Origin of the sequence: Antarctobacter aquimaris, from assembly GCF_900184945.1 — a bacterium.
In the GTDB taxonomy this organism is placed as follows: domain Bacteria; phylum Pseudomonadota; class Alphaproteobacteria; order Rhodobacterales; family Rhodobacteraceae; genus Maliponia; species Maliponia aquimaris.
On record NZ_FXYF01000004.1, the window covers coordinates 277,971 to 332,740 of the forward strand.

Consider the following 54,770-nt stretch of genomic DNA (forward strand, 5'->3'; position numbering starts at 1 on the left):
TACAAGTTCGCCAAGCGCGACCTGACCTTTGGCCCCGACATCATGGGCGAGGTCATGACCCCCGACGCGATGGTCGAGCAGGCGCGGGAGTTCGTCGGCGCCTACGGGTTTCGGTCGCTCAAGCTGAAGGGCGGCGTGCTGGAGCCCGACCTGGAGGTCGAGACCCTGCTGAAGCTGCGCGAGGCCTTTCCCGACCACGCCCTGCGGATCGACCCGATGGGCGCCTGGACGGTGCCCACGGCCCTGCGGGTGATCGACGCGCTGGGCGGTGTCCATGGCGGCGTGCTGGAATACCTCGAAGACCCCTGCCGCGGCATGGACGCCATGGCCGAGCTTTCGGCGCAGACCGACATGCCGCTGGCCACCAACCTGGTGGTGGTCGAGTTCGAACAGGTCATCGAGGCGGTGAAAAAGGACGCCGTGCAGATCGTGCTTTCGGACCCGCACTACTGGCGCGGCGCCACCGGCGCGATCCACCTGGGCGAGATCTGTCGCGCGGCGGGCCTGGGTGTGGCGATGCATTCCAATTCGCACCTCGGGATCTCGCTGGCCGCGATGTGCCATGTCGCTGCTGCCACGCCCAACCTGACCTATGACTGCGACACCCACTACCCGTGGTCGCAAAAGGAGATCGTCGCCGGCGGCCGCCCGGCCTTTGTCGATGGCTGTGTCCAGGTTCCCGAAGAGCCCGGGCTGGGGGTCGAGCTGGACCACGAAGCGGTGGCCGAGCTGCACGACCTCTACCAGCGCGCCATGGTCGCCGACCGCGACGACACCGCGGAAATCCTGAAATACCGCCCCGATTTCGTACGCAAGGTGCCGCGATGGTGACCAATCCACGAAACAGACCGCGACACGCGATTGGCGTTTCCGCAAGCAGCGCCTATAAACGCGCCACCCAAGAGGACCCCCGAGCGATGCAGCCGACCCTGGCCAACGACCGCAGAACCACCGTCGACGAGATCTTTGACCATCTCTACGGCGAGATATCCTCGCTTCGCCTGCTGCCGGGCGACAAGATATCCGAGGCGGAAATCGCCTCGCAGTTCGGCGTGTCCAGGCAGCCCGTGCGGGATGCCTTCACCCGGCTGGCCAACCTCGACATGCTGCTGATCCGTCCGCAACGGGCCACCGAGGTCAAACGCTTTTCCTCACGCGAGATCGAGAAGTCGCGCTTTGTCCGCGCGGCGGTCGAGGCCGAGGTCCTGCGCCGCGCCTCCCGCCTGTGCGACAAGGCCGGGGCCGCCCGGCTGGAGGCCTGCCTGGCCGACCAGCGCAAGGTGATTGCGGAGGGCGACTTCAAGGCCTTCGGCGCACTGGACTACGCGTTCCACAGGGCGCTGTGCAACATCGCCGGGGCCGACTATGCCTTCGAGGTCATCTCGACCGAAAAGGCCAAGGTCGACCGGCTGTGCATGCTGGGCCTGTCCAAGGAAGACAGGATGCCGCAGCTGCTGGAGGACCACGAGGCGATTGCCGCCGCGGTCATCGCCGGGAACGAGGACGCCGCCGTGAAGGCCGGGATGCTGCACCTGTCGCGGCTCGATTCGACGATCGAGACCATCGCCCGAACCAACGCCGGCTACTTCGACCCCGAAGGCGACTGACGCCGGCCCGCGCGGAACGGTGCGCCGATCCGCAGTCCGACTTCCCGCCCCCCCCTTGTGCCGCGCCCCTTTTGGGCAGCGTGCCCGTCGGGGCCGACCATTGCGCACCGCCCTTCGCGGCGGAAAAGGACCGTTTCAAGATGCCCCGGACCCTTGCGTCCCTGACCCGGCCATCCGCCGGAACCGTGTTCGGCCTGGCCTGGCCGCTGACCTTCAAGGCCCTGATGCTGCACGGCATCGTGGTGATCGACACCTATCTCGTGTCTTCGCTGGGCGAGTCGGCGGTGGCCGTCCTCGGCCTGTCGGCCTCCATCGCCGGGCTGCTGCTGGGGCTGCTGGTGGCGTTCTCGAACGCCACCCAGATCCGCACCGCGCAGGCCTATGGCTCGGACGACCGGGTATTCCTGAAATCGGCGCTGCTGGCCGGGCTGACGATCAACCTGGCCGTGGTGCTGGTCGGCCTGCTGGTGCTGGCGCTGATCGCCGGTCCGATCATCGACGGCCTCGCCCATGACGACTGGATCGCAACCCAGGCGCGGCGCTACCTGTCGGTCTTTGCCCTGGTGATCTTTGCCGAGGCCATCGGCCAATGCCTGACCAGCTTCTTCAACGGTTGCGGCGACACGCGGATGCCGGCGCTCAGCTACCTGCTGGCGGTCCCGGTCAATATCGCGTCCTCCATCGTGCTGATCCACGGCCTGTTCGGCCTGCCCGAATTCGGCGTCGTAGGCGCCGCCATGGGCAGCGCGCTGGCCTCGCTGTTGCAGGTGGGTTTCCTGGTGCTGCGGCTGCTATCGCGCCGGGGCGACCTGCTGCGCCTGCCGGGCTGGCGCAACGGCAGTTTCGCCGCGACGCTGCGGCGGCACCTGGGCTTTGCCCTGCCGATCGCCGCGACCTTTGGCAGCGCGACCATCGCCATGAGCGTCTGTGGCCTGATCTACGCCCGGCTTCCGGTGATCGAGTTCGCCGCGATGACGATCATCATGCCCTGGGTGCAGGTCGCCGGAACCATCGGGATGAGCTGGGCACAGGCCACCGGGATCATCGTGGCGCAACTGCTCGGCCGCGCGACGCCCGAAGAGCAGCTTGACGCCTTTCTGGCCGAAGCCTGGCGCGTGGCGCTGATCGCGGCGGCGCTGGTCGCGGTGTTCTACGCCGGGGTGTGCCTGTCGACCCCCTGGATCTACGCGGACCTGCACGCCGACACGCGGGCGACGCTGCTGGGCTTTCTGCCGATCCTGCTGGTCCTGCCCTTCCCCAAGGGCTCCAACGCGATCTGCGGCAACACCCTGCGCGCCGGCGGCGAGACGGTCTATGTCATGCACATCTTTGTCTGGTCGCAGTGGCTGTTCCGGGTGCCGGCCACGGCGCTCATGGTGCTCTGGCTGGATCTGCCGGTCACCTGGGTGTTTTCGTTGCTGCTGGCCGAGGAGCTGGTCAAGTTCGCCCCCTTCCACCTGCGCCTCCGCAAGGGCCGGTGGAAGGAAGGGGCGCTGGACGACTGACAGCGCGCCTCAGTAGTTCCACATGGTCCCGTCTTCCAGCCGCACGACCGGGTGACTGCCCGGCGTGTAGCTGTAGCGCGCGGCCTCGCGTTCGTCGAAGTCGACGCCAAGGCCGGGCGCGTCGCTGACGTGGAACAACCCGTTTTCCATGCGATGCGCGGAGGGAAACAGCGCATCGCACTCCGGCGTGCCCAGCACCAGGTATTCCTGGATGCCGAAGTTGGGCGCCCAGGCGTTCAGATGCGCCTGCGCCGCCATGCAGATCGGCGAATGGCTGGGCGCGCCGTGAAAGCCGGTGCGCACATGGTGCAGCCCGGCCAGGTCGACAATACGTTTGACGTGGGTGATCCCGCCGGCATAGCTGACCGCGACGCGGATGAAGTCGATCAGCTCCTGCTCGATCAGCCGGTTGCAGTCCCAGACCGAATTGAAGACCTCGCCGATGGCGACCGGCACGGTGGAATGCTGCCGCAACAGGCGCAACGCGTCCTGGTCATCCGCCGGTGTCGGGTCCTCCAGCCAGTAGAGGTCCGCAGGCTCCACCGCCCGGGCAAAGACGGCGGCCTCGCGCGGGGTCAGGCGGTGGTGGACGTCGTGCAGGATCTTCAACTCGGGGCCAAAACGGTCCCGGATCTCGGCCAGCGCACCGGGCATGAAGCGCATGTAGCGGTCGCTGTCCCAGACCTCGACCTTGGGCCGGATGCCGGCGTAGTCGGTGATGTAGTTGCGGACATCGCCCTTTTTCTCGGGCACCGCATAGCTCGCCGTCGGCATCCCCGGGATGCCGCATTGCACGCGCACCGCCTTGTACCCCTGCTCGACGTAGTAGGAGATTGAGTCCATCAAGTCCTCGAGGTCCGCGCCGGTGGCATGGGCGTAGACCAGCGCGCCCTCGCGGCTCTTGCCGCCGAACAGCTGGTAGAGCGGCATGTTGGCCAGCTTGCCCTTGATGTCCCATAGCGCCATGTCGATGGCGCCAAAGGCGGCCATGGCAATCGGCCCGCGCCGGAAGTACGCCCCGCGATAGAAGAACTGCCAGATGTCCTCGCTGTTGCGCGGGTCCATGCCGATCAGGTTCGGGATCAGGTAGTCCCGCAGGTAGGCGGCGGGCAGCGTCTCGCGGTTGTTCAGCGTCGCATCGCCCAGCCCGTAGACGCCCTGGTCGGTCTCGATCTTGAGCGTGACGTAGTTCTTGCCGGGACCGCCGATGAATACCTTGGCGTTGGTGATCTTCATGTTGTGCGCTCCGCGTTGAGCCGGGTCAAGACAGGTGGGCCAGGTCGGTCCAGGGGTCGTTTCCCCGGATCAGGTCGATGATCTGCTGGTACCGGCTGCCTTCGCGGAACGTCGGATAGGGCGCCACCGGCTCGCCGCGGATGTCCCTGACGAAGTCCCGCACCAGGGCGTGCCAGCACTTTTCCGTCTCGCCACTGACGTCCGGTACCGTCTCGGCGATGTCCTGCGGCAGGGGCAGCGGCGTCCACGCCCCGTCCTTGCCGTACAGGTACAATTGCCCGTCGCCGTAGTGGCCCTTGAGGTAGATCGCGCCCTCGGTGCCGTAGAACACGATGTGATCCTCGTGAAAGCGCGGCACCAGCCCGCCGTGCTTGAACAGCACCGAGACCGGCGTGCCGGCAAAGGGGCTCTCCAGCCGCGCCAGCACGGTGTAGGACCATTCGACGTTGCTTTCGCCCCAGGTCAGGGCGGGGTCGGTCAGGTCCTTGGGGATGTGGCTGCGGCGGGTGGCAAAGTTGTGGACGCCCTCGACGATGGGCGCGCGGCCCATGTCGTCGCGCACCTCGCCGCAGATCGACAGGATCCGTTCGCCCACGACAGAGGTCACGATCGACAGCGTGTGGGTGAAATTGTTGTTCAGCCGTCCGCCGCCCTGCTCGCGGCGGTGCGACCAGCCAAAGGGGATGCCGCGTTCCAGGTTGAAATGCGACATGCACTCTACCTCGGTCGGCGCGCCGATGGCCCCGGCGGCGACCAGGCGCTTGGCATGCTGGACACTGGCGGCATAGCGAAAGCTGGCGGCATAGGCGGTCTTGACGCCCTTTTCCTGGGCCCGCTGATATAGGTCGACGGCGGTTTCGCCGCTTTCCGTCATCGGCTTGTCGACGAAGACATGGCAACCGGCGGCGATGGCCTGGCGGATCGGATCGTAGTGCGCGCCGCCCGGGGTCGCGATGGAAACGATGTCCGGCCGGCAGGCCGACAGTGCACCCTGCCAGTCGGTGCCCGCGTGAGGAATGCCCAGACGGCCCGCCACCTCGGCAACGACCTCGGGCGTGCGGCCAACCATGCCGACAACCTCGACACCCGCCGCCGCAAAGGCCGCGGCATGACCCTGACCGGCAAAGCCGGTGCCGAAGATCAGGACTTTCAGGGTGCGACTCATGGGACTCCTCCGTTTTGGACGACTAGTATACTAGAATACCTAGGCGAGACGAACAAGCCGGAAAGGCGCGCTGCCTTGATGCGGGATGCCGCTGTCCAGAGTGTCGAAAGCGGCAAAGGGCGTCTGGCCGCGCAGGCAAGCCGGGCATTGGGTGAACCCATGCCCGAAGGGCAAGACATGGCCCAATGACGGGAACAGCACGCCTCACGCTGTTTCACGCGATCAATCCCGGGCTTGCCCGGTCAGTCGACGTCATCTTGGCAGCGGTTAATTTTTGGTGACCTGTCAGGGTATCCCGAGGGTCCCTGATGTTCATCGCCCTACCGGGTGGTAGTGGCGGACCGAGGAGGATTCGAACCCCCGACCCCTTGATTCGTAGTCAAGTACTCTATCCAGCTGAGCTATCGGTCCGTGGAGCGGGGATGTACCCGCCGTGTCCGACCATTGCAAGAGGCAATCGGAGGTTTTTCGTTTCACCTCTGCGGGGTCCGACCGCCAAAGGGAGCCGGGCCGATGCGAGGCAAGCCTGTGACCCGACAGCGTCAACTCAATGAACACGTCTGTCTGGACATGATGCACCCCTTGGAACGGCGTTTCCCGAAATGCCGCGGGAGGGATGCAGTGAAGAGCCATCGCAGGATCGTCGTGATCGGCGGGCGGCATTCCATGGGCGGAATGCCGATCCCAACAAGGCGACGCTCATGGCCTGCACCATCCAACCGCTGACCGAGATCCAGGCCGGGTCAGGTCGGCATGTCAGGCGGCACACGACAGGCCGGCTGACGCTGACCTCTCCTGTCCTGAGCTTGGAACGCCCCGCGGGGATCCTCGCGTTCGCCCTGCGACCCGCAAGGCTGGGCGACGCATGGCCTGCCCGCCAGCCGACTGGGGACCTCCATGAGCGATGGTCCACCCGAGGCCGACATCCGCGCCCGCGCGCGGTGGTACCTGCGTGCCGGCCACCACGCGCGGGGGCTGAATGAGACGCTCGAAGAACGCCTGTCCCGGGCCGCAGGTGATCTTCACGCTTTCACCGGCGTGCGCCCCTCACCCAAGGAACTCCGCACCTTCAACGGCTTTCCCAGATCCACGGCTGCCCGCGGACCGGGCGCACGGGTGCCCGTTGCGCAGACCAAAGCGCGCCTGACCACCACAGCGCCGCAACCCCGCCCCTCCGACACGACATGATCCGGCTGCCCGTTTTGTGCCGGATCAAGGCGCCCCGTCCGTAAGGGCATAAGCTTGTGACTGGTGTGGCGCGGCATCGAATTGTTGCGCAGCGGCAAGGGGGGAGGTTCAGCTATGGCGCTGATCATCGGGACGACGGGCGACGACAGTCTGGTAGGCACTTCCGAAAACGACACCATCTATGGCGATGATGGGGATGACGAAATCCGCGGCGGTTGGGGCAATGACCTCCTTTTCGGTGAAAACGGCGACGACACACTGACCGCAGGCGGGAACCAGGACACACTGTATGGCGGTGCCGGGAACGATTCGCTCAATGGCGGGCGGAGTTCCGACATCCTCTATGGCGGTGACGGCAATGACACCGTCGATGGTGGCGGTGGCGGTGATCTTCTATATGGCGGGCTCGGGGCGGATCTGTTCGGCGGCGACGTCAGAGGGACCATCGTCTATCGCGACGCAGTATTCCCAATCCTGCTGCAGATGTGGAACACTACGGTGATCTCTGCGGATCCGGAGGTCGCCGGAGACAGGTTCAAGGGGATCGAGATCGTCATCGGCGGCGCGGGAAACGACTGGATCCACGGCACGGTGGTCAACGAAACCCTTGTCGGCAACGATGGCCTCGACACCCTGGTGGGCATGGGCGGGAACGACAGCCTTGATGGCGGCGGTGGGGCCGACTGGCTGCTGGGCTGGCTCGGCAACGACACACTGATCGGAGGACACGGCCACGACCGGCTGGATGGACATTCCGGCCATGACAGCCTCGTCGGGAACCGGGGCAATGACACCCTGATCGGCGGCGAAGGCAACGACACGATCCGCGCCGACCTTGGTGCGGAATGGCTGGACGGCTCACCGGGCGGGCTGGACCGGCTGGACCTGGACCAGGCGACCGGCGACATGGTCATCCGACTCTGGGACAACACCTTTACCGGCGATCCGGTCGTTGCCGGGGACACGATCTCGGGCTTCGAGGAAGTGATTGCCGGGTCCGGCAACGACACCATCGAAGGCAGCGCGGGGAACAACCGGCTTGAGGGTGGAGCGGGCGACGACCTGGTCTACGGCCATGGTGGCGACGACCGCATCATCAGCGATGAGGGCAATGACACGCTGTTCGGGGGACCCGGACACGATACGCTGAGCGGCAGGAACGGCAACGACCGGGTGTTCGGCGGGTCGGGTGACGACGTTTTGTCCAGTGACGAAGGCAATGCCTTGCTTGTTGGCGGCGCGGGCCATGACCGATTGTACAGCACGGACTCCGCCGCCAGTGATTTCGACACGTTGATCGGCAATGACGGCAATGACTTTCTAAGGGGTGGCGCCGGAACCGCGATCTTTTCCGGCGGTCCCGGCGCCGACTGGATTATCGGCGGCGCCGGGAACGATACGATTGCCGGAGGCACGGGCAGCGATACGATCAGCGGAGGACCGGGCGACGATCTCATTTTCGCCGGACCAGACTGGTTCGTCATCGGCGGATATACCGGCGATGACACCTTGAACAACTCATTGCTGTCCGAGGACCTGGAGGTCAGCCTCTATGCCTGGACCTTCGAAGACATCAACTGCCGCTATTGCACCTACAGCAACCCATCCGGCTTCGAACACCTTGTCGGCGGCATGGGCAATGACAAGCTGACCGGCACCCCAGACGCAAACCTGCTGCGCGGTCTCGCCGGCAACGACAGCATGTTCGGCATGTCGGGGCAGGACACGATCCAGGGCGGCGCCGGCGACGACCGCCTGTACGGTGAAGAGGACTCTGACCTGATTCACGGGCAGGACGGGCGTGACGTCCTCATGGGAGAGGAGGGCGACGACTCCCTGTCGGGTGGCACCGGCAACGACACGATCTTCGGCGGGCCGGGGGACGACGTGATCTTTGCCGATCCCGGCGCGGACCGGATCGACGGCGGCGACGGGATCGACGTGCTCAGCTACGCGGGGTCATCTGCCTGGGTCAGCGTCGATCTGTCGGCGCTCCGCGCCGGGGGCGACGCGGCGGGCGATCTGATCCTGTCGATCGAGGTTCTGATCGGCGGAAACGCGGGCGATGCGCTGACCGGCACGCATGGCAACAACACCCTGCGCGGCGGCGGGGGCGATGACACGCTGCGCGGCCAGGGTGGCGCCGACCTGCTGCAAGGCGGCGAGGGCGATGACAGCCTTGTCGGCGGCGCGGGATGGGACCGGCTGAACGGCCAGGAGGGCAATGACACCCTCGAAGGCGGCGCTGCCGACGACTTGCTGCACGGCGGCCCGGGCGACGATACCTTTGTCTTTGCCGGGGACTTCGGCCACGACGTGATCTACGACTTCCGCGCCCCCGGAAATGACAGGGTGCAGTTGTCCGGCCTTGACCCGGGGTTTGACAACTTTGCCGATTTCGACGTGACCGGAAACGGCTTTGTCAATTCGGCCGACGCCGCGCTGACAACCAAGGTGACCGTCGCCCCGGATGGCAGCCTGGCCCTGCATTTCGACGCCGAGGGCGGTTCGAGCATCACCTTTGACGGCACCACCTTCCTCGCCGCGTCCGACCTCCTGTTTGCCTGAGCGCCGCGCTCAGTGCACTCCGCCCATCGGCAGGCGGATCTCGAAGCAGGTGCCCTTTTCATCGGTCCGTTTCAGCCGCACCGTGCCGCCGTGCCCCTTGACCAGCTCCGCCGCGATGGCAAGGCCAAGGCCCGAGCCGCCCTTGCGCACGCCGCCCTGGAACGGCTGGAACAGGTGTTCGCGCGCCTTGGGCGGCAGACCCGGTCCGGTGTCCGTCACCTTGATGACCCAGTCACGTTCCTCGGCCCGCGCAGAAACGCTGATTTCGCCCGGTTGCCCGGTCGCGGCGATGGCCTGCCGCGCGTTGCGGATCATGTTCGACAGGGCGCGGTAGATCTGTTCCGGATCGCCACGGATCATCAGACCGGCCGGGATGTCCTCGGACAGCGAGATATCGTCCTCGCCGATGGCCAGCCGCTCGGCCTCGAGCACCTCGTTGGTCAGCGCGGCGAGGTTGAACAGCGTCAACACCGGCGAAGGTTCCTCGGCCCGGCCAAAGGCCAGCGTGCTTTCGCACAGGCTGACCGCGCGGGTGATCGAATTCACCAGCTTGGGCGCCATGCGCTTGACCGCCGGGTCTTCGGACATCTCGATCCGGTCGGTGAACAGCTGCGCCGAGGTCAGGATGTTGCGCAGGTCGTGGCTGACCCGCGCCACCGCGCCGCCCAGCTGCGCCAGCCGTTCCTTTTGCCGCAGCGCCTGGGTCAGCTGCGTTTGCAGGGACTTGAGCGATTCCTCGGCCTCGCGCAGCTCGCGCACGGTGGCCGTCGGCGTGATGATGCGGCGCGCGTCCTCGGGCGCCTCGGCATAGTCGCGGATGTGACCGACGACACCCTTGATCGGTTTGACCAGCAGACGCCGCACGGCCAGGAACAGCAGCACCGCCGTGATGACCGAGATTGCCGCCGACAAGAGCAGGATGCGCAACCCGTAGTCGATCATCGCCGCGCGCAGCGGCCCGCCGTCCATCGTCACCTCGATCAGCTCGCCGCCCTGGCGCAGCGGGCTGCCGATCACCCGGATGACCTGCCATTCGGGATCCAGCAGGCAGCCGATGGCGTCGCGCATCAGCTCCCACGGCGAAGGATCGCGCAGGTCGAAGGTGCGCGCCACCTCGCCCGGCACCTCGGACGACAGCATCAGCTGGCGGATCTGGTCACGCTGCAACACCACGTTGTAGACGCCCGCGTTTTCCAGCAGTTCCCGTTCCAGTTCCGGCTCGATCATGTCGTCGGCCAGCAGCGCAAGCGAGGCGATCTGCGCCCGTTCCAGCCGCGCCAGCAGGTAATCCTCGCGGAACCGCGCCACCGACGGCACGAAGATCAACACCTCGGCCACCATGACGAAGATCACGGTCAGGATCAGGAAGCGGCCGGAGAGCGAATTGATCATGGGACGTCTGATACCTCAAGGAAGCCAGCGTTGCACCAGCCGCACCACGCGCTTGACGGTTTCGTTCTCGAACAGCCTGGGTGAGAAATAGGCACCGGCAGCGCATTTGTTAATCTCCCCGATGGTCGGATAGGGCGCAACCATGGCCGACACGGCGCTCATCTTCAGCCTGTTCGCGATGACCAGCGACCACAGGTTGACCAGTTCACCTGCCTGGTGGCCGACGATGGTCACACCCACGGCGCGCCCGCGGACGACCATCACCTTGATGAAGCCGCGCGTCTTGCGTTCGGCAATCGCCCGGTCGTTGTGGGAGTAGTCAAAGCGCGCCACCTCCAGCCGGTCGCCGTGTGCCTCGCGCGCCTCGGCTTCGGTCAGGCCGACCTGGGACAGTTCCGGCTGGGTGTAGGTGGCGCGCGGCAAATGCGCCGTCTTGGCCTTGGCCGGAAGGCCCAGCAGGGCCGAGCGGATGACGATCCCCGCGTGATAGCCCGCCACATGGGTGAATTGCAGCCCGCCCGCCGCGTCGCCGATGGCATAGACCCGGCGGTTGGTGGTCTTGAGGCTGGCGTCCACCTTGACCCCGGTGCGCGTGGTCTCAACCCCGGCGGCCTTCAGCTCCAGCCGGTCGAGGTTGGCCTTGCGCCCCACGGCGACCAGCAGGTGCGTGCCACGGAACACCCGGCCGTCCTCTGTCTCGACCTCGATCGCGCCGGCGGTGCCGCGCACTTCCTTGGCCAGCGCCTCTTCCTCGATCGCGATGCCCTCGCCGCGCAGCGCCTCCAGCACCACGGCGGCGGCCTCCGGATCGTCGCGGCCCAGCGCCTTGGCCCCCTCGATCACCGTCACATGCGACCCCAGCCGCCTGTGCGCCTGCGCCATTTCCATGCCGATGGGGCCGCCGCCGATGATCAGCAGGTGGCCAGGCCGCTCGCGCAGGTCCCACAGGGTTTCGTTGGTCAGGTAGGGCACTGCGTCCAGCCCGGGAATCGGCGGCACCAGCGGCGATGACCCGGTGGCGATGACGATCCGCCGCGCGGTGATGCGATAGCGTCCCGCCTCGACCTCGGTGCCTGAGACAAAGCGCCCGAATTCGCGGATCACCCGCACGCCAAAGCCTTCGAACCGCTCCTGGCTGTCGACCGGCGCGATCTGCGCGATGACGTCGGCCACGTGGTCCTGCGCGGCGGCATAGTCCACCTGCGGCGCCGCGTCGGCCACACCGTAGGGCGCGGCATGGGCCATCGCCCAGGCGGAATTGCCGCTGGCGATCAGCGCCTTGGAGGGCACGCAGCCGTAGTTCAGGCAGTCGCCGCCCATCTTGTGACCCTCCAGCAGGATCACGTCCGCACCCATCTGGCTGGCCCCCGCCGCCACCGACAGCCCGCCCGAACCCGCGCCCAGGATCAGCAGATCACAGCTCAGCCGTTCCATCGTCACAGTCCCTTCTTGCCGCGCAGGGCCTTCAGCAGGATCGGCAGCGCCGAAAGCGCCGCCAGCCCCAGGATCGGGCCGATCACCTGCGGCGTGAACAGGATGCCCAGATCCGGGGTTCCGCCCTGCTCGAACACTTCGCCCAGGCCCGCGCCGACCGAGGTATAGACCAGCGCGCCGGGAATGATGCCAAGGAAGGTCGAGACGACGTAGCGGTGCAGCGGCACCTCGAGGAAGGCCGGGACAAGGTTGGCGATGAAGAACGGCACTGCCGGCACCAGCCGGATCAGGAACAACATCGACCACTGGTTGTGGTCGATCCCCTCCTTGATCTTCTTCACCACGCCCTGCGACTCGTCCAGCCGGTGGCCCAGCCTCTCGCCCAGGCCCCAGCGCGCGGCGAGGAAGATGACCGTGGCGCCCAGGGTGGCGGCGGTCACGTTGTAGAGCACGCCGGGAAAGGTCGCGAAGAGAAAGCCGCCGGTCAGGGTGGCGACGGTCGCACCCGGCAGCGAAAAGGCGACGATCAGGATATAGGCCAGCAGGAAGACCCCCAGCGTCGCGGCGTAATGTGCGTCACGAAAGGCCAGCAGAGACTCGCGGTTGTCGGCCAGCGTCTGGAACGACAGCACATCCCCCAGCGTGAAATAGCCCAGCGCGGCGACCGCGAGGATCGCGATCAGGGGCAGGTGGCGTTTGAGGCCGGGGGGGCTCTCCTGGGTCATGTCGCTCATGTCTTGGGCCTTTTGGTCTGTTGCGGCGGGGTACAAGGGTACATGCACCCCCTGCGCCCGCTCCAACAGGTCCATCACGCCCGGTTGATCGCTGGTGTGGTCCAGCGTGAGAAATTCGGGCGGGAAAGGCCAGAGTGAAACATTCGACCCGGCGCCGGGAGGGGGAATGTTGCAGCCGTTCAGGCCGGGTTGCACCGCGACAGGCGTCGTTTTTCCCCGGCCGCCTCCACGGCGGGACGGGCACCGATCCTTCGGCCGTCAAGGCCAGGTGCCGCAGAATCCATTGAATTCTCCGGCTCGACCACGCGCCGCGCCGCGGGCGAAAAAATCGTGTCACCCGTTTGACAGCCGGTCGATCCGCCCCTATAGGCAGGGCTTCGAAATTCCCTGTTCCCGAGACGACTCGGGGGCAATGAACCGGAGTAGCCGCGATGAAACGCACCTTCCAGCCGTCCAACCTCGTCCGCAAGCGCCGCCACGGGTTCCGTTCCCGCATGGCCACCAAGGGCGGCCGCAAGGTGCTGAACGCCCGTCGCGCACGCGGCCGCAAGCGCCTGAGCGCCTGATACCGCAGGCAGCGGGCAGACCGATGCACGCCAAGACAGCCGCCCCGGATCGCCCCGAGGCGGCTTCTTTTCCGTTGACGGTGCTCGCGAAGCGTGCCGATTTCCTGCGCGCCGCCCGTGCCCGCCGCGTCCCCTGCGAAGGCTTTCTGTTGCAGGCCCGCCAGCGCGCCGAAGGCGAGGCCGAGGGCATCCGCGTCGGCTTTACCTGCTCCAAGAAGGTCGGCAACGCCGTCGCGCGCAACCGCGCCAAGCGCCGCCTGCGCGAGATCGCGCGCCTGATTCTGCCGGGAATGGGTCGCGACGGCTGGGACTACGTGTTGGTCGGCCGCCCCGAACAGACCGCCTGGCGCGATTTAGCCGCCCTCCAGGACGACCTGCGCCGCGCCCTGCGCAAGGTCCACGGGGACGCAAAATGACCCCACTTGCCCATATCGTCGCCCTGCCCGTCCGGGCTTACCGGCTGGTCCTCAGCCCCTGGGTCGGCCACGGCTGCCGCTATCACCCCACCTGCTCGGCCTATGCGCTCGAAGCGCTTGAAAAGCACGGCGCGATCAAGGGCAGCTGGCTGGCAGCCCGCCGCATCGGCCGCTGTCACCCCTGGGGCGGCTCCGGCATCGACAACGTGCCGGACTAGGGCTATCTGACGCCCATGCCGGACGAGGGACAAGGGCCACCGATGCTGGACGATGCCGACGACATCCATCCCCTGTTTTACGGGGCCCCGAAAACGACCGAGTTCAAGAAGCTCCGCAAGCGGATCGTGCAGAACGTGCGCGAGGCGGTCGAGCAATACGGCATGGTCGAGCCGGGCGCCCGTCACGCCGAAGGCGGACCGACACCAAGGTGGCTGGTCTGCCTGTCCGGCGGCAAGGACAGCTACACCCTTCTGGCGGTGCTGCACGAACTGAAGTGGCGCGGCCTGCTGCCGGTCGACCTGCTGGCCTGCAACCTCGACCAGGGGCAGCCGGGGTTTCCGGCGACGGTGCTGCCCGAGTTCCTGGAACGCATGGGCGTGCCGCACCGGATCGAGTACCAGGACACCTATTCCATCGTCGTCGACAAGGTCCCGCAAGGCCGCATCTACTGCGCGCTCTGCTCGCGGCTGCGGCGCGGCAACCTCTACCGGATCGCGCGCGAAGAGGGCTGTTCGGCGGTGGTGCTGGGCCATCACCGCGACGACATCCTCGAAACCTTCTTCATGAATCTCTTCCACGGCGGGCGCCTGGCGACGATGCCGCCGAAGCTGGTCAATGAAGAGGGCGACCTGTTCGTTTACCGTCCGTTGGCACATGTGGCAGAGGCCGACTGCGAGCGATTCGCCCGCGCGATGAACTATCCCATCATTCCCTGCGACCTGTGCGGCTCGCAGGACGGGCTGCAACGTCAGCAGGTCAAGCAAATCCTTGACGGATGGGAGAAAAACAGCCCCGGGCGGCGGCAGGTCATGTTCCGCGCGCTGATGAACATCCGGCCGTCGCACATGCTGGACCCCAAGCTGTTCGATTTCGCCGGCCTCGTCCGCGACATGGAAACGCCCAATTCGTTGAAAAACGGGGATTCACGTTAAGACACGAGTTACCGCCATGCCCTAGTGTCCGAGGCAATCAAGAAAAAGGACACCGGGATGCAGGCGTCGCTTCACACTGTCATCGCAAGGGGGCGCACCGCGCTGCGACGTGGGCTGTACGGCCCGCAGGTGCTGGCCTTTCTGCCGGCCGCCGCCCTTGCGGCGTTCTGGCTGGGGGGCGAGGCGCTGTTGCTGGTCGTCGCGCTTGGCACGCCGGGGGTCTTCCTGCTGGCCGGGATACCCGCGCAGGCGGCCGGCCACGGCGCGAATGCAGGCTCCCAGGACATCGTCGACGCCGCGACAGCCCAGCACCTGGCGACACAGGCGCTGGACCGCGCCCGCGCCGCAAACCTCTCCACCGCGTGCATCCTGGTTGAACTCGAAGGGCTGGACACCGCCTCGCAACACGCGGACGAAGGCACGGTTGAAACGCTGCGCGAAACCGCGCTGGCCCGCCTGCGCGGGGTCCTGCGGCGCGACGATCACGCCGTCCGCATGGGCGAGCAGCGCTTTCTCGTTCTGCTGGGCCCCTCGCTGCGGCTTGACCTCGAAGCGCTGCTGCAACTCTCCGGCCGCCTGCAATCGGCGGTCGAAGAGCCGATCACCCTCGACAACGCCACCCGCTACGTCGCCGCCTCCATCGGCTTTTGCGGCAGTTCCCGGCTGAAGGGCGACCGCTGCGGCAAGCAGTTCCTCGAGGCCGCGCAGGTCGCCCTGGCCGAGGCGGTGGCCAACAGCCCCTCCGCCATCCGGGCCTGGTCGGAAAACATGCGCACCGCCTACCTCCAGCAGAAGAGCCTGAAGACCGAGATCGACCGCGCCCTCAGCAACGGTCAGATCCAGCCCTGGTTCCAGCCACAGGTCTGCACCTCCACCGGCGAGATCAGCGGCGTGGAGGCGCTGGCGCGCTGGATTCACCCGGAACGCGGCATCGTCCCGCCGGCCCAGTTTCTCCGCGTGCTCGAGGAATCGGGTCGCATGGAACACCTCAGCGAAGTGATCCTGCAACACTCGCTGACCGCTTTGCGCAGCTGGGACCAGGCCGGCCTGAGCATCCCCCGCGTCAGCGTCAATTTCTCCGACCCCGAGCTGCGCGATCCGCGCCTGGTCGAGCGGATCCAGTGGGAACTGGACCGCTTCGGCCTAACCGCCGAACGGCTGGGGATCGAGGTCCTGGAAACCGTGATCGCCAATTCGCCCGAGGGCATCGTGGCCCGCAACATCGTGGAGCTGGGCAATATCGGCTGTCACATCGACCTCGACGATTTCGGCACCGGCCACGCCTCCATCACCTCGCTCCGCCGCTTCAAGGTGCACCGGCTCAAGATCGACCGCAGCTTTGTCACCCGTGTCGACCGGGACGAGGAACAGCACAGGATGCTGGCGGCGGTGCTGGGCATGGCAGACCGGCTGGGGCTCGAAACCCTCGCCGAAGGGGTCGAGAGTGTCGGCGAACACGCGCTGCTCGCCCAGCTTGGCTGCGACCACGTGCAGGGGTTCGGCATCGCCCGGCCGATGCCCGCCGACAAGCTGATCGCCTGGGCCCACCAGCATTCCGACCGCATTGCCGATGCTCAAAGGCTGGGGCGTCACTCCGGCTGAGCCGGACGCCGCCAGGGGCGCAGGTGGCCTGTGCCCCGTGCGCCCGAAGCAAGCCCGGCCCGTCCCGCCATGTCAGCCGATGGGTGTTCCTGTGCCACAGGGTCCCGGCGCGGGGGATTCCACTTGACCTTTGCAGCGTTGGGCGGTTGAACCCAGCGGTGACTTTCAACGGGAAAGGTGGCCGCCCTCATGGACGATCAGAACAAGAACCTTCTACTCGCAACCGGGCTCAGCATGGTTGTGATCCTGGCATGGTTCCTTCTTTTCCCACCACCTGAACAGCCGGTCCAGGACCCCAACGCCCCTGTTGCGACCGCGCCGCAGAGCACGGACAGCCCGATCGCCACGGCGCCGACCATCGCGCCGCCCTCGGGTGAGGCGCCGCTGCCCGCCACCGACGCGGTCGAGGCCCCGCGCGTCAAGCTTGACACGCCGCGGCTCGAAGGGTCGATCTCGCTGACCGGCGGCCGTTTCGACGACCTGCGGCTCAAGGACTACCATGTCGAGCTATCGGTCGAGTCGCCGACCGTCCGACTGCTTGACCCGGTGAGCGGCCCCAACCCCTACTACGCGCTGCAGGGCTGGGTGCCCGGGGCCGGGCTCGGGTTCGAGGACGTGCCAGGCGCCAACACGCCCTGGACCCTTGAGACCGGCGAGACCCTGACCCCTGCCACCCCGGTGACCCTGCGCTGGGAAAACGCGTCGGGACTGGTGTTCCGCCGCACCATCTCGGTCGACGAGGATTTCCTGTTCACCGTGGCCCAGTCGGTCGAGAACACCGGTGGCACGGCGGTCGCCCTGGCGCCCTACAGCATCCTTGCGCGTCACGGTGAGCCCGCCGACCTGAAGAACTTCTTCGTGCTGTTCGAAGGCGCGTTGCAGATGTCCGACGGCATCCTGGAACAGACCAAGTACAGCGCCATGACGGACCTTGACATGGTCGCCACCGAAGGCGCGCAGGCGGTGGTGCAGCGGGTCGAGCAGTCCGGCTGGGTCGGCTTTACTGATCACTACTGGATGACCGCGCTGATCCCCGAGGCGGGCACGCCTTTCAAGTCGGTGGTGAAATACGACGCGGGCCGCGACATCTACCAGACCGAAGCGGTCATGCCGACGATCAACGTCGCCCCCGGCGAGACGAAACAGGTCACCATGCAGCTGTTCGCGGGCGCCAAGGAATGGGAGACCATCGGCGCCTACCAGAAGGCCGGGATTGACCGTTTCCTGGACGCGATCGACTGGGGCTGGTTCTTTTTCCTGACCAAGCCGATCTTTGCCGTCCTGCACTGGCTGAACCTGCACATCGGCAACATGGGCCTGGCCATCATCGCCCTGACCCTGCTGCTGAAGGCGGTCCTGTTCCCGCTGGCCTACAAGTCCTACGCCTCGATGGCGAAGATGAAGGAACTCCAGCCGGAGATGGAAAAGATCAAGGAGCGCGCGAGCGGCGACCGCGAGAAGCTTCAGAAGGAGATGATGGCGCTCTACAAGAAGGAAAAGGTCAACCCGGCTGCGGGCTGCCTGCCCATCCTTCTGCAGATCCCGATCTTCTTCTCGCTCTACAAGGTGATCTTCGTCACGCTGGAATTGCGGCACGCCAACTTCTTTGGCCCGTTCAATGACCTTTCCGCGCCCGACCCGACCTCGATCTTCAACCTGTTCGGCCTGCTGCCCTGGGCCGCGCCTGATCCGCAGTCGATCCTGGCGCTGGTCTTCATCGGCATCCTGCCGCTGCTGCTGGGCATCTCGATGTGGATGCAGCAAAAACTGAACCCGGCGCCCACCGACCCGACGCAGCAGATGATCTTTGCCTGGATGCCCTGGGTGTTCATGTTCATGCTGGGCGGCTTTGCCAGCGGCCTGGTGGTCTACTGGATCACCAACAACGTGATCACCTTCGCCCAGCAGTACCTGATCATGCGCAGCCACGGCTACAAGCCGGACATCCTGGGCAACATCAAGTCCAGCGCCAAGAAACCCGGCGACAAGAAGTCCTCCGACAAGACGGACAAGAAACCCGTCGCCAATTCGGACAAGAAGCCGGACAAGCCGCAGGACAGCAAATGACGCGACGGCTGACCGCCATCTGGCGCTTTCCGATCAAGAGCCACGGCCGGGAAGAGCTGGACGCGGTCACGCTTGCCCCGGGGCGCTGCCTGCCCTGGGACCGGGCCTGGGCCGTCGCGCACGATCAATCCGACGCCGACGGTTCGGCGGGGTGGGTGCCCTGCCAGAATTTCTCGAGGGGGAGCAAGGCGCCCATGCTGGCGGCCATCCGTGCCGCGCTGGACGAGGCGGCGGGCACCGTCACCCTGTCGTACCCGGGACGTGACGACCTGACACTGAACCCCGACACCGAAGGCGACAGGTTGATCGCCTGGTCACAAGGCATGATCCCCGACAACCGCGCCCGATCCGCCCGCGTGATCCGGTCCGCGGGCCAGGGGTTCACCGACAGCGAATTTCCCTCGGTCACGTTGTGCAACCTGTCGTCGCATCGCGCGGTTGAACAGCGCCTGGGCCGCCCGCTGTCGATCCACCGCTGGCGCGGCAACCTGTGGTTCGACCACGGCGCACCCTGGGAAGAATTCGACTGGATCGGCCGTGAAATCCGCATCGGCGAGGCGGTCCTGGTCCCCCGCGAACGGACCGACCGCTGTCTTGCCACGCACAACAACCCCGACACCGGCCGCCGCGATCTTGACGTGCTGGGCGCGCTCGGCAGCTGGGACCACCAGGACTTTTCCGTCCGGGCCGAAGTCGTGCGCGGCGGTCGGATCGCGGTCGGCGACACCGTGGGGACACTCTGATGCAACTGCCCTTTCCGCTGGCCGAGGAGCCCGACGCCGAGACCCGCGAGGCCGCGCGCAAGATGTTCGCCGGCGAGGTCGACTTTCTCAAGGGCGTTGTCGCCATGGATGGCTTGCCGCCGGACGACCGGGCCGAGGTCTGCTTTGCGGGTCGCTCAAATGTCGGGAAATCCAGCCTGATCAACGCGCTGACCGGACGCAAGGGGCTGGCGCGCGCGTCCAACACGCCCGGCCGGACGCAGGAAATCAACTATTTCACGCTGGGCGCGGACCGCTATCTTGTCGACCTGCCCGGCTACGGCTTTGCCAACGCGCCGGTCGACGTGGTGGCCCGCTGGCAGAACCTGCTCAAGGCCTACCTGGCGGGCCGCGCCTCGCTGCGCCGGGCCTTTGTGCTGATCGACTTCCGCCACGGGATCAAGTCCGTCGACGACGAGATCATGACCCTGCTGGACCGCTCCGCCGTGACCTTCCAGGTGGTGCTGACCAAGGCCGACAAGGTCAAGGCCAAGGACCAGGAGCGCATTCTTGCGCAGGTGCGCGAGAGCCTGGCCAAGCACCCCGCCGCCTATCCGGAGCTGGTGGTCACCAGCAGCGAAGCCGGCGAAGGGCTGCCCACGCTGCGCGCCATCATCGCCGGGCTGTCCTGACCGGCGCGCAGGCCCCTCTGGCATTCCGCTTTCGGTCGGGGCATGGTGAAACTCGTCCTTGCCCTGGAAGACCGAGATGAGAAAACAGAACATGAACAGAGACTGGATCGCCACAGCCCGGACGCTGTCCGAGGCGCTTCCCTACATGCAGCGTTACACCGGCGCGATCGTGGTCGTGAAGTTCGGCGGCAACGCCATGGGCGATGACGAGGAGATGGCCGCCTTTGCCCGCGACGTCGTGCTGATGCGGCAGGTCGGGGTGAACCCGGTCGTGGTGCACGGCGGCGGGCCGATGATCAACGACATGCTCAAGCGGCTGAACATCCAGAGCACCTTTGTCCGCGGCAAGCGCGTCACAGACAAGGCCACCGTCGAGGTGGTCGAGATGGTGCTCACCGGCCTCGTGAACAAACGCATCGTGCAGGCGATCATGGACGAGGGCGGCCGCGCCGTGGGCCTGTCCGGCAAGGACGATGACCTGATGGTCTGCGAACCCGACGATCCCGAACTGGGCTTTGTCGGGCGGCCGATCCAGATGAACGTGCAGGTGCTGCGCGACCTGTTCAACGCCGGGATCATCCCGGTCGTGGCCCCCGTCGCCACCGGCACCGAGGTCACCGAGACCTACAACGTCAACGGGGACACCGCCGCCGGCGCCATCGCGGGCGCGCTGAAGGCCGACCGCCTGCTGCTGCTGACGGACGTGCAGGGCGTCAAGGGGCCGGACGGCGAGATCGTCACCGCGCTGACCCCGGAAGAGGTGCGCAAGATGATCGCCGATGGCACCATCGCGGGCGGCATGATCCCCAAGACGGAAACCGCGCTGAAGGCGATCGAGGACGGCGTGCGCGCGGTGGTCATCATCGACGGCCGGGTGCGCAACGCCTGCCTGCTGGAGTTGTTCACCGAACACGGCTCCGGCTCGATGATCCGGTCGGCGGACCTGCCCAAGCTGCGGGAATGACGGCAGGGCGCCTCGCGCAGATCGACGACACCGCCCACGCCGCAGGCCTTCGGGTCCGCGGCGCGCTGCATCCCGGCCCGGACGACGGCGCGCCCGAGGGCACCGGCACCTTGCTGCTGCTCGGCCCGGACGAGCCGTGCTTCTGGCCGGTCTTCACCGCTGCGCCGGAATACCGCTACGGCGCGCCGGACCCGCTGGACCGCTGGTCGAAACGGGTGATCGGCGCGCTGGCGACAGAGTGGGGCGGCACTGCGATCTTTCCCTCCGACGGTCCGCCCTATGCGCCCTTTCTGACCTGGGCGCTGGCCTCCGGGCGGGCTTGGTCCTCGCCCGTGGGGATGCTGGTGCAGGACGCGGCGGGGCTGTTCATCAGCTACCGTGGCGCCGTGGCCCTGCCCGCGCGGCTGGACCTGCCACCGCCCGCTGCCAAGCCATGCGACGCCTGCCCGCGCCCCTGCGAAACCGCCTGCCCGGTGGGGGCGCTGGCGCCGGGGCAGATGTATGACGTCGCCCGCTGCAAGGCGCACCTGCGCCGCCCCGAAGGCATGGAATGCCGGCACGGCGGCTGCCTCGTGCGGCGCGCCTGCCCCGTCGCCAAGGACTTCGAGCGCCTGCCGCAGCAGTCCGCCTTTCACATGGCCGCCTTTCTGGGAGACCCCGTGCCGTGAAACAGCTGATCCTGACCCGCCACGCGAAATCCGACTGGGGCGGCGGCCTGCCGGACCATGACCGCCCTCTGAACGCGCGCGGCCGCAACGCGGCCGCCGCCATCGGCGACTGGCTGCGGGCCAAGGAATACCTGCCGGACGCCGTCCTGTGTTCCAGCGCCGCACGGACACGCGAAACGCTGACCCGAATGCAGATCGAGGCGCCAACGCGCTATGACGAGGCGCTGTACCACGCCGCGCCGCAGACCATGCTGACCGTCCTGAAGGGGGCCGAAGGTGACAGCGTCCTGATGCTGGGGCACAACCCGGGTATCGGCCAATTGGCCGGCGATCTGGTGAGCACGCCGCCGGATCACCCACGCTTTGACGCCTACCCGACGGCCGCCACGCTGGTAGTCCGGTTCGACATCGACGACTGGTCAGACCTGGCGCTGCACAGCGGCCAGGTGGTAGACTTCATCGTGCCGCGCGACCTGACGGACTAAGCCGTCGGGGTCAGCGGAACGGCGGGCTGTAAAGCAGCCCGCCCTCGGTCCATTGCAGATTCAGCCCGCGCGACAGGTTAATCGGGGTTGTCTCGCCGATGTTGCGGGCAAACATCTCGCCATAGTTGCCGCCAGACTTGATCGCCCGCACGGCCCATTCGGGGTCCAGTCCCAGCATTTCGCCGAACTGGCCCGAGGCACCCAGCAGGCGCGCGATCTCGGGCTTGTCCGTGCGTTCGCGCATCTCGTCGATGTTGACCGAGGTCACGCCCAGCTCCTCGGCCGAAATGAGCGCGTTCAGCACCCAGCGCACCACGTCGCCCCATTCGTCGTCGTCGTGGCGGACCACCGGGCCCAGCGGCTCTTTCGAGATCACGTCGGGCAACAGCAGATGGTCGGTCGGGGCCTGAAAGGTGGCCCGGATCGCCGCCAGTTCCGACGCGTCGCCGGTGAAGACCTCGCAGGCGCCTTCGAGATAGAAGGCCTGGCCCTGCGCCGTGCTCTCGATCTCGACCAGCTTGTAGGTGATGTTGTTGCGCGCGAAATACTCGGACAGGTTCATCGCTGTCTTGGTTTCAGGCTGGGCGCAGACGGTGCGGCCATTCAGCTCGGTTGCCGAGGACACGCCCAGCGCCTTGGGCACCATGAAGCGCTGCCCGTCGTAGTAGTTGATCCCCGCGAAGTCGACCTTCAGGCCGACATCGGTGGAAAAGCTCCAGGTCGTGTTGCGCGCCAGCAAGTCGATCTCGCCTGACAGCAGCTCGGTAAAGCGGGACTTGGTCGTCGTCTCGACGAAATTCACCTTGCGCGGATCGCCCAGCACGGCCGCCGCGACCGCCCGGCAGAGATCGACGTCAAACCCCGACCATTCGCCGCGCGCATCCTTGGAGGCGAAGCCGATCAGCCCGGCGTTGACCCCGCAATTCAGGACTTCGCGCGATTTGACCTCTTGTAGCGTCCCGGCCGAAACGCCACCGGCAAAGAAGGCCAGCAAGGTCGCCGCACATAGTCCAAACCTCAGCATGCCGTGTTCAGTCCCCTTGGGTCTTGCTCCGGATCGTTCCGGCCGTGCCGGGCCGGACAAAAAAACCGGGGGGGACATGCGCCGTCCGCCCCCCTCGCAACCTGCGCCAATTTGGGCGGATTCCCGCCCAAAGGTCAAGCAAGGATGCCGAACGCGCAGACTGCGCGCCCCTTGCTAGCCGTTATCCTAACCGCTTGCCATCTCGTGGAAAACAGCCGCATGGAGAAACTCGAGCCGTTTTCTCTCGGCAACTTCCTCGGCTTCCTCGTCGGCGCCCCACTGCTCGGCCTGCCAGCTTTCGTCGATCCGCGACAGCGCCCAGCCCTCTTCGGCGGTTCGCGCGCCCTGCATCACCGCCAGCGCGATGACCAGCGAACCGGACATCGACACCAGGTCATGAAAGGCTGCCAGTTGAAACGCGCTTTGCGCGTGGACGGCCTGCGACAGGCGTGCCAGCGCGCCGGGATCCTGCGGGCGATGCATAACGCCGGCCACCGGCAGCAACCGCGCGCCATGGACGGTGGCCGCCCAGTCCAGCAGCGGGTCCCAGGCTGCGCACTGCCGGTCGACCAGCGCGGCGGGCGCCGTGGCACGGTAGCACAGCAGGTCGCTGTCGCCATAGTCTGCCAGCATGTCGGCAACCTCGGCGTGCTGCGGGATCACCTTGTCGAGGGCCGAGTTCGCCATGCGGGTAAAGGGCATGGTCGACGGATCGACGCGCTGGTCCTGCGCCTGCCATTCGGCGGCGATGGCGCGGGCGAGCGCCTCGGTCGGGACCACGAGCCGCGCCTTGGCCGGCGTCCTGACGCCGCGCCCGTCCAGCGTGACGGTATACCCTTCGGCCTCGGGCACGACCTCGGCCGCCTTCCAGAACCGCTTGAGCGCCCATTCGCTCATGTCATCTCTCCCAGCAGCGTGGCGATCGCCCGGTCCAGCGCCGCTGCGTCGTCGACGACGACCTGCGCATCCACCAGCGCCTCGCGCGGGTGATAGCCCCAGGTCACGCCGATGCGGGCGACGCCGGCGGCGCGCGCCATCTCCATGTCATAGCTCGTGTCGCCGATCATCACCGCGTGCTCGGGTTCGACACCGGCCTCGTCCAGCGCGGTGAACAGCATGCCCGGGTGCGGCTTGGACGGGTTGTCATCGGCCACCTGCTTGGTGACGAAGCGCCGCGCGAGGCCGTGGCTGTCAAGCAGCGCGGTCAGGCCCCGGCGCGATTTGCCCGTGGCAATGCCCAGCAGCACGTCGGCCTGCGCCGACAGCCTGTCCAGCAGGTCCGGGATGCCGGGATAGAGCGGCGAGGCTTCCGGGCCGCCACGCATCCGCAACTCCGCATAGGCGGACTTGTACGCCTCCACCAGCCGGGTGCGCTGCACCGCGCCGATCTGCGGCACCAGCGCCGAAAAGGCCTGCGGCAGCGACAGGCCGACGATGCTGAGGATCGCCTCGCGCGAGGGGCGCTCCAGCCCTTCGGAACCGAAAGCCTCGCCCATGGCGCCCAGGATATCGCCCTGGCTGTCGACCAGCGTGCCGTCCACGTCGAAGATCACCAGCCGCAGGGTCATCGCAGGCTTTCGAAGGGGTCCGCGTCGGCAAAGCTTTCTTCCCAGCCCAGCGTCTCCCAGCTTTGCTGCATGTGCGGTGGCAGGGGGGCGGTCACGGTCACGGTCTTGCCGGTGATCGGGTGTTCAAAGGTCATCGACCGCGCGTGCAGGTGCAGCTTGCGCGAGATCATCCCGCCCAGCTGTGCGCCCCAGCCGTCGCCCATGTTTTCCTGGCCGGAGCCGCCATACTTGCCGTCGCCGATGATCGGATGGCCGATTTCGGCCATATGCGCGCGCAACTGGTGGGTGCGGCCGGTCAGCGGCTCCATCGCCACCCAGGCGGCCCGGCTGGCAACGCGGTAGAGCGTGGCATAGAGCGTGTGCGCCCGCTTGGCGCCCTCGGTCGTGTTCATGTCGCGCGGGTGGACGCAGAGCATCTTTTCGCCCTCCCCGCCCTTGCCGTGGCCCGGCGCCTTGACCAGGCCATAGCGGACCTCGCCCAGGTAGGGCGTGGGCACGCCGGCCACCAGCGCCCAGTAGATCTTGCGCGTCTCGCGGTGGCGCATGGCGGCGGTCAGCCCCTTGGCCGCCTCGCGCGTGCGCGCCAGCAGCAGCACGCCGGAGGTATCCTTGTCCAGCCGGTGCACCAGGCGGGGCTTTTCATCCTTGTCGAAGGTCAGCGCCTCGGACAGGCCATCGACGTGGCGGGTCTGCTTGCTGCCGCCCTGGGTCGCCAGACCGGCGGGCTTGTTGATCGCGATGATGTGGTCGTCGCGGTAGATCACGCAGGCGCGGATCATCTCGGCGTCCTGCGGCGTGACGGTCGGTTTCGGCGCGCTCTCGACCTGATCGGGTTCGGGCAGCGGCGGGATGCGCACCTGCTGGCCCACCTCCAGCCGGGTCGAGGCCTTGGCCCGCGCGCCGTCGACGCGCAACTCGCCCTTGCGGCACATCTTTTCGATGCGGGTCTGGGCGACGTGCGGGAAATGCCGCTTCAGCCAGCGGTCCAGCCGCTGGTCGCCATCGCCCGGCCCCACTGTGACGGTCTGCACCCGGCTCATGACGTGACACTCCGCGCGACGGACAGTCCGGCGAACAGCGCGCCGATGGACAGCACCACCGAGGCGCCGACATAACCCGCGGCAAGGCCCACCTGCCCGCGCTCGTACAGCGTGACCGCGTCCAGCGAAAAGGCCGAGAAGGTGGTGAATCCGCCCAGCACGCCGGTCATCAGCAGGGGCGCGTAGCGGTTTCCACCCAGGTGCAGCAGCGCGATCACCAGCACCCCCATCAGGAAGGAGCCGAGGATGTTCACGATCAGCGTGCCCCAGGGAAAGCCCTTGCCCAGCAGGCGTGCAGTCGCGACCCCGGTCATGTACCGGGCCGAAGCGCCGAGGGCGCCGCCGAGGGCGACTTGGACGATGGGTGTCATGCGCGCGGACATGGCGGCGCGGCAGGCGGATGTCAAGCGGCGTGCCCCTGGCAGGCGGGGTCGGGGCGCTGTCCCCTAGGCCTGCGGCCTCACCCCCGAGGTATTTCCGGCCAGAAGCAACCCGGGGGTCAGCCCTGTGTCCGTTGTTTGCGCAGGCGCGCGAAATAGTCGATCCGCTTGCGCAGGTCGCGTTCAAAACCGCGTTCGACCGGATCGTAGAAGGTGGTGCGGCCCATGCTTTCCGGAAAATAGTCCTGCCCGGAAAAGCCATCCTGCGCATCGTGGTCATAGGCGTAGCCCGCGCCATAGCCCTGGTCCTTCATCAGGCCGGTGGGGGCGTTGAGGATGTGTTTCGGCGGCATCAGCGAGCCGGTCTTTTTCGCGGCCGCGCGCGCGGCCTTGTAAGCGGTGTAAACGGCGTTGGATTTGGGCGCGAGCGCGATGTAGACCAGCGCCTGCGCAAGCGCCAGTTCGCCCTCGGGGCTGCCGAGGCGTTCATAGGTCTCCCAGCCCTGAAGGCAGACCGCCTGCGCCTGCGGATCGGCCAGGCCGATGTCCTCGACCGCCATGCGGGTGATCCGGCGGGCAAGAAAGCGCGGATCCTCCCCCGCCTCCAGCATCCGGGCGAACCAGTAGAGCGCCGCGTCCGGGTCCGAGCCGCGCACCGATTTGTGCAGCGCCGAGATCAGGTTGTAGTGACCGTCGCCCGACTTGTCATAGTTGGCGGCGCGTTTCATCAGCCGGGTCTTGAGGCCCTCGGTGTCCAGCGGTTTCGGCAGTTTCCAGGACATCACCTGCTCGACCAGGTTGAGAAAGGCGCGGCCGTCGCCGTCGGCCATCTCGAACAGCGCCGTTCGGGCCGAGGGTTCCAGCGGAAGGGGACGGTCCAGAGCCTTCTCCGCCCGTTGCGCGAGGTGTTCCAGGTCTTCGTCCGACAGGCGCTCCAGCACCAGCACCTGTGCCCGGCTGAGCAGCGCGGCGTTCAGCTCGAACGAGGGGTTTTCCGTGGTGGCGCCGACCAGCAGGATCGTGCCATCCTCCATATGCGGCAGGAAACTGTCCTGCTGCGCCTTGTTGAAGCGGTGGATCTCGTCGACGAAGAGCAGCGTGCCCTGGCCCATGCGGCGCCGTTCCTTGGCCGCGTCAAAGACCTTGCGCAGCTCGGCCACGCCGGAAAAGATCGCGCTGATCTGGACGAAATGCAGCTCGGTGGCATCGGCCAGCAGGCGCGCGATCGTGGTCTTGCCCACCCCCGGCGGCCCCCAGAAGATCACCGAGCCCAGCGTGCCGGCCTCCAGCATGACGCCCAGCGACGATTCCGGTCCCAGCACCTGCCGCTGGCCGATCACCTCGTCCAGACGTGCGGGCCGCAGCCGGTCCGCCAGCGGGCGCGGGGCGGTGTCGGGTACGCCGGGTTTGTCGAAGAGGTCGGCCACTGCGTCAGGCCCGGAAGCGCAGCAGCAGGCGGCGGTCGCCGCGCCGCACCTCGATCTGTTGCAGGCCGGGACGGCGCAGCAGCCGGTCGACATCGCGCGGGGCCTCGACGCGTTGGCCGTTGATGCCCACCACCACGTCACCCGTCCGCAGTCCGACCTGGTCGCCAAACGGCCCCTGGTCCAGGACCACAACGCCATCGGTGTCGATGGCGAGCCCCAGTTCCGCCACCACCGCCGGGTTGATCCGGGCGACCTGAAGACCCGGCAGCGCGGTGCGCTCGCCCAGGCTGACCGTCTCGCGGGCGGGCACGTCGGGCGGCGAGATCATGTCGACCGTGGCCAGCCGCAATTCGCCCTTGCGAACATAGATCACCTCGGCCGCTCGGCCGATGCCGCGCACAGACATGCGGAACAGCATCTCGGCCGGGGTATTCACCGGCTGGCGGTCGACCTCGGTCACCACGTCGCCCACGCGCAGGCCCGCCTTGGCAAAGGGGCTTTCGGGATGCAGCGCGGCGATCACCACGCCGCCGGGGATCTCCAGCCCCAGGCTGTCAGACATCTGCGCATCGACCGGCTGGCCGGTCATGCCCGCCCAGGGCCGTTCGAACCGCGTCTTGCCGTCCTGCGCCTGTTCGACGAACTGCGCCACGAGGCCCGAGGGGATGGCGAAACCGATTCCGTTTGATCCGCCGGAGCGGGTCAGGATCGAGGTGTTGACCCCGATCAGGCGCCCCGCCACGTCGATCAGCGCGCCGCCCGAGTTGCCGGGGTTGATCGGCGCATCGGTCTGGATGAAGTAGCCGCGCGCGTTGCCGGTGGCCGTGCCCGACCGCGCCAGCCCCGACACGATGCCCGACGACACCGTCTGCCCGACGCCGAAGGGGTTGCCGATGGCGAGCACCAGCTCGCCCACCTCGATGGTGTCGCTGTCGCGCAGCTCGAGGAACGGCATGTCTTTCGCCCCCTCCAGTTGCAGGATGGCAAGGTCGGATTCCTCGTCGGCCAGCAGGACCCTTGCGGCGAACTCGCGCCGGTCGTTCAGCACCACGCGGATGTCGGTCGCCTCGCCCACGACGTGAAAGTTGGACACCACGATGCCGTCGGCCGACAGGATCACGCCGGAGCCCAGCGAGTTCTGCACCCGGGGCCGCGCCTGCAAGTCGCGAAAGAAGTTGTCGAAGAACGGATCGGAGGCAAAGGGGCTCTGCTCGCGCACGATCCGCTGGGCGTAGATGTTGACCACCGCCGGCGCGGCCGTCTTGACCAGCGGCGCAAAGCTCAGGGTGATCTCGGCCGCGCTGGAGGGCACGCGCGGCTCTTCGGCCGTGGCGGGAAAGGCCAGCAGGACAAGGCACAGGACAACGCGCAGCATGGAATCCTCCGTCCGGAAAACCGTCTTAGACGTGACGCCTTCACGATATGTCCGTCATGCGAAAGCGATGCAAGGCCGGGAAACCCGGGCGCCCGTTTGCGACAATTGCAACCGACGCGCATTTGCTCCATGACATTCGCATGACACCACAGATGAAACCCGAGACATGCGCGCTCTCCGTTCACCTGCTGACCGCCACCGGCGCGGTCTTTGCCATGCTGGCGATGCTGGCGGCGGTGCAGGAAAAGTGGTCCTTGATGTTTCTCTGGCTGGTGATCGCCTTTGCCGTCGACGGCATCGACGGGCCGCTGGCGCGCAAGTACGAGGTCAAGACCTACGCCCCGCGCTTTGACGGGGTGCTGCTGGACCTGATCATAGACTACCTGACCTATGTGTTCATCCCGGCCTTTGCGCTGTTCCAGTCCGGCCTTTTGCCCGGCTGGACGGGCTGGGCGGCGATCATCGTGATCACCTTTGCCAGTGCGATGTACTTTGCCGACAGCCGGATGAAGACCTCGGACAATTCATTCTGCGGCTTTCCGGGGTGCTGGAACATGCTGGTGCTGGTGCTGTTCGCCATCCGGCCGGATTTCTGGGTCATCCTGACGCTGGTGGCGGCGCTGGCGGTGGCGATGTTCCTGCCGCTGAAGTTCATCCACCCGGTGCGCACCGTGCGCTGGCGCGGGCTGTCGCTGCCGATGGCGCTGGCCTGGACGGTATTCGCCGGCTGGGCGGCCTGGGTCGACTTTCACCCGCAGAGCTGGGCGCATTGGGGCCTGATACTGACCTCGGTCTACCTGCTGTTCGCCGGCATCGCGCAGCAGATCGTGCCGGAACGGGCGTCCTGAGTCAGCGCAGGTCCCTGATCGCCGGGTAGGCCGCGCGCCAGGCCGCGTAAGCCTCGTCGTAGGCCGCCGACAGGGCGACGTTCGGCTCGACCGTCTCGCGCAATGGCGGGGGGGTCATGACCTCGTTGACCGATCCCGCCCCGCAACCCACCATGGCCAGCCGCGCAGCGCCCAGCGCCGCGCCGAAATCGCCCTTGTCCGGCAGCCCCAGCGGGACGCCCAGCAGCGTGGCGATCATCTCTACCCAGGCGCGCGAGCGCGTGCCGCCGCCGACGGCCAACAGGTGATCCAGCCGCGCGCCCGACGCGCGCAGCGCCTCGGCGCAGTCGCGCAGGGCAAAGGCGACCCCCTCCATCACCGCGCGGGTCATGTCGCGGTTGTCCGTGCCGACATCGAGGTTCAGAAAGCCGCCGCGTACGCGGCTGTCGTTGTGCGGCGTCCGTTCCCCCGACAGGTAGGGCAGAAAGCGCACCCGCCCCGGCCCGTCCAGCACATCGCCCACCTCCTGTGACAGCGCGGCGGGCGTGGTCCCGGTGATCCGCGACAGCCAGTTCAGGCTGTCGGTGGCCGACAGGATCACCCCCATCTGGTACCATTGCCCCGGCACCGCGTGGCAGAAGGTGTGCACCGCACTTTCCGGCAGGGGGGCATAGCCATCGCGCCCCGTCAGAACGACCCCCGAGGTGCCGAGCGAGACAAAGCCCGCCCCGTCGCGCAGCGCCCCGACCCCGCAGGCCGAGGCCGCGTTGTCCCCGGCCCCGCCGACGACCTGCACCGTGCGCGTCATGCCCCAGCGGTGGGCCAGGTCGGGCCGCAATGCGCCGCCCACCTCGCAGCCCTCCACCAGCCGGGGCATCTGCACGGCGCACATGCCAGACACCTCCAGCAGGCGCGGCGACCAGGCCCGCGCGCCCACGTCCAGCCAGGAGGTCCCGGCGCTGTCCGACATGTCGGCGAACTGTTCGCCGGTCAGGTGGAAATTCAGATAGGCGGCGGGCAGCAGCACCGAGGCGATGCGGGCAAAGATCTCGGGTTCATGCCGGGCGACCCAGACCAGCTTGGGCGCGGTGAAGCCGGGAAAGACGATGTTGCCCGAGAGGGCGCGCACGCGCTCCAGCGCGTCCAGCTCCGCCGCCTCGGCAGCGCTGCGGGTGTCGTTCCACAGGATGCAGGGCCGCAGCACCGTGCCATCGGCATCCAGCAGGGTCGCACCGTGCATGTGGCCGGACACGCCGATCCCCGCAACCGCCGCCATCTCGCCCGGATGCGCCGCCGCCAGCTCGCCCAGCGCCGCGTCAACGGCCTGTACCCAGTCTTCCGGGTCCTGCTCGGACCAGCCGGGGCGCGGGTGGGTCGGCGCATAGGCGCTGACGGCGCTGGCGACCGGCGTACCGCCTTCGTCGACCAACAGGGCGCGCAGCCCCGAAGTCCCAAGGTCGAGTCCAAGATACATGCGCCGCCTCCCTGCGTTCACGCCCCCCAAGGCGTTGGCGCTAACGAATACCGAGACGCGGCGTCAAGTCAAACCCCGCAAGGCGACACTTCGCAGGGCGACACCTCGAGGGACGGTGGGTGGGGCGACGTGGCCCGCAGGGACACGAGCGTCACCCCCGTCCCTGACCTCAGCGCTTTTCCAGCGCCTCGATGCGGGCCTTCAGCGCCTCGTTCTCCTCGCGCGCCTTCTGCGCCATGGCGCGCACGGCGTCGAATTCCTCGCGGGTGACAAAATCCCGGTCCGCCAGCCAGCGGTCGATCAGGGACTTCATGGCGGTCTCGGCCTCTTCCCTGGCCCCCTGCGCCACGCCCATGGCGTTGGTCATCAGCTGGCTCAGATCGTCGAAAACCTTGTTGCGCGTCTGCATGGGTCACTCCCGCTTTGCATTCCCTGCCTATATGGTCTTCAACGGCCCGACCCTCAAGGTTGACTTTGCCCCGCGACAAGAGACAACAGGACACATGCAGGCAGCCATCCCCTTTCCCGACCTCTCCTCCGAGGTCTTCTCGATCACGCTCTTCGGCATGGACTTTGCCCTGCGCTGGTACGCCCTGGCCTATATCGGCGGCATCCTGATCGGCTGGCGGCTGGCGGTCTGGGCGGTCAATCGCCCCCGGCTCTGGACCGACCAGACCCCGCCGATGACCCCGGCGCAGATCGAGGACCTGCTGACCTGGATCATCCTCGGCATCATCCTGGGCGGGCGGCTGGGCTTTGTGCTGTTCTACATGCCGGGCTACTACCTGTCGCACCCGCTGGAGATCCCGATGATCTGGCAGGGCGGCATGGCGTTTCACGGCGGTCTGCTGGGAGTCGTGCTGGCGATCTGGATCTACTGCACGCGCCACCGCATCGCGCTGGCCTCCGTCGCCGACCTGGCCGCCATCGCCACGCCGCCCGGGCTGCTGCTGGGCCGGCTGGCCAACTTCGTCAATGCCGAGCTTTGGGGCCGCGCCTCGGACCTGCCCTGGGCGGTGATCTTTCCCGGCCAACTGGCGCAGGCCTGCGGCCAGCCCGAGGGCACGCTCTGCGCCCGCCACCCCTCGCAGCTCTACGAGGCGGCGCTGGAGGGGCTGTTGTTGCTGGTCGTGCTGCTGCTGCTGGTCCGGCGCGGCTGGCTGAAGCGGCCCGGCGCGATCGCCGGGACCTTCTTTGCCGGCTACGGGCTGGCCCGCTTCACGGTGGAATTCTTCCGCCAGCCCGACGCGCAGTTCCAGTCCGACGGCAACCCGCTGGGCCTGGCCCTGCACATCGGCGGCTACGGGCTGACCATGGGGCAGCTGCTGACCCTGCCGATGATCCTGGGCGGCGCGTTGGCCATTCGCTACGCGCTGCGCCGCGCGCAGGCGGGCACCGCGACGTGACAACCCCGCTGCACGATATCCTCGGCCGCCAGATCGCGACGACAGGCCCGATGACCCTGGCCGACTACATGGCCACCTGCCTGATGCATCCCGACCACGGCTACTACAGCACCCGCGATCCGCTGGGCGTGGCGGGCGATTTCACCACCGCGCCCGAGATCAGCCAGATGTTCGGCGAGCTCTTGGGCCTGTGCCTCGCGCAAGCCTGGCTGGACCAGAGCGCGCCTACACCCTTTGTCCTGGCCGAGCTTGGCCCGGGGCGCGGCACGCTGATGGCCGATGCCCTGCGCGCCACCGCCCGCGTGCCCGGCTTTCACGGCGCCGCCCGGCTGCACCTGGTCGAGACCTCGCCAACCTTGCGCGCCGAACAGGCGCGGCGGCTGCCCCAGGCCCGGTGGCACGACAGCGTCGACACCCTGCCCGACGGCACGCTGTTCCTGGTCGCCAACGAGTTCTTCGACGCCTTGCCGGTGCGCCAGTTCCAGCGCGACGGCGCGCTTTGGCGCGAACGGGTCATAGGGCTGGAGGGTGGGCGGCTAACCCTCGGCCTTGCGGGCGCGATGCCGCAGCCCGCGCTGGCCCCCCGGCTGGACGACACGCAGGACGGCGACATCGTCGAGACCTGCGCCCCTGCGCAGTCCATCGCCGCCACGCTGGGCGCGCGAATCGCCCGTGATGGCGGATGCGCCCTGATCCTCGACTACGGCGACTGGCGCTCGCTGGGCGACACGCTTCAGGCGCTTCGGGGCCATGCGCCGGCGGACCCCTTTGCCGATCCGGGCGCGGCCGACCTGACCACCCACGTGGATTTCGAGGTCATCGCCCGCGCCGCCGCCCCGGCGACCCACAGCCTGCTGACACCGCAGGGCGTCTTTCTCGAACGGCTGGGCATCACTGCGCGGGCGCAGGCGCTGTCGCGCGGCCTGGCCGGCGAGACCCTGAACAGCCACATCGCCGCACATCGCCGGTTGACGCACCCCGACGAAATGGGATCACTGTTCAAGACGCTCGCCCTGCTGCCGCAGGGTGCCCCGCCGCCGCCCGGACTGGAGCTTCGCGCCACGCCATGACGCTCGAGATCATCACATCCGACAGCCTCGCGCCGCTGCGCCACGGCTTTTTCACCCGCAGGGGCGGTGCCTCGTCGGGCATCTTCTCGGGGCTGAACTGCGGCCCCGGGTCGACCGACCAGGCCGAGATCGTGGCGATCAACCGCGCCCGCGTGGCCGACGCGATGCAGGTGGCCCCGGGGATGCTGACCACCCTCCACCAGGTGCATTCCGCCGAGGCGCTGACCGTGACCGGCCCCCTGCCCGATCCGCGCCCCAAGGCCGACGCGCTGGTCACCGCGACGCCGGACATCGCGCTGGGCGTGCTGACCGCGGACTGTCAGCCGGTGCTGTTCGCCGATCCGGCGGCGGGTGTGATCGGCGCGGCGCATGCCGGCTGGCGCGGTGCGCGTGACGGCGTGCTGGAGGCGACGGTGGACGCCATGCTGGCGCTGGGCGCCACGCGCGACGGCATCCGCGCCGTCATCGGCCCGACGATCAGCCAGCTCGCCTACGAGGTCGGGCCGGAGTTCTTCGAGGATTTCATCGTCGACGATCCGCGCAACACGCGGTTCTTTGCCGGCGGGCGCGGCGACCGGCTGCATTTCGACCTGCCCGCCTACGGCCTGCACCGCCTGCGCGAAGCGGGGGTCGAGGCGGAATGGACCCGCCATTGCACCTATTCCGATCCGGACCGCTTTTATTCCTATCGCCGGGCCACCCATGCCGGCCAGGCCGACTATGGACGCCTGATCTCGGTCATTCGACTCTGAGCCGCTGACGGCGCGAAACAATCCGGCGATCGGCCCGGGATTGTCCCAATACTGCCGTATTTCCCTGCAAGTTTGAGTCAAAGGCAGGCCAGAGCAGAAGGACACGCCATGAAACACCCGCGCCGCTTCATCGTTTCGATCGTCACCACCGCCCGCACCGGCGCCCCCCGTCTGCCGTTTGAGCGTGGCGCCCCGCGTGCGGCGATGATCGCCCGCCGCCAGGCCGCGCAGGACGACAAACCCGTTTCGGCGCGGCGCAGCAAGAGCGCCTGACACGGCCCGAAAGACCGGCGTGGGCGCCAAAAAGCGCCCGCGCTGGCCCGTTTCGCGACAGACCCGGACCCTTCGCCACGCGAATCACGCCCCCGGCGAAATGTGGCCGTTCCGTCCGTCCTGATGGAACAATCTCTCCCCCTGCGCCGCGATTGTCATACCCCCTGCGCCGTCGCACACGCCAATTTTGACAACCCGCCCCCATTGAGGCGAGGATGTCACCAGTACAGATGCGTTGTTCAAACCGTCCGTTCGGCGTTGTTGGTGGGGGCCAACACGGATGTGACCCGACTGCCGAGGGGATCACATGACCCGTCTCCACCGTGGCCTGTCCGGGATGCCCCCGGCGGCCAGTTCCGCTCTCACTCTTCCTGTCCCACCGGACCGGGAGGACGCCCCTGACGGGCGGCCTCGTCGCGCAAACTCTCTCATGCGCAGGTACGAGGTCGCCGCCCTGCTGCCGGACCTCACCGTCTCCTTCACGCAGCACGTCGCTCCGGCCTCGCCCTTTTTCGAGGAATGCGCCACCGCCTTTGCCCGCGGCACGCTGATCGAAACGGTGCGCGGCCCGATGGCGATCGAGGACCTCGTGCCCGGCGACTACATCGAAACCGGCAATGGCGCCGAGCCGGTCACCTGGATCGGATCCACCACCTATGTCCCCGGCCACGATGACGAGGCGACGACGCTGACACACATGACGCGGATCACCACCGACGCGTTCGGCATGGGCCAGCCGCCAATGGACGTGCTGCTGGGCCCCGCCGCGCGCATGGTGGTGCGCCACCCGCGGCTGGAGGCGCTGCTGGGCAAGGATGGCGTGCTGTCACGGGTCTGCGACTATGCCGATGGCGACCGCTTTCTGGAGGTCTCGCCCATGGGCACGGTGCAGCTGTTCCACCTGATGGTGCGGCGACACACGACGCTGCGGATCGGCGGGATCGAGCTGGAAAGCTATCACCCCGGCAACACCGCCGGGCAGGCGCTGGGCAACAACATGCGGGCGCTGTTCCTGTCGATGTTCCCCAACCTCACCGACCTGGACGATTTCGGGCAGGTCAGCATGACACGCACCACGCGCGAGGTGATCGACAACCTTGTCGACATGTGACGGCATCGGCATGTGACGGCGCTGGCGTCGGGCGTCCCGCCCGGCGCGCGCTCAGGCGCTGCGGCTCAGCCGCTCTTCCAGCACCTCGAAGGGCACGCCCGGGTCATCCTTTGCGCCGCGGATCACCAGCGAGGTCTTGACGCTGGCCACGTTGGGCGCGGTCAGCAGCTTGCCGGTCAGAAAACTCTGGAAGGTGGACAGGTCGGGCGCCACGCATTTCAGGATGAAGTCGACCTCGCCGTTCAGCATGTGACACTCGCGCACCAGCGGCCAGGCACGGCAGCGGTCCTCGAAGGCGGACAGGTCGACCTCGGCCTGGCTTTGCAGCCCGACCATGACAAAGACCTGCACCTCGAATCCCAGTTCGCGGGCGTCGACGTCGGCGTGATAACCCCGGATATAGCCCTGTTCCTCGAGCACGCGGACGCGGCGCAGGCAGGGCGGGGCCGAGATGCCCACGCGGCGGGCCAGCTCGACATTCGTCATGCGCCCATCCGCCTGCAACTCGGCCAGAATCTTGCGATCGATCGGATCAAGCCGGTGACCAGCCATACGCGCCCCCCTCAACTTCGCGATCGTTATAACAGCCCGGCCGGCCTGCGCAATAATATTTCGCAGTTGCGCAAGATCATGAAACAAACCCCGGGATTCCCCCATTATCAGACACGATTCGGAAACGGCTGCCTGGGCAAAATGGCCAATGGTTAACAAATTATTGCCAGAATCGGCTTTTCGGGGTATCGAAGAGAGCGATGGTCCGCAGACGGGTTTCGGGCCACGTGAACATTTTTTTACTCTTAAGGGGGATCAGAAATGAGACTTAGAAACCTGGCCACAGCAGCCGTTGCTTCGCTGGGCCTGATGGCAGGCTCGGCAAGTGCTGCCAATATTGACCTTGCCTTCCTGATGGATGAGTCGGGCAGCGTCGATGCGGCCGACTATCTGGCGGCGATGGATTCGCTGGCGGATGCGCTGGATGCCAGCATTCCGGTCGGTGGGGCTGACACCTACACGATCACCGTGATTTCGTTCTCCGGCGGCGCATCGGTTGATGTCGGCCCGACCACGATCAACACCGCGGGCGATCTTGCGGCTGTCACCACGGCTATTCGCAATGCAACCTACTCTGGCGGCGGTACCAGCTTTGCAGCCGCGTTCACCCTTCTGAACAACACGGTCACGACGCTTGGCGACGCAAGCCTCATCAACATGATGACGGATGGTTTCGGCGGCAATCCGACTGTGCAGCGCGATGCGCTGATCACCTCGGGTTGGGACTCGCTGAGCTTCGAAGCTGTCGGATCGTTCACGGACATCGCCACGATGCGCGATCTCGCATTCGACACCGCTGGCACCGGACTGCAGCCGCTTTACAACAGCCCGGCTCAGATCACCGATCCGCTGAATGACGCATTCGTTCTGGAGGTTTCGGGCTTTGGTCCAGCCTTCGACGCGGCGATCGCCGCCAAGGTGCAGAAGATCGTGACCCCTGGCCCGAGCGTGATCCCGCTGCCGGCCGGCCTGCCGCTGATCCTTCTGGGTCTTGGCGCGCTTGGCGGTCTGCGTCTGCGGAGCCGGAAGACGGCCTGACGCCCTGCCACGCATCCAAAGATCTTGCCCCGCCGGTGACCTCCGGCGGGGCTTTTCGTTTCAGGTCGGGCCCTTAATTGCCCGGTTCTTTCTTGAGCATCATCAACTGCTGATTGTCGTTCACCCAGATGGCGACGGCCTTCTGCACGCTCTCCTTGGGCAGTTTGTCATGCGCATCGGGCGCCTCGGCCGGCACGGCGGCGACATCGGTCCATATCCACGCCCCGCAGGGTGCACGCCCTTCGCAGGCGATCCGCCCCTCTGCCGCGTATTGCTCGGCTTCCAGCTCTTCCGGACACAGCAGCATGCTGACCATGCCGTTTTCGCCCTTCAATTCGCAGGCCGGTTCCGCCGGCGCGTCATCGGCATCCGGCTGGTCCTGAGCCATGGCGCCCGATACCGCCGCAAGGGCACAAACAAGCGCCGCAATCGCGGAAAGTCTCAGAATATCATTCATCTTGGTAAATCCCTTTTCAGGTTCGACTCGCGAAGCTTATCAAAGATTTGCACCCTTGCAGACAGGATATCTTGAAGCATCGCAAGACCGTGAAGCGCGCGGCAACTCCTCGAACGATGGGGTTTCGTGCCGGCGCGCGCGTCGCTATATGCTTTGGGCAAAACCATCTCGAGGAAGTCCGCCATGTCCGACACGCGCCACACCAGGGTCCTGATCATCGGATCCGGCCCCGCAGGCTACACCGCCGGCGTCTACGCGTCGCGCGCCATGCTGCAACCGATCCTGGTGCAGGGGCTGGAGCCCGGCGGCCAGCTGACCACCACCACCGAGGTCGAGAACTGGCCCGGCGACACCGAGGTCCAGGGCCCCGACCTGATGGTCCGCATGGAGGCGCACGCCCGCGCCATGGGCACCGAGATCATCGGCGACATCATCACCCGGCTGGACCTGGACAAACGCCCCTTTGTCGCCCACGGCGACAGCGGCACGACCTACACCGCCGACGCGGTGATCCTGGCCACCGGCGCGCGGGCGAAATGGCTGGGCCTGCCGTCCGAGGATGCGTTCAAGGGCTTTGGCGTGTCCGCCTGCGCCACCTGTGACGGCTTTTTCTACCGCGGCAAGGAGATCGTGGTGATCGGCGGCGGCAACACGGCCGTCGAAGAGGCGCTGTTCCTGACCAACTTCGCCTCCAAGGTCACACTGATCCACCGCCGCGACGAGCTGCGCGCCGAAAAGATCCTGCAGGAGCGGCTGTTCAAGAACCCCAAGATCGAGACGCTGTGGTTCCACGAACTGGTCGAGGTCCTGGGCGACGACATGCCCAAGGGCGTGACCGGCGTCCGCGTGCGCAACGTCAAGACCGGGGCCGAGACCGAGGTGCCCTGCGCCGGTGTCTTTGTCGCCATCGGCCATGCGCCCGCCAACGAGCTGGTCAAGGACGTGCTGGAAACCCACATGGGCGGCTACGTCGTGACCAAGCCCGACAGCACCGCCACCTCGATCCCCGGCGTGTTCGCCGCGGGCGACCTGACCGACCACAAGTACCGCCAGGCCGTGACCTCGGCCGGCATGGGCTGCATAGCCGCGCTCGAGGCGGAACGCTGGCTGGCCGAGCAGGACGCCGAACAGGCGGTCGAGGCCGCCGAGTAAGGCGCTCAGCGCAGGATCGGCTCCAGCGGGTCATAATACACGCCGCCGCTCCAGGCGATGGCGGGCAGGCTGGAGGGCTTGAGGTTCAGCCCCTCCGCCTCGGCCCGGGCAAAGAAGCGGCGCTTGTGCACGATGCCTTCGGGGTCGCGCCAGGCGTCGGACAGTTCGCCGCCGGTGATCTCGGCGCGAAAGAAGATCTCGACCTGGTGGAACTTTCCCCTCGGATCGTGGAATTCGTTGATCAGGCAGGGCACCCCGACGGCAACTCTCAGGCCGGTTTCCTCGTGCACCTCGCGGGCGAGGTTTTCGGTCAGGCTGCGGCCGCGTTCGACACCGCCGCCCGGGGCGCACCACAGGTCCGATTTCTCGCCCGGCCAGGCATTGACCAGCAGCAGCCGGTCCTGGTGCAGGATCACGGCGCGCGCGGCAAGACGGGGGCAAGGCATGGGGGACTCCTTTGACACTTTTCTAGGCGGAGCGCGACGGTTATGCCAGCACGCATGAAGACACTTCTGATCTGTCTGGTGGCTTTGCTGCCGGCCACGGCGCGGGCGCAGGACTGCGTGGTCCTGCTGCACGGGCTGTTTCGCAGCGAATACTCGATGGCTGCGCTGGGCCTCGTGCTCGAGGCGCAGGGCTACAAGGTCGTCATCCCCGACTATCCCACGACACAGGACCGGGTCGAGCGTCTGGCCGAAGAGGTGCTGCCCGCGGCAGTGGCCGACTGCGGCGACACGCCGGTGAACTTCGTCGCGCATTCGCTGGGCGGCATCCTGCTGCGCTACTGGTTGCAGGATCACCGGCCCGCGCGGCTGGGTCGCGTCGTCATGCTGGGCCCGCCCAACAACGGCAGCGAACTGGTAGACGTGCTGGGCGGCTGGGAGATCGTGAACTGGCTGAACGGACCGGCTTTCACGCAGCTGGGCACCGGGGCGGACAGCCTGCCCGCGCGGCTTCCGGCGGTGGATTTCCCGCTGGGCGTCATCGCCGGATCACAGTCGCTGAACGCGGCCTCAAGCCTGCTGATCCCCGGCCCGGACGACGGCAAGGTCTCGGTCGAGTCGACGCGTGTGGAGGGCATGACCGACCACATCGTGCTGCCGGTCACGCACACCTACATGATGCAGGCGCCCGAGGCGGTGGTGCAGGTGGTGGCCTTTCTGCGCGACGGGCGGTTCGACCCCGAAGCCGACTGGCGCGACCTGCTGGACGAACGCCTGCTGGACTGCCTGCTGGGGCTGTGTGATGCCGATTGACCTGGAATTGCGCGGCGCGCGGGTGCTGCGGCCGGGCGGCTGGGACTCAGCCCCCTTGTGCCTGTCCGGCGGCGTGATCGCCGACGGGACTGGTGGGCGCGTGGTGGACCTGACAGGCCATGACCTGCTGCCCGGCATCGTGGACGTGCATGGCGACGGGTTCGAGCGGCACATGGCGCCGCGCCGGGGCGCGCTGCGCGAGCGGGACGCAGGCATGGTCGCCTGTGCCGCCGAGCTGGCCGCCTGCGGAATCACCACCGCCGTTCTGGCGCAGTTCTGGTCCTGGGAAGGCGGGATGCGCGCGCCAGAATTCGCCGAGGAGGTCTTTGCCTCCGTGGCCGCTGTGGCGCCGACGGTGCCGGTGGACCTGCGGATCCAGATGCGGCTGGAGACGCATTTCCTAGAAAGCTTCGCGGCAGCGGAAGAGGCCATCGCCCGCTGGGGCATCGGCTACGTGGTGTTCAACGATCACCTGCCGCACGACCGGTTGGCGGAGGGGCGCAAGCCGCCCCGGCTGACCGGGCAGGCGCTGAAATCCGGCCGCAGCCCCGAAGCGCTGCTGGCGCTGATGACCCGGCTGCACGACGCCGCGCCCGAGGTGCCGGGCGCGCTGGACGCGCTCTGCGCCCGGCTGGCGGCACGGGGCCTGCGCATGGGCAGCCATGATGACCGGACAGCCGGGCAGCGCGCGGACTGGCTGGCGCGGGACGTGACGGTGTCGGAATTCCCCGAGACCCTGGAAGCGGCGCAGGCGGCACGCGACAGCGGCTGCCCGGTGGTGCTGGGCGCGCCAAACGTGGTGCGCGGGGCGAGCCACGCGGGCAATGTCTCGGCGCTGGAGGTGATCGGCGCGGGGCTCTGCGATGCGCTGGCTTCGGATTACCACTACCCCTCGCCGGCGCGGGCGGCCTGGCGCTGTGTCGAGCTGGGCTTGGCGGACGAAGCCGCCGCCTGGGCGCTGGTGTCCGAGGGGCCCGCGCGGGTGCTGGGGCTGGCGGACCGCGGGCGGCTGGAGGACGGCTTGCGCGCCGATGTCATCGTCATGGAGCGCGAGACGCGGCGCATCGTCGCGACGATCGCGGGCGGACAGATCGCATGGATGAGTGGCGCGGTGGCGGAACGGTTCCTGGGCTGAGCGCCGCGCGGCGGTATCAGCCAGACGCGGCCGGTGTCAGGAAATTCGCATGCCCCATCTTGCGGCCCGCCTTGACCTCGGACTTGCCGTATAGATGCAGCGCGCAACGCGGGTCAGCGGACAGCCCTGGCACGCGGTCCATGTCATCGCCGATCAGGTTTTCCATGCGGATGTCGGCATGGCGTTTGCCGTCCCCCAGAGGCCAGCCCGCGACAGCGCGGATGTGCTGTTCGAACTGGTCGATGAGGCAGCCGTTCTGCGTCCAGTGGCCCGAGTTGTGCACGCGCGGCGCGATCTCGTTCACGATCAGCCCGCCGGGAGAGACGAAGAATTCGACGCCCAGCACACCGACATAGTCGAGCGCATTGAGGATGCGACCAGCGGTCAGCACCGCGTCGGTCAGAACGCGGTTCGGGACGGCGGCGGGGACGGTGGTGGTGCGCAGGATGCCGTCGCGGTGCACGTTCTGGCCCGGATCGAAGGCGGCCACGCGCCCGTCGAGACCGCGCGCGGCGATCACCGAGATCTCGCAGCTGAAATCGACGAAGCCTTCGAGGATGGCGGGCGCGCCTTGCAGCGCGGCCAGCGCCTCGGCGGCGTCGCCGGGCGCGGACAGCCGCGCCTGCCCCTTGCCGTCATAGCCAAAGCGGCGGGTCTTGAGGATTGCCGGTGCACCGATCTGGTCCAAGGCGCGGGACAGGTCTTCGGCGCTGTCCACCGCCGCAAAGGGGGCGGTCTGCAAACCGAGATCGCGCAGAAAGCTCTTTTCGGTCAGCCGGTCCTGGCTGATGCGCAGCGCCTCGCGGCCCGGGCGGATCGGGCGCAGCCCCTCCAGCAGGTCCAGCGCGGCGGTGGGGATGTTCTCGAACTCGTAGGTGATCACGTCGACGGACCGGGCGAATGCGTCGAGCGCGGCGGCATCCTCGTAGGCCGCCGTCGTCACCGCGTGGGCGACCTGCCCGGCGGGCGGGTTGGCGCCCGGTTCAAAGACGTGGCAGCGCAGGCCCAAACGGCTGGCCGCGACAGACAGCATGCGGCCCAGTTGGCCGCCGCCTAGGATGCCGATGGTGCTGCCGGTCGGAAGGGGGGCGCTCATGGGGCTCTCCTGGCTGTCTGTGTCGGGGGTCTATTGGCGTGCCGGGACGCGGCGCGCAAGGGTCAGCCGCGGTCCGGCACCTCGGGGATCGAGGCGGACAGCGCGGCGCGCCAGCGGTCCAGCCGTTCGGCCAGCGCGGCGTCCTGCAGCGCGAGGATGCCCGCCGCCATGAGGCCTGCGTTGCGCGCCCCGGCCGGGCCGATGGCCATGGTTGCCACGGGATAGCCACGCGGCATCTGGAGGATGGAATAGAGGCTGTCGACGCCGTTCAGCGCCTTGGTCTGGACCGGCACGCCGATCACCGGCACGCGGGTCTTGGACGCCATCATGCCGGGCAGGTGCGCCGCCCCGCCCGCGCCCGCGATGATCACCTGCAAGCCGCGCTCGACCGCGGTCTTGCCGTAGTCCCACAGCCGGTCGGGCGTGCGGTGCGCCGAGACGATGCGCGTGTCGTAGCCGACCTGGAGTTCGTCCAGGATATCGGCGGCCTCCTGCATCGTCGGCCAGTCCGACTGGCTGCCCATGATGATGCCGACCCGGGGATTGTCCATCTGTGCCTCCGCGTTGCGAGGCCCCCGTTATAGGCCATGGCGGCAGCGGTGCAATGGCCCGCCCGGCCGCGGCCCTCAGGCGATGATGTCGGGGGTCAGCACGTCCTCGATCAGCGCGATCCGGTCCTTGAGCAGCAGCTTTTTCTTCTTGAGCCGTTGCAGGGTCAGCTGATCCGCCGTGCCGGTCGTCTGAAGGGCGCGGATCGCGTCGTCCAGGTCGCGGTGTTCGCGGCGAAAGACCTCGAGTTCCACACGCAGGACGTCCTCGCTCTTCATCGCGATATCCGTGGGCGCGTTCATGAGTCATTCCCCTGTCGAAGCGTTGAGATTGCAAAGATAGCGATTCGAATGCCCCCGGCAAAGCCCCTTGCGCGGAATGATCGCCGAACCCATATTTCCTGTGTGCCGGTCGCCTCAAGGGGCCGACGCATGACGGTCGCTTGTGCAAAGGACGTGTCGATGACCAAACTGACCCTGGGATCCTATCCCCATATGCTCGGCTTCGAACAGCTCGAGCGGCTGCTGGAACGAACGGCAAAGACCAGCGAAGGCTATCCGCCGTTCAACATCGAGCAGACCTCGGACCATTCCTACCGCATCACGCTGGCTGTCGCGGGCTTTTGCGAGGATGACCTGTCGATCACCGTGGAGGACCGGCAACTGGTCATCCGGGGGCGGCAGCGCGATGACGGCGGCGAACGCGTGTTTTTGCATCGCGGGATTGCCGCGCGCCAGTTCCAGCGCACATTTGTATTGGCCGACGGTGTCGAGGTGGGAGAGGCTGTGATGGAAAACGGCCTGTTGCACGTGGACCTGGCCATGAGCCGGCCAGAGGCCATCGTACAGACGATCAGGATCAGGAAAGGGTAAGGTTGATGCATACCAAGTATGACTTTGACAAGCTTGTCGAGGGTCGGACGGTCTACGTGCGCCCTGTGAAGATCGAGGAACTGCCGGACGAGGTCCGCCGCCAGATGGCGGGGCGGGACACGATCTATGCCGTGCACCGCGCCGATGGCGAGCGTCTGGCGCTGGTCAAGAACCGGTCGCTGGCCTTCGTGCTGGCGCGGCAGAACGACCTGGCGCCGGTCACCGTCCACTGAACGCGCGGCGCACAAGGCCGCAGACGCGCATGCGCCGGATCAGAAGTTGAGGTTGTAGTTCAGCCGCAATTTCAGGTCCCGCGTGTCCTTCAGCAACTGCCCGCCATCCAGATCCAGCGACAGCGCGCCGGCCCCGGCATCATATGTAAAGCCGGTGCCCAGGCGCGGGCCAAGCTGCGTTTCTTCACCGCCCAGCCCGTCATCCAGGCGGGAATAATCCGCGCCGATGCTGAGGTACGGGGTCACGGCGCCGCCGGTCTCAAGGGTGGCGCGGGTGCCGATGGAGCCCGTCATCAGGCTGATGTCCCGCGCTGCAAGACCACCGGCGGCGGGATGCGCCTCTTTCACGCCGGTCACGCCGATGAAGAACCGCAGACCCACATTGCCCCACATGTAATCCGCGTTCGCCGTCAGACCCGCGGCGCGCCTCTCTGCATCGTAGGTGATCCCGCCGACGTCATAGCCCGGCCGGGCAAAGAGGGCATAGCCGGTCACGCTGTAGTGCTCGCCGAATTGGGTGGTGAAGTAGGGGCCGAAACTGACCGCCGTGCTGCTGACATCGACGGCAAGATCGAAGTCCGACCGCCCCGCCGACAGGAACAGCCCCAGCCGCGTGTCCACCCCCACGGCGAAATCCATCCCCAGCGTCAGCTCCTGCTGGCGTCCGTCGATGGCGCCGGAAAAGGCATGACCCTGCCATGAGGCCCAGCCGGTCAATCCGCTGTCCGTCCCCAGGGTCGAGAAGAACAGGCCGCTGCGGCGGGCCACCACGGGGGTGCTGCCGGTGAGCGAGCTGTTGATGGCGGAGCCGATCGCCGTCACCGATCCCGCCGCCGAGGCAAGGGCCGCCGCACCCTGAGCACCCTGGATGGCGCCCGTTCCCGGCGGACCAGTGCCCGACGGTGCGGCGCCACAGGACAGGGCAAAGCTGTCGCCTGGGGCGTTGAACGCCTCGACCCCGTAGGTGCCGCTCCGCAAGGCGACATGGCTGAACCCGTCGCAGGAGGTACCGTCGAAGGCCGGGTTGCACAGGCTGTCGTCGCTGCCCCCCTGCCCGTTGTATTCGACCGATACTGCAAGCGTCGCGCCGTCCGGCGTGGCGATTGTCAGCACATCGCCCGCCCGCAACGCCACCGGAACAAGGACCGGCGCGGTGTAGACGGCGCCGCCCACCGACGAACACGCAACCGGCGAGGCCGGCACCGGGCCGGCCGCAGCGATCAGGCCCACCAAGGCGACGGAACGCACGGGAATCATGCGCACATCATAACACGTACGCTGGTTAACGCGTCATCAACAGCTTTTGCGCAACGGGGCCTCCGGGGCTGATCCCGAAAATGTGACCACCCCCTGTGCAGGGGCGATAATCCCGCCCTATCAGGCATTTGGCATCGATGGCTCTGCACGGGCCCGGTCCCATGCTTGACAGGAGCCCCGCGCCCGGGCGTCATTCCGGGGTACGCGTTCCCACGGTAGAGGCCCGGATGCTGAAACGGACGGTCATCGCGGCCCTCGCGTTCTGCCTGGGGCTGCCCGCGGCACAGGCGCTGGCCGCGAACGATCATGTCGCCTGCGTGCAGGGCCAGCTGACCGCGCTGGGCCACGATCCCGGCCCGGTGGACGGTGTCAGCGGCCCGCGCACGCGGCAAGCGCTCGACGCCTACCTCGCCGGGATCGACACGGACATGGACCGCGCCGTCTTTGCGACGCTGCCGCCGTTTTCCGAACGCGCCGCGGTGGGCTGGTGCCGCGAGATCGGGCTGCGCTCGCCCGAGGCCGCCGCGCTGATGCCCTCTGCGCGGGAGCCGGAACTCTTCATCGGGGCGGACGTACACCCGGAGATCTCGGGCCACGTCATGACCGCCTTTCACGAGGCGGAGGAGTTCCTGTATCGCCGCTATGGCGTGCAGGTGGCCAGCCAGGTCAAGATCATCCTCGCCACCGATGTCGAAAGCTGGCACGCGCTGGTCACCAAGGCCGGCACCATGAGGCTGCAAGGCTGGGCCGACATCCGCGCCCGCGCGCGGCGCGATTGCGACACGGAATTCGGCATGGGCGCCAGTGCCTCGCGCGACGGGCTGTCGTTCTGCGGCCCCACGCTGGCGCTCAGGGAACCGGCGCTGGGCGAGCTGTACCGGATGGTGCTGTCGGTCACCATGACCCACGAACTGGTGCACAACGTGCAGCGCGAACTGAGCTACGACAAGGTCGCGCGCTGGGTCACCAACCCGGACAGGGTGCGTCCACGCATGGGGCCCGCCTGGATGGTCGAAGGATCGGCGCAGGTGATCGAGCAAGTCTTCATGGAGGACCGCTTTGGCACTCTCCAGCCCGGACTGTACAGGATGCGGCAGCAGGCGGCGGCCTCTGAGCTGACCCTGGAACAGATCCGGCAGGCCGGCGAGGTGCGCAGCGCCGAAGCCTACGACGTGTCCGCCTATGCGGTGGCCATGCTGGTCGAACGCTACGGCGAGGAGACGCTGTTCCGCTACTGGCGCTCGGTCGGCGAGACCGACAACTGGTACACCGCCTTTCAGCAGGTCTACGGCATGAGCGTGCAGGACTTCGAAGCGCTGTACATCACGCTGCGCGATGACGGCATGGCGCAGCGCGAATTCCTGGCCGACCGCGACATGAACGGCGACCATATCCTGGCGCATCGCCCCCTGACGGAGGCCGAACTGGGCCGCTGAGCGGGAAATTAGGGTAGGATTCCCCTGACTTGCCGGCCGCCCCTCCATCCCCGATCTTGATGGCGAAGTAGCCCCCGGAGGATTGACGCCATGTCGCACCGTCATCTGTTCCTGTCCATCGCGCTCTGCCTGGCCGGCCTGTCCGGGGCGGCGGCGGCGTCTGACAGCCATGTGGTCTGCGTGCAGCGGCAGCTGACGGCGCTGGGGCTGGATCCCGGACCGGCGGACGGGGTCAACGGGACCAGGACGCAGGACGCCGTCGCCGCCTTTGTCGAAAGCCTGCAAGACCGCTCGGCCCGGGCGCTGTTCGAGGACCTGCCGGATTTCTCTGAACGGGCCGCCGTCGGCTGGTGCCGCGAGATCGGGACCTTTGCGCCGCAGGCAAGGGCCTTGATGCCCTCGTCCGAGCCGCCGCTGATCCTGACGCCCGACGACGTTTCGCCCGAGATCCGCAGCTACATCGAACGGTCCTACGAGGACGCGCGCCTGCTGTTCCGCGAGGAATACGGCATCGAGACCGCCAGCAAGCCGGTGCTGGCCGTGGCCTTCAACCGCGACGACCTCGAAGAGCTGTTGCTGCGCCCCGTCCCCGGCATCGACGACCTGTCGCCCGAGGCCGCGCGAGGCACCGCCGACGAGATGTGCCTGGGCGTCGAGCGGATGCGCGGATCGGCCTACCGCAATCGCATCGCGCTGTGCATGCCGCCCGACCACCAGGCGGCGATCACCTCTTACGAGGTCTGGCACAGCCGCTACCAGTACGTGATGCTGCACGAATACATGCACCATGTTCAGCGCGAGATGATCTACGACAAGGTGCCCGAGTCCGCGGACGAGCCGCGCCGCATGGGTCCTGGCTGGATGGTCGAGGGCACCGCCTACCTGGCCGAGATCAAGGCCCGCGCCGGATCGACGCGCGAGGTGTCCCTGCCGATGATCTCGGCACTGCGGGCGCGCGACTCCGATCACCCCCTGACCCTGGCCAGCATCCGCAAGAAATCGACCGTGCGCAGCGACGCGGAATACGCCAGCTCGAACCTCGCCGTCGCCACGCTGGCCCAGCGCTACGGCGAAGAGCAGGTGATCACCTTCTGGCGCGCCGTGGGCCAGACGGACGACTGGAACGAAGCCTTCCAGCGCGCCTTCGGCATGCCGATCTTCGAATTCGAGACCCTGTTCGAGGAATTGCGCGCCGACCAGACCAAGCTGCTGGCCTTTGCCGGGGGCAAGACGCCCTACGAGCTGGACAAGCCGATGTCGCGCATCCTGGGCACCGCCCGCATGGGCCATGGCGACCGCGTCCGCCTGAATTGACAAAAGGCCCGGCGGGTGCGCCGGGCCTTTGCCATTGTCATCAGGGTCCGACCGGAGGTCAGCCGGCAATCAGGCCCATCGACTCGAGCTTGAGGATGACCTGCTGGGCGCAGTTGTCGACATCCACGTTCTCGGTCTCGACCACCAGCTCGGCGTTGGCGGGTTCCTCGTAGGGGTCGGAGATCCCGGTGAATTCCTTGATCTTGCCTTCGCGCGCCAGCTTGTACAGGCCCTTGCGGTCCCGGCGTTCGCATTCCTCCAGCGAGGTGGCGACATGCACTTCGCAAAAGGCGCCGTACTGTTCGACCATCTCGCGCACGGCGCGGCGGGTCGCGGTGTAGGGCGCGATGGGCGCGCAGATCGCGATGCCGCCGTTCTTGGTGATCTCGGAAGCGACGTAGCCGATCCGCTTGATGTTCAGGTCGCGGTGCTCCTTGGAAAAGCCCAGTTCGGACGACAGGTGTTTGCGCACCACGTCGCCGTCCAGCAGCGTCACCGGGCGGCCGCCCATTTCCATCAGCTTGACCATGAGCGCGTTGGCGATCGTCGACTTGCCCGAACCGCTGAGGCCGGTGAAGAAGACGGTAAAGCCCTGGTTCGCCCGCGGCGGCCGGGTCTTGCGCAGTTCGTTGACCACCTCGGGGAAGGAGAACCAATCGGGGATCTCGAGCCCTTCCTGCAGGCGGCGGCGCAGTTCGGTGCCCGAGATGTTCAGGATCGTGACGTTGTCCTTGTCCTCGATCTCGTCCGCGGGTTCGTACTGGGCGCGTTCCTGCACGTAGACCATGTGCTTGAAGTCGACCATCTTGAGGCCGATTTCGTCTTCGTAGGTGCGGAAGAGGTCCTGCGCGTCATAGGGGCCGTAGAAATCCTGCCCGGCCGAGTTCTTGCCCGGGCCGGCGTGGTCACGGCCGACGATCATGTGCGTGCAGCCGTGGTTCTTGCGGATGATCCCGTGCCAGACGGCCTCACGCGGGCCGGCCATGCGCATGGCGAGGTTCAGCAGCGACATCGTGGTGGTCGAGCTGGGGTATTTGTCCAGAACCGCCTCGTAGCAGCGCACGCGGGTGAAATGGTCCACGTCGCCCGGCTTGGTCATGCCGACGACGGGGTGGATCAGCAGGTTGGCCTGCGCTTCCTTGGCGGCGCGGAAGGTCAGTTCCTGGTGCGCGCGGTGCAGCGGGTTGCGCGTCTGGAACGCGACAATCTTGCGCCAGCCCAGCTTGCGGAAATAGGCGCGCAGCTCGTTCGGGGTGTCGCGACGGCCGCGGAAGTCGTAGTGCACCGGCTGCTGGATGCCGGTCACCGGACCGCCCAGGTACACCGGGCCAGCCTGGTGATGCAGGTAGTTCACCGCCGGGTGGGCAACGTCGTCGGCGCCAAAGACCTTCTCGGCCTCGCGCGACTTGTTCGGCACCCACTTGTCGGTGACGGTCATGGTGGCGAGGATCACGCCTTCCTGGTCGCGCAGCGCGATGTCCTGGCCCACTTCGACCGTCTCGGCGAACTTCTCGGACACGTCCAGCGTGACCGGCATCGGCCACAGCGCGCCGTTGGCCAGGCGCATGTTCTCGACCACGCCGTCGTAGTCCTCTTCGGACAGGAAGCCCTTGAGCGGGTTGAAGCCACCGTTCATCAGCAGCTCGAGGTCGCAGATCTGGCGCGCGGTCAGGTCGTGCGAGACCAGGTCGGCCGCTTCGACCTTCAGCTTTTGCGCGCTGTCATACGACACGTAGAGCTCGGGGATGGGGGCAAGGTTGTTCTGCATCAATTCGGTCCTGTGCTTTATGGGAACCAGGTTGCTGGATGTCCCTGTCAGTTCGGCGTGAAGCGCGTCGTATTCGGCCAGCTTGCGGGCCAGGAACCGGTCGGTAAGCCGGTTCTTTTCCGCTGCCCCGCGCGAGGTCAGCGCATAGGCGAACCTTTGGCGCCGATCCGGCCCCGTGCGTTCGCTGATCTTGATGAACCCGGCCTCGGCGGCCGCCCTGAGCTGGGCGTTCAGGCGGCCCAGAGAGACACCCAACTGGGCCGAGATGGTGCGCTGCGACGCGTCCGGCGCCAGGTCGAGCTGGCGCAGGAGGCGGAAGAGCTGACCTTCCTCGTCCGAAATGGGGTTTGCCTTCAGGGCGGGCATGGCGTGCGACTCAAAGTGTGTTCACTGATGAACACATTTCACATTTCGCAGTTGCAGAAAACCCTGAATTGGCCCTGACCGGGGTTTTTTGCCGCCGTGGCGAATTCGCAACGCACTGCCGGCGTCCTGTCCGCGCCAGATGCTGCAATGCAGCACCTCTCAGGCCCGCGCCTCCAGCACCACCGGCAGCCCGCCTTTCGGCTGCGGGATCGGCAGGCGTTTCCAGTCCACCGGCACACCGTCGGCGCTCTTGATGCGGGTGCGCGACAGCAGCGCGCGGATGAAGCTCTTGACCTGCATCGTGCCGAAATGCAGCCCGATGCACTTGTGCGCGCCACCGCCGAACGGCGCCCAGGCAAAGCGGTGGCGGCGGTCCTCTGCCCGGGTGTCGGAAAACCGCTCCGGGTCAAAGCGGTCCGGGTCGGTGAACAGCTTGGGAGAGCGCATGACCATGGTCAGCTGCGCCGCCACCGGATGCCCCGCCGGGATGTGCACGCCCTTCCAGTCAAAGTCGCGCAGCGCCACCCGCGGGATCAGCGCCACCGGCGGCACCAGCCGCAGCGCCTCCTTGAACACCATGTCGGTCAGCGGCATGGCGTCCAGCATGGCCGGCGTCATCGGCCCCGCGCCCAGCGCATCCACCTCGGCGATCAGCCGTTCCTGCCACTCCGGATGGGCGGTCAGGGCCCAGACCATCGTCGACAGCCCGCTGGCCGTGGTGTCATGCGCCGCCATCATCAGAAAGTTGAAATGATCGGCGATCTCGGCGCCCGACCAGCGCCGGCCCTCCTCGTCCGTGGCCCGGCACATCTGCGAGAAAAAGTCCTCGCCCCCCGCGCCCCGCCGCTCGGCCACCAGTGCGTGAAACCGCGCGATCAGCGCCGCGCGCGCCTGGATGCCGCGCCGGAACCGCGTCAGCGGCAGCGGTTTGCGGACAACCGTGATCGCCGCCGCGATCTCCTCGATGAAACGGCGGTTCAGCGCGCGTGTCCCCTCTGCATCGGCGGGCAACCCCATGAAGACATGCGCCCCCACCCGCAGCGTCAGGTCCTTGATCGCCGGGTAGAATTTGAACGGCCGGTCCACCGGCCAATCCGCCACCAGCCGCTCCAGGTCCGGCGCCATCAGGGACAGGTAGCTGTCCATCGCCGGCTTGCGAAAGGCCGCCTGCATGATGCGCCGGTGTTGCCGGTGATCGTCGAAGTCGCGCAGCATCAGCCCGCCGGGAAACAGCGCGCCCAGCGAATCCTGCCAGCCCTGCTGACTGGAAAAGATCCGGTCGGGATCCATCAGGATGTATTCGGCGGCCTCCGCGCTGGTAAGGGAGATCCGCCAGCGCCCCATCATCTTGATCCGGTAGACCTCGCCAAAGGCCTCGGTGTTGCGTTGGGCAAACCCGAGGAAGTCCCGCAGCGACAGCAACGTATGCCCGACCAGCGGCTGCGTCGGCAGGTGCGGAATGTGGGACAGCTCTGACGGATCCGGCATCGGGATGCTCCTCGCTCGGAAACAGCCTAGCCGCCCGCCCGCCTGCTGTCGCACGAAATCCGCGACAGGCTCAGCGCCGGAACACCGAAAGCGCCACGCCCCCCAGGACCACGGCAGCAGCGATCACGAAGTCGGCGCTCAGGCTCTCGTCCAAGAATACCATTCCACCCGCCATGGCGATCACCGGCACCGTCAGCTGCGCCACCGCCGCCACGCTGCCCTTGACCTGCGGCAACACGTGATACCACAGCGCGTAGCCCAGCCCCGAGGTCACCGCCCCCGACACCATGGCCAGCACGATGCCGCGCGTCTCCGGCGCCACTGCCTCCGGGCTGACCGGCATCAGCAGCCCCAGCACAAGGCCGATGGGTGCGGCCAAGGCGAAATTTGCTCCCGTCGCCAGCAGCGGATCGCGCGCCTTTCGCCCCGCCAGCGAATAGACCCCCCAGCCCGCCCCGGCCAGTACCATCGCCAACCCGTGCAGCGGGCTGAGATCGACCCCGCCTCCGGGCCACAGCAACCAGGCCAGCCCGGCAAAGGCCAGCATCGCCCCCAGCCAGCGCAACAGCGGCGGCCGCTCACCGCCCATAAGGCTGCCGCCGAACATCGTCACCTGCACCGTCCCGAACAGGATCAGCGCCCCCAGCCCGGCGTCCAGCGCCACGTAGGCCACCGAAAACCCGTAGATGTAAAGCACCAGCCCCAGCACCCCGGCCACCCGCCCGGGTCCACCCAGCACAACCCGCCGCCGCAAGACCAGCCCAAGCAGGAGCAGCACCACCGCCCCGGACCACAGCCGGATCGTGCCAAAGCTCACCGCGTCGATCGCCCCATCCGCCAGCGCCGCGCGGTTCAGCACGGAGTTCGCGGCAAAAGCCACCATGGTCAGCGCGGTCAGCCCAATCAGACGCATCTCTTCCCCCGGGATCCTGTCCTTTCATGACAAAGGCGCGCCCCCGGGTCCACCCGGCGCCGCGCCCCTGCTTCTTCTCTGCAAAAATACTCCCGGGGGAGTCGACCGAAGGGAGACGGGGGCAGCGCCCCCCCCCGCCGTCAGGCCACAAGGCTCTCGGCCCGCTTGAGGTCCACCGACACCAGCTGCGACACGCCCTGTTCCTGCATGGTGACGCCGAACAGCCGGTCCATCCGCGCCATGGTCACCGCATGGTGGGTGATGATCAGGAACCGCGTCTCGGTCCGGCGGCACATCTCGTCCAGCATGTCGCAGAAGCGGGTCACGTTGGCGTCGTCCAGCGGCGCGTCGACCTCGTCCAGCACGCAGATCGGCGAGGGGTTGGCCATGAACACGGCAAAGATCAGCGCCAGACAGGTCAGCGTCTGTTCGCCGCCCGACATCAGCGAGAGCGTCGACAGCTTCTTGCCCGGCGGCTGACACATGATCTCCAGCCCCGCTTCCAGCGGGTCATCGCTCTCGACCATCATCAGGCTGGCCTCGCCGCCGCCAAAGAGATGAGTGAACAGCATCGAGAAGTTGCTGTTCACCTGCTCGAAGGCGGTCAGCAGCCGCTCGCGGCCCTCACGGTTCAGGCTGGCGATGCCAGCACGCAGCGTCTTGATCGCGGCCTCCAGGTCGGTCTTTTCGGCCACCAGCGCGTCATGCTCTTCCTGCACGGCGCGGGCGTCCTCCTCGGCGCGCAGGTTGACCGCGCCCAACGCGTCACGCTGCCGCTTGAGGCGCGACACCTCGGCCTCCATCTCGTCGGCGCGCGGCATGGCGTCGGGGTCCACGTCCAGCTGCGCCAACAGCTTGACCGGTGTGGTCTCCAACTCGTCCGAGATGCGCTCGGCGGCGGCGGTCACCGTCTCGCGCGCCGCCTCGGCCCGCGCCTCGGCCCGGGCCCGGGCCTCGCGTGCGTCCCCGGCCAGCCGCTCGGCGTCCCTCTCGGCCGCGATGGCCTCGCGCAGCGCGCCTTCGGCCAGCGACAGCGCGTCCGACGCCTCGGCCTTGCGCGCCCCGGCCTGCTCCATCGCCTCGGTCAGCTCCGCGTGTTGGGCCTGGAGCGCACCGGGCACGTCCATCGCCTCGGCCAGCTCGTCCTCTGTGTGCGCCTTGCGCTCGGCCAGTTCGGTCGCGCGTTTCTCGGCCGTCTCCAGCCGGTGCCGCCAGCCCGACAGCTCCTTGGTCACCTGCTGGCCGCGGCCCTTGCGCGCCTCGCCGTCGCGACGCAGCTCGTCATGCGCCGACCGCCGCGACATCATGGTCATCCGCGCCGCCTCGACGGTCATGCGCACGTCATCGGCCTTGATCCGGGCCTCCTCGAGGTCGTCGAGGCCGGCAACCGCACGCTCGGCCTCCTTCAGCTGTCCGCGTGCGGCACCCGCCTCGTCCTCGTAGCGCTTGACCGACAGGCTGGCGCTTTCCAGCTTGCCCTCGGCCATGTCCCGATCCGCCTCGGCGCGGCTGAGCGCGCGCGACGCCTCGGTCACCGCCTGGTCGGCCGCGCGACGCCGTTCGCGCGCGGCCTTGTCGGCCTCGGTCAGCTGCCGCAACCGCGCCATCAGCGCCTCGTGCGCTGCCTGCGTGCCTTCCAGTCGCGCGGTCGCCTCGGCCATCTCCCTCTTCAGCGCCTCCAGCCGGTTCAGCTGTTCCAGCCGCAGCGCCGCGGCCGAAGGCTGATCCTCGGCCCAGGCGCGGTAGCCGTCCCAGCGCCACAGGTCACCCTCGGGCGAGACCAGCCGCTGACCCGGCTTCAGCGCGGCTTGCAGGCGGTTACCCTCGCGCACGCCGGACACAAGGCCCACCTGTGCCATGCGCCGCGCCAGCACCTGCGGAACTGCGACATGCGCAGACAGGGGCGCAACGCCCTCGGGCAGCGGTTGCGCGGTGTCATAGGCCGGCAGCACGCGCCAGCCTGTCGGGCCGTCCTCGTCCACCTCGGGCGCGCGCAGGTCATCCGCCAGTGCCGCACCCA

General features: G+C 67.6%; 55 protein-coding genes and 1 tRNA gene (2 of these 56 cut by a window edge). 30 read left to right on the plus strand and 26 right to left on the minus strand.

What is annotated here, in order from left to right; translation table 11 throughout:
• The 3 genes from MAA8898_RS09200 to MAA8898_RS09210 all read left to right on the plus strand — a co-directional run.
• Positions 1-831 carry the 3' portion of an enolase C-terminal domain-like protein gene (locus MAA8898_RS09200; protein WP_094020695.1) on the plus strand. It extends 432 nt beyond the left edge of the window, so the window shows 831 of its 1,263 coding nt (coding positions 433-1,263); its start codon lies beyond the left edge, outside the window; the stop codon is at positions 829-831.
• Between the two features lie 86 nt (positions 832-917).
• Complete coding sequence (locus tag MAA8898_RS09205) at positions 918-1,607, plus strand: GntR family transcriptional regulator (protein WP_094020696.1); 690 nt, start codon at positions 918-920, stop codon at positions 1,605-1,607.
• A 140-nt stretch (positions 1,608-1,747) separates the two neighbouring features.
• Positions 1,748-3,112, plus strand: coding sequence for an MATE family efflux transporter (locus MAA8898_RS09210; RefSeq protein WP_094020697.1), 1,365 nt, complete (start codon positions 1,748-1,750; stop codon positions 3,110-3,112).
• A gap of 9 nt (positions 3,113-3,121) precedes the next feature.
• Here the strand turns inward: MAA8898_RS09210 and manD are convergent, their stop codons facing one another.
• From manD to MAA8898_RS09225, 3 genes are all read right to left on the minus strand, one after another.
• The gene (gene manD / locus MAA8898_RS09215) at positions 3,122-4,348 is read right to left on the minus strand and encodes a D-mannonate dehydratase ManD (protein ID WP_094020698.1); all 1,227 of its coding nucleotides are present in this window, start codon (positions 4,346-4,348) and stop codon (positions 3,122-3,124) included.
• Between the two features lie 25 nt (positions 4,349-4,373).
• On the minus strand, positions 4,374-5,513 hold the full coding sequence (locus MAA8898_RS09220) for a Gfo/Idh/MocA family protein (RefSeq protein WP_094020699.1): 1,140 nt from the start codon (positions 5,511-5,513) through the stop codon (positions 4,374-4,376).
• 334 nt (positions 5,514-5,847) lie between these two features.
• Positions 5,848-5,924 (minus strand) — tRNA-Arg (locus tag MAA8898_RS09225).
• 486 nt (positions 5,925-6,410) lie between these two features.
• Between MAA8898_RS09225 and MAA8898_RS25770 the strand changes: the two genes are divergently transcribed.
• Together MAA8898_RS25770 and MAA8898_RS27065 are read left to right on the plus strand one after the other, a co-directional pair.
• Positions 6,411-6,701: a hypothetical protein gene (locus MAA8898_RS25770; protein ID WP_141194819.1), complete on the plus strand. Its 291-nt coding sequence runs from the start codon at positions 6,411-6,413 to the stop codon at positions 6,699-6,701.
• A 114-nt stretch (positions 6,702-6,815) separates the two neighbouring features.
• Positions 6,816-9,269, plus strand: coding sequence for a calcium-binding protein (locus MAA8898_RS27065; protein WP_094020700.1), 2,454 nt, complete (start codon positions 6,816-6,818; stop codon positions 9,267-9,269).
• Between the two features lie 9 nt (positions 9,270-9,278).
• On the opposite strand, the gene MAA8898_RS09235 is transcribed toward MAA8898_RS27065, so the two are convergent.
• Genes MAA8898_RS09235 through MAA8898_RS09245 form a run of 3 tightly spaced genes read right to left on the minus strand, consistent with a single transcriptional unit; the run spans position 9,279 to position 12,829 of the window.
• Positions 9,279-10,661: a sensor histidine kinase gene (locus MAA8898_RS09235; protein ID WP_094020701.1), complete on the minus strand. Its 1,383-nt coding sequence runs from the start codon at positions 10,659-10,661 to the stop codon at positions 9,279-9,281.
• A gap of 15 nt (positions 10,662-10,676) precedes the next feature.
• Positions 10,677-12,095, minus strand: coding sequence for a dihydrolipoyl dehydrogenase family protein (locus MAA8898_RS09240; RefSeq protein WP_094020702.1), 1,419 nt, complete (start codon positions 12,093-12,095; stop codon positions 10,677-10,679).
• Between the two features lie 2 nt (positions 12,096-12,097).
• Entirely contained in the window at positions 12,098-12,829 is a 732-nt protein-coding gene (locus MAA8898_RS09245; protein WP_094020703.1) for a TVP38/TMEM64 family protein, read from the minus strand.
• 431 nt (positions 12,830-13,260) lie between these two features.
• Between MAA8898_RS09245 and rpmH the strand changes: the two genes are divergently transcribed.
• From rpmH to MAA8898_RS09300, 11 genes are all read left to right on the plus strand, one after another.
• Positions 13,261-13,395, plus strand: a complete 135-nt coding sequence (gene rpmH / locus MAA8898_RS09250) for a 50S ribosomal protein L34 (protein WP_094020704.1) — start codon at positions 13,261-13,263, stop codon at positions 13,393-13,395.
• Positions 13,396-13,418: 23 nt separating this feature from the next.
• Entirely contained in the window at positions 13,419-13,811 is a 393-nt protein-coding gene (gene rnpA, locus MAA8898_RS09255; RefSeq protein ID WP_094020705.1) for a ribonuclease P protein component, read from the plus strand.
• Positions 13,808-14,029 (plus strand): membrane protein insertion efficiency factor YidD, encoded by a 222-nt coding sequence (yidD, locus tag MAA8898_RS09260; protein WP_094020706.1) that lies wholly within the window; start codon positions 13,808-13,810, stop codon positions 14,027-14,029. The genes rnpA and yidD overlap by 4 nt, the downstream gene beginning before the upstream one ends.
• Positions 14,030-14,071: 42 nt before the next feature.
• Positions 14,072-14,962, plus strand: a complete 891-nt coding sequence (gene ttcA / locus MAA8898_RS09265) for a tRNA 2-thiocytidine(32) synthetase TtcA (RefSeq protein ID WP_094020707.1) — start codon at positions 14,072-14,074, stop codon at positions 14,960-14,962.
• 57 nt (positions 14,963-15,019) lie between these two features.
• A complete protein-coding gene (locus tag MAA8898_RS09270) occupies positions 15,020-16,564 on the plus strand; it encodes a putative bifunctional diguanylate cyclase/phosphodiesterase (RefSeq protein WP_094020708.1) in 1,545 nt (514 codons plus the stop codon).
• Positions 16,565-16,753: 189 nt separating this feature from the next.
• A complete protein-coding gene (yidC, locus tag MAA8898_RS09275) occupies positions 16,754-18,631 on the plus strand; it encodes a membrane protein insertase YidC (protein ID WP_094020709.1) in 1,878 nt (625 codons plus the stop codon).
• Positions 18,628-19,374, plus strand: coding sequence for an MOSC domain-containing protein (locus tag MAA8898_RS09280; RefSeq protein WP_094020710.1), 747 nt, complete (start codon positions 18,628-18,630; stop codon positions 19,372-19,374). The genes yidC and MAA8898_RS09280 overlap by 4 nt, the downstream gene beginning before the upstream one ends.
• Complete coding sequence (gene yihA / locus MAA8898_RS09285) at positions 19,374-20,024, plus strand: ribosome biogenesis GTP-binding protein YihA/YsxC (protein ID WP_094020711.1); 651 nt, start codon at positions 19,374-19,376, stop codon at positions 20,022-20,024. Before MAA8898_RS09280 ends, yihA begins: the two co-directional genes overlap by 1 nt.
• A 76-nt stretch (positions 20,025-20,100) precedes the next feature.
• Complete coding sequence (argB, locus tag MAA8898_RS09290) at positions 20,101-20,988, plus strand: acetylglutamate kinase (protein WP_094020712.1); 888 nt, start codon at positions 20,101-20,103, stop codon at positions 20,986-20,988.
• Positions 20,985-21,656, plus strand: coding sequence for a ferredoxin (locus tag MAA8898_RS09295; RefSeq protein ID WP_094020713.1), 672 nt, complete (start codon positions 20,985-20,987; stop codon positions 21,654-21,656). The genes argB and MAA8898_RS09295 overlap by 4 nt, the downstream gene beginning before the upstream one ends.
• Entirely contained in the window at positions 21,653-22,141 is a 489-nt protein-coding gene (locus MAA8898_RS09300; protein WP_094020714.1) for a SixA phosphatase family protein, read from the plus strand. Before MAA8898_RS09295 ends, MAA8898_RS09300 begins: the two co-directional genes overlap by 4 nt.
• 10 nt (positions 22,142-22,151) lie before the next feature.
• On the opposite strand, the gene MAA8898_RS09305 is transcribed toward MAA8898_RS09300, so the two are convergent.
• The 7 genes from MAA8898_RS09305 to MAA8898_RS09335 all read right to left on the minus strand — a co-directional run bounded on the left by MAA8898_RS09305 (position 22,152) and on the right by MAA8898_RS09335 (position 28,955).
• Entirely contained in the window at positions 22,152-23,165 is a 1,014-nt protein-coding gene (locus MAA8898_RS09305; protein ID WP_094020715.1) for an amino acid ABC transporter substrate-binding protein, read from the minus strand.
• 186 nt (positions 23,166-23,351) lie between these two features.
• Complete coding sequence (locus MAA8898_RS09310; protein ID WP_094020716.1) at positions 23,352-24,062, minus strand: ATP12 family chaperone protein; 711 nt, start codon at positions 24,060-24,062, stop codon at positions 23,352-23,354.
• Complete coding sequence (locus tag MAA8898_RS09315; protein ID WP_094020717.1) at positions 24,059-24,733, minus strand: HAD-IA family hydrolase; 675 nt, start codon at positions 24,731-24,733, stop codon at positions 24,059-24,061. Before MAA8898_RS09315 ends, MAA8898_RS09310 begins: the two co-directional genes overlap by 4 nt.
• Positions 24,730-25,773 (minus strand): RluA family pseudouridine synthase, encoded by a 1,044-nt coding sequence (locus tag MAA8898_RS09320; RefSeq protein ID WP_094020718.1) that lies wholly within the window; start codon positions 25,771-25,773, stop codon positions 24,730-24,732. The genes MAA8898_RS09315 and MAA8898_RS09320 overlap by 4 nt, the downstream gene beginning before the upstream one ends.
• Entirely contained in the window at positions 25,770-26,144 is a 375-nt protein-coding gene (gene crcB, locus MAA8898_RS09325) for a fluoride efflux transporter CrcB (RefSeq protein ID WP_094020884.1), read from the minus strand. The genes MAA8898_RS09320 and crcB overlap by 4 nt, the downstream gene beginning before the upstream one ends.
• 128 nt (positions 26,145-26,272) lie before the next feature.
• Entirely contained in the window at positions 26,273-27,580 is a 1,308-nt protein-coding gene (locus MAA8898_RS09330) for a replication-associated recombination protein A (protein ID WP_245853320.1), read from the minus strand.
• A gap of 4 nt (positions 27,581-27,584) precedes the next feature.
• Positions 27,585-28,955 carry a trypsin-like peptidase domain-containing protein gene (locus tag MAA8898_RS09335; RefSeq protein WP_094020720.1) on the minus strand — a complete coding sequence of 457 codons (1,371 nt, stop codon included), beginning with the start codon at positions 28,953-28,955 and terminating at the stop codon, positions 27,585-27,587.
• A 152-nt stretch (positions 28,956-29,107) separates the two neighbouring features.
• Here MAA8898_RS09335 and MAA8898_RS09340 point away from each other — a divergent pair, with 152 nt between their 5' ends.
• Positions 29,108-29,803: a CDP-alcohol phosphatidyltransferase family protein gene (locus MAA8898_RS09340; protein ID WP_370738620.1), complete on the plus strand. Its 696-nt coding sequence runs from the start codon at positions 29,108-29,110 to the stop codon at positions 29,801-29,803.
• Position 29,804: 1 nt separating this feature from the next.
• On the opposite strand, the gene xylB is transcribed toward MAA8898_RS09340, so the two are convergent.
• Together xylB and MAA8898_RS09350 are read right to left on the minus strand one after the other, a co-directional pair.
• Positions 29,805-31,256, minus strand: coding sequence for a xylulokinase (xylB, locus tag MAA8898_RS09345; RefSeq protein WP_094020722.1), 1,452 nt, complete (start codon positions 31,254-31,256; stop codon positions 29,805-29,807).
• 169 nt (positions 31,257-31,425) lie between these two features.
• On the minus strand, positions 31,426-31,665 hold the full coding sequence (locus MAA8898_RS09350) for an accessory factor UbiK family protein (RefSeq protein ID WP_094020723.1): 240 nt from the start codon (positions 31,663-31,665) through the stop codon (positions 31,426-31,428).
• A gap of 94 nt (positions 31,666-31,759) precedes the next feature.
• Here MAA8898_RS09350 and lgt point away from each other — a divergent pair, with 94 nt between their 5' ends.
• The 5 genes from lgt (at position 31,760) to MAA8898_RS09370 (ending at position 35,868) form a co-directional block, all read left to right on the plus strand.
• On the plus strand, positions 31,760-32,662 hold the full coding sequence (lgt, locus tag MAA8898_RS09355; protein WP_094020724.1) for a prolipoprotein diacylglyceryl transferase: 903 nt from the start codon (positions 31,760-31,762) through the stop codon (positions 32,660-32,662).
• A gap of 50 nt (positions 32,663-32,712) precedes the next feature.
• Positions 32,713-33,732, plus strand: coding sequence for a class I SAM-dependent methyltransferase (locus MAA8898_RS09360; protein WP_094020885.1), 1,020 nt, complete (start codon positions 32,713-32,715; stop codon positions 33,730-33,732).
• Complete coding sequence (gene pgeF, locus MAA8898_RS09365; protein ID WP_094020725.1) at positions 33,729-34,484, plus strand: peptidoglycan editing factor PgeF; 756 nt, start codon at positions 33,729-33,731, stop codon at positions 34,482-34,484. The genes MAA8898_RS09360 and pgeF overlap by 4 nt, the downstream gene beginning before the upstream one ends.
• 108 nt (positions 34,485-34,592) lie before the next feature.
• Positions 34,593-34,757 (plus strand): hypothetical protein, encoded by a 165-nt coding sequence (locus MAA8898_RS26225; protein WP_176445113.1) that lies wholly within the window; start codon positions 34,593-34,595, stop codon positions 34,755-34,757.
• Between the two features lie 430 nt (positions 34,758-35,187).
• Positions 35,188-35,868, plus strand: a complete 681-nt coding sequence (locus MAA8898_RS09370) for a Hint domain-containing protein (RefSeq protein ID WP_245853322.1) — start codon at positions 35,188-35,190, stop codon at positions 35,866-35,868.
• A gap of 51 nt (positions 35,869-35,919) precedes the next feature.
• On the opposite strand, the gene MAA8898_RS09375 is transcribed toward MAA8898_RS09370, so the two are convergent.
• On the minus strand, positions 35,920-36,420 hold the full coding sequence (locus MAA8898_RS09375) for an Lrp/AsnC family transcriptional regulator (protein WP_094020727.1): 501 nt from the start codon (positions 36,418-36,420) through the stop codon (positions 35,920-35,922).
• A 261-nt stretch (positions 36,421-36,681) separates the two neighbouring features.
• Here MAA8898_RS09375 and MAA8898_RS09380 point away from each other — a divergent pair, with 261 nt between their 5' ends.
• Positions 36,682-37,458, plus strand: a complete 777-nt coding sequence (locus MAA8898_RS09380) for a vWA domain-containing protein (RefSeq protein WP_094020728.1) — start codon at positions 36,682-36,684, stop codon at positions 37,456-37,458.
• A gap of 73 nt (positions 37,459-37,531) precedes the next feature.
• Here MAA8898_RS09380 and MAA8898_RS09385 read toward each other — a convergent pair whose 3' ends face one another.
• Positions 37,532-37,915, minus strand: a complete 384-nt coding sequence (locus MAA8898_RS09385) for a hypothetical protein (RefSeq protein WP_094020729.1) — start codon at positions 37,913-37,915, stop codon at positions 37,532-37,534.
• A 183-nt stretch (positions 37,916-38,098) separates the two neighbouring features.
• Between MAA8898_RS09385 and trxB the strand changes: the two genes are divergently transcribed.
• Entirely contained in the window at positions 38,099-39,067 is a 969-nt protein-coding gene (gene trxB, locus MAA8898_RS09390; RefSeq protein ID WP_094020730.1) for a thioredoxin-disulfide reductase, read from the plus strand.
• A gap of 5 nt (positions 39,068-39,072) precedes the next feature.
• On the opposite strand, the gene MAA8898_RS09395 is transcribed toward trxB, so the two are convergent.
• The gene (locus tag MAA8898_RS09395; protein ID WP_094020731.1) at positions 39,073-39,513 is read right to left on the minus strand and encodes an NUDIX domain-containing protein; all 441 of its coding nucleotides are present in this window, start codon (positions 39,511-39,513) and stop codon (positions 39,073-39,075) included.
• Positions 39,514-39,567: 54 nt separating this feature from the next.
• Here MAA8898_RS09395 and MAA8898_RS09400 point away from each other — a divergent pair, with 54 nt between their 5' ends.
• Both MAA8898_RS09400 and MAA8898_RS09405 read left to right on the plus strand, forming a co-directional pair.
• Complete coding sequence (locus MAA8898_RS09400) at positions 39,568-40,323, plus strand: alpha/beta fold hydrolase (protein ID WP_094020732.1); 756 nt, start codon at positions 39,568-39,570, stop codon at positions 40,321-40,323.
• A complete protein-coding gene (locus tag MAA8898_RS09405) occupies positions 40,313-41,458 on the plus strand; it encodes an alpha-D-ribose 1-methylphosphonate 5-triphosphate diphosphatase (protein WP_094020733.1) in 1,146 nt (381 codons plus the stop codon). The genes MAA8898_RS09400 and MAA8898_RS09405 overlap by 11 nt, the downstream gene beginning before the upstream one ends.
• A 16-nt stretch (positions 41,459-41,474) precedes the next feature.
• On the opposite strand, the gene MAA8898_RS09410 is transcribed toward MAA8898_RS09405, so the two are convergent.
• From MAA8898_RS09410 to MAA8898_RS09420, 3 genes are all read right to left on the minus strand, one after another.
• Positions 41,475-42,554 (minus strand): 5-(carboxyamino)imidazole ribonucleotide synthase, encoded by a 1,080-nt coding sequence (locus MAA8898_RS09410; RefSeq protein WP_094020734.1) that lies wholly within the window; start codon positions 42,552-42,554, stop codon positions 41,475-41,477.
• A 62-nt stretch (positions 42,555-42,616) separates the two neighbouring features.
• The gene (gene purE, locus MAA8898_RS09415) at positions 42,617-43,105 is read right to left on the minus strand and encodes a 5-(carboxyamino)imidazole ribonucleotide mutase (RefSeq protein WP_094020735.1); all 489 of its coding nucleotides are present in this window, start codon (positions 43,103-43,105) and stop codon (positions 42,617-42,619) included.
• Positions 43,106-43,180: 75 nt separating this feature from the next.
• Positions 43,181-43,405: a YdcH family protein gene (locus MAA8898_RS09420; protein WP_094020736.1), complete on the minus strand. Its 225-nt coding sequence runs from the start codon at positions 43,403-43,405 to the stop codon at positions 43,181-43,183.
• Between the two features lie 159 nt (positions 43,406-43,564).
• Here MAA8898_RS09420 and MAA8898_RS09425 point away from each other — a divergent pair, with 159 nt between their 5' ends.
• Both MAA8898_RS09425 and MAA8898_RS09430 read left to right on the plus strand, forming a co-directional pair.
• Positions 43,565-43,975 carry an Hsp20 family protein gene (locus MAA8898_RS09425; protein WP_094020737.1) on the plus strand — a complete coding sequence of 137 codons (411 nt, stop codon included), beginning with the start codon at positions 43,565-43,567 and terminating at the stop codon, positions 43,973-43,975.
• A 5-nt stretch (positions 43,976-43,980) separates the two neighbouring features.
• Positions 43,981-44,208, plus strand: a complete 228-nt coding sequence (locus MAA8898_RS09430; RefSeq protein WP_094020738.1) for a DUF1150 family protein — start codon at positions 43,981-43,983, stop codon at positions 44,206-44,208.
• 39 nt (positions 44,209-44,247) lie between these two features.
• Here MAA8898_RS09430 and MAA8898_RS09435 read toward each other — a convergent pair whose 3' ends face one another.
• A complete protein-coding gene (locus MAA8898_RS09435) occupies positions 44,248-45,465 on the minus strand; it encodes an autotransporter domain-containing protein (protein ID WP_094020739.1) in 1,218 nt (405 codons plus the stop codon).
• A 227-nt stretch (positions 45,466-45,692) separates the two neighbouring features.
• On the opposite strand from MAA8898_RS09435, the gene MAA8898_RS09440 reads away from it, so the two are divergent.
• Positions 45,693-46,901, plus strand: a complete 1,209-nt coding sequence (locus MAA8898_RS09440; RefSeq protein WP_094020740.1) for a peptidoglycan-binding domain-containing protein — start codon at positions 45,693-45,695, stop codon at positions 46,899-46,901.
• 90 nt (positions 46,902-46,991) lie between these two features.
• Positions 46,992-48,215: a peptidoglycan-binding domain-containing protein gene (locus MAA8898_RS09445; protein WP_094020741.1), complete on the plus strand. Its 1,224-nt coding sequence runs from the start codon at positions 46,992-46,994 to the stop codon at positions 48,213-48,215.
• A gap of 58 nt (positions 48,216-48,273) precedes the next feature.
• Here MAA8898_RS09445 and MAA8898_RS09450 read toward each other — a convergent pair whose 3' ends face one another.
• From MAA8898_RS09450 to smc, 4 genes are all read right to left on the minus strand, one after another.
• The gene (locus tag MAA8898_RS09450; RefSeq protein ID WP_094020742.1) at positions 48,274-50,349 is read right to left on the minus strand and encodes a bifunctional sulfate adenylyltransferase/adenylylsulfate kinase; all 2,076 of its coding nucleotides are present in this window, start codon (positions 50,347-50,349) and stop codon (positions 48,274-48,276) included.
• Between the two features lie 159 nt (positions 50,350-50,508).
• Positions 50,509-51,837, minus strand: coding sequence for a cytochrome P450 (locus MAA8898_RS09455; RefSeq protein WP_094020743.1), 1,329 nt, complete (start codon positions 51,835-51,837; stop codon positions 50,509-50,511).
• A 70-nt stretch (positions 51,838-51,907) separates the two neighbouring features.
• Positions 51,908-52,750: a DMT family transporter gene (locus MAA8898_RS09460; RefSeq protein WP_094020744.1), complete on the minus strand. Its 843-nt coding sequence runs from the start codon at positions 52,748-52,750 to the stop codon at positions 51,908-51,910.
• A gap of 140 nt (positions 52,751-52,890) precedes the next feature.
• On the minus strand, positions 52,891-54,770 hold the 3' portion of the coding sequence (gene smc / locus MAA8898_RS09465; protein WP_094020745.1) for a chromosome segregation protein SMC. Its footprint extends 1,579 nt past the window's final position; 1,880 of the gene's 3,459 nt are visible here — the last part of the coding sequence; the start codon falls outside the window, past its right edge — the gene reads right to left on this strand; its stop codon occupies positions 52,891-52,893.

Bases quoted from the DNA above. Each gene is read 5' to 3' on its own strand.
- MAA8898_RS09205 (WP_094020696.1), top strand. From the start codon at position 918: ATGCAGCCGACCCTGGCCAACGACCGCAGAACCACCGTCGACGAGATC.
- MAA8898_RS09210 (WP_094020697.1), top strand. From the start codon at position 1,748: ATGCCCCGGACCCTTGCGTCCCTGACCCGGCCATCCGCCGGAACCGTG.
- manD (WP_094020698.1), bottom strand. From the start codon at position 4,348: ATGAAGATCACCAACGCCAAGGTATTCATCGGCGGTCCCGGCAAGAAC.
- MAA8898_RS09220 (WP_094020699.1), bottom strand. From the start codon at position 5,513: ATGAGTCGCACCCTGAAAGTCCTGATCTTCGGCACCGGCTTTGCCGGT.
- MAA8898_RS25770 (WP_141194819.1), top strand. From the start codon at position 6,411: ATGAGCGATGGTCCACCCGAGGCCGACATCCGCGCCCGCGCGCGGTGG.
- MAA8898_RS27065 (WP_094020700.1), top strand. From the start codon at position 6,816: ATGGCGCTGATCATCGGGACGACGGGCGACGACAGTCTGGTAGGCACT.
- MAA8898_RS09235 (WP_094020701.1), bottom strand. From the start codon at position 10,661: ATGATCAATTCGCTCTCCGGCCGCTTCCTGATCCTGACCGTGATCTTC.
- MAA8898_RS09240 (WP_094020702.1), bottom strand. From the start codon at position 12,095: ATGGAACGGCTGAGCTGTGATCTGCTGATCCTGGGCGCGGGTTCGGGC.
- MAA8898_RS09245 (WP_094020703.1), bottom strand. From the start codon at position 12,829: ATGAGCGACATGACCCAGGAGAGCCCCCCCGGCCTCAAACGCCACCTG.
- rpmH (WP_094020704.1), top strand. From the start codon at position 13,261: ATGAAACGCACCTTCCAGCCGTCCAACCTCGTCCGCAAGCGCCGCCAC.
- rnpA (WP_094020705.1), top strand. From the start codon at position 13,419: ATGCACGCCAAGACAGCCGCCCCGGATCGCCCCGAGGCGGCTTCTTTT.
- yidD (WP_094020706.1), top strand. From the start codon at position 13,808: ATGACCCCACTTGCCCATATCGTCGCCCTGCCCGTCCGGGCTTACCGG.
- ttcA (WP_094020707.1), top strand. From the start codon at position 14,072: ATGCTGGACGATGCCGACGACATCCATCCCCTGTTTTACGGGGCCCCG.
- MAA8898_RS09270 (WP_094020708.1), top strand. From the start codon at position 15,020: ATGCAGGCGTCGCTTCACACTGTCATCGCAAGGGGGCGCACCGCGCTG.
- yidC (WP_094020709.1), top strand. From the start codon at position 16,754: ATGGACGATCAGAACAAGAACCTTCTACTCGCAACCGGGCTCAGCATG.
- MAA8898_RS09280 (WP_094020710.1), top strand. From the start codon at position 18,628: ATGACGCGACGGCTGACCGCCATCTGGCGCTTTCCGATCAAGAGCCAC.
- yihA (WP_094020711.1), top strand. From the start codon at position 19,374: ATGCAACTGCCCTTTCCGCTGGCCGAGGAGCCCGACGCCGAGACCCGC.
- argB (WP_094020712.1), top strand. From the start codon at position 20,101: ATGAGAAAACAGAACATGAACAGAGACTGGATCGCCACAGCCCGGACG.
- MAA8898_RS09295 (WP_094020713.1), top strand. From the start codon at position 20,985: ATGACGGCAGGGCGCCTCGCGCAGATCGACGACACCGCCCACGCCGCA.
- MAA8898_RS09305 (WP_094020715.1), bottom strand. From the start codon at position 23,165: ATGCTGAGGTTTGGACTATGTGCGGCGACCTTGCTGGCCTTCTTTGCC.
- MAA8898_RS09310 (WP_094020716.1), bottom strand. From the start codon at position 24,062: ATGAGCGAATGGGCGCTCAAGCGGTTCTGGAAGGCGGCCGAGGTCGTG.
- MAA8898_RS09315 (WP_094020717.1), bottom strand. From the start codon at position 24,733: ATGACCCTGCGGCTGGTGATCTTCGACGTGGACGGCACGCTGGTCGAC.
- MAA8898_RS09320 (WP_094020718.1), bottom strand. From the start codon at position 25,773: ATGAGCCGGGTGCAGACCGTCACAGTGGGGCCGGGCGATGGCGACCAG.
- crcB (WP_094020884.1), bottom strand. From the start codon at position 26,144: ATGACACCCATCGTCCAAGTCGCCCTCGGCGGCGCCCTCGGCGCTTCG.
- MAA8898_RS09335 (WP_094020720.1), bottom strand. From the start codon at position 28,955: ATGCTGCGCGTTGTCCTGTGCCTTGTCCTGCTGGCCTTTCCCGCCACG.
- MAA8898_RS09340 (WP_370738620.1), top strand. From the start codon at position 29,108: ATGAAACCCGAGACATGCGCGCTCTCCGTTCACCTGCTGACCGCCACC.
- xylB (WP_094020722.1), bottom strand. From the start codon at position 31,256: ATGTATCTTGGACTCGACCTTGGGACTTCGGGGCTGCGCGCCCTGTTG.
- MAA8898_RS09350 (WP_094020723.1), bottom strand. From the start codon at position 31,665: ATGCAGACGCGCAACAAGGTTTTCGACGATCTGAGCCAGCTGATGACC.
- lgt (WP_094020724.1), top strand. From the start codon at position 31,760: ATGCAGGCAGCCATCCCCTTTCCCGACCTCTCCTCCGAGGTCTTCTCG.
- MAA8898_RS09360 (WP_094020885.1), top strand. From the start codon at position 32,713: ATGACCCTGGCCGACTACATGGCCACCTGCCTGATGCATCCCGACCAC.
- pgeF (WP_094020725.1), top strand. From the start codon at position 33,729: ATGACGCTCGAGATCATCACATCCGACAGCCTCGCGCCGCTGCGCCAC.
- MAA8898_RS26225 (WP_176445113.1), top strand. From the start codon at position 34,593: ATGAAACACCCGCGCCGCTTCATCGTTTCGATCGTCACCACCGCCCGC.
- MAA8898_RS09370 (WP_245853322.1), top strand. From the start codon at position 35,188: ATGCGCAGGTACGAGGTCGCCGCCCTGCTGCCGGACCTCACCGTCTCC.
- MAA8898_RS09375 (WP_094020727.1), bottom strand. From the start codon at position 36,420: ATGGCTGGTCACCGGCTTGATCCGATCGATCGCAAGATTCTGGCCGAG.
- MAA8898_RS09380 (WP_094020728.1), top strand. From the start codon at position 36,682: ATGAGACTTAGAAACCTGGCCACAGCAGCCGTTGCTTCGCTGGGCCTG.
- MAA8898_RS09385 (WP_094020729.1), bottom strand. From the start codon at position 37,915: ATGAATGATATTCTGAGACTTTCCGCGATTGCGGCGCTTGTTTGTGCC.
- trxB (WP_094020730.1), top strand. From the start codon at position 38,099: ATGTCCGACACGCGCCACACCAGGGTCCTGATCATCGGATCCGGCCCC.
- MAA8898_RS09395 (WP_094020731.1), bottom strand. From the start codon at position 39,513: ATGCCTTGCCCCCGTCTTGCCGCGCGCGCCGTGATCCTGCACCAGGAC.
- MAA8898_RS09400 (WP_094020732.1), top strand. From the start codon at position 39,568: ATGAAGACACTTCTGATCTGTCTGGTGGCTTTGCTGCCGGCCACGGCG.
- MAA8898_RS09405 (WP_094020733.1), top strand. From the start codon at position 40,313: ATGCCGATTGACCTGGAATTGCGCGGCGCGCGGGTGCTGCGGCCGGGC.
- MAA8898_RS09410 (WP_094020734.1), bottom strand. From the start codon at position 42,554: ATGAGCGCCCCCCTTCCGACCGGCAGCACCATCGGCATCCTAGGCGGC.
- purE (WP_094020735.1), bottom strand. From the start codon at position 43,105: ATGGACAATCCCCGGGTCGGCATCATCATGGGCAGCCAGTCGGACTGG.
- MAA8898_RS09420 (WP_094020736.1), bottom strand. From the start codon at position 43,405: ATGAACGCGCCCACGGATATCGCGATGAAGAGCGAGGACGTCCTGCGT.
- MAA8898_RS09425 (WP_094020737.1), top strand. From the start codon at position 43,565: ATGACCAAACTGACCCTGGGATCCTATCCCCATATGCTCGGCTTCGAA.
- MAA8898_RS09430 (WP_094020738.1), top strand. From the start codon at position 43,981: ATGCATACCAAGTATGACTTTGACAAGCTTGTCGAGGGTCGGACGGTC.
- MAA8898_RS09435 (WP_094020739.1), bottom strand. From the start codon at position 45,465: ATGATTCCCGTGCGTTCCGTCGCCTTGGTGGGCCTGATCGCTGCGGCC.
- MAA8898_RS09440 (WP_094020740.1), top strand. From the start codon at position 45,693: ATGCTGAAACGGACGGTCATCGCGGCCCTCGCGTTCTGCCTGGGGCTG.
- MAA8898_RS09445 (WP_094020741.1), top strand. From the start codon at position 46,992: ATGTCGCACCGTCATCTGTTCCTGTCCATCGCGCTCTGCCTGGCCGGC.
- MAA8898_RS09450 (WP_094020742.1), bottom strand. From the start codon at position 50,349: ATGCCCGCCCTGAAGGCAAACCCCATTTCGGACGAGGAAGGTCAGCTC.
- MAA8898_RS09455 (WP_094020743.1), bottom strand. From the start codon at position 51,837: ATGCCGGATCCGTCAGAGCTGTCCCACATTCCGCACCTGCCGACGCAG.
- MAA8898_RS09460 (WP_094020744.1), bottom strand. From the start codon at position 52,750: ATGCGTCTGATTGGGCTGACCGCGCTGACCATGGTGGCTTTTGCCGCG.